The sequence below is a fragment of the Clostridium nigeriense genome (assembly GCF_050585265.1).
GTDB classification, from domain to species: Bacteria; Bacillota; Clostridia; order Clostridiales; family Clostridiaceae; genus Clostridium; species Clostridium nigeriense_B.
Map to the genome: position 1 here is coordinate 1 of NZ_JBNOOE010000013.1, position 57,671 is coordinate 57,671.

General features: G+C 28.5%; 59 protein-coding genes, 2 tRNA genes, 1 other RNA gene and 2 pseudogenes. 16 read left to right on the forward strand and 48 right to left on the reverse strand.

Features of this window, described 5'->3' with window-relative positions; translation table 11 throughout:
• Nucleotides 1-510: 510 nt before the first annotated feature.
• Together tnpA and nagE are read right to left on the reverse strand one after the other, a co-directional pair.
• Nucleotides 511-966, reverse strand: coding sequence for an IS200/IS605 family transposase (gene tnpA / locus ACQPVP_RS12050; RefSeq protein WP_430850257.1), 456 nt, complete (start codon nucleotides 964-966; stop codon nucleotides 511-513).
• Between the two features lie 180 nt (nucleotides 967-1,146).
• Entirely contained in the window at nucleotides 1,147-2,592 is a 1,446-nt protein-coding gene (gene nagE / locus ACQPVP_RS12055) for an N-acetylglucosamine-specific PTS transporter subunit IIBC (protein ID WP_430850258.1), read from the reverse strand.
• A 510-nt stretch (nucleotides 2,593-3,102) separates the two neighbouring features.
• Between nagE and ACQPVP_RS12060 the strand changes: the two genes are divergently transcribed.
• On the forward strand, nucleotides 3,103-3,630 hold the full coding sequence (locus ACQPVP_RS12060) for a PTS sugar transporter subunit IIA (RefSeq protein ID WP_430850260.1): 528 nt from the start codon (nucleotides 3,103-3,105) through the stop codon (nucleotides 3,628-3,630).
• 43 nt (nucleotides 3,631-3,673) lie between these two features.
• Here ACQPVP_RS12060 and glcT read toward each other — a convergent pair whose 3' ends face one another.
• Together glcT and ACQPVP_RS12070 are read right to left on the reverse strand one after the other, a co-directional pair.
• Nucleotides 3,674-4,540 carry a glucose PTS transporter transcription antiterminator GlcT gene (gene glcT, locus ACQPVP_RS12065; RefSeq protein ID WP_430850262.1) on the reverse strand — a complete coding sequence of 289 codons (867 nt, stop codon included), beginning with the start codon at nucleotides 4,538-4,540 and terminating at the stop codon, nucleotides 3,674-3,676.
• Between the two features lie 30 nt (nucleotides 4,541-4,570).
• Nucleotides 4,571-5,509, reverse strand: a complete 939-nt coding sequence (locus ACQPVP_RS12070) for a GNAT family N-acetyltransferase (protein WP_430850264.1) — start codon at nucleotides 5,507-5,509, stop codon at nucleotides 4,571-4,573.
• A gap of 510 nt (nucleotides 5,510-6,019) precedes the next feature.
• Here ACQPVP_RS12070 and msrA point away from each other — a divergent pair.
• On the forward strand, nucleotides 6,020-6,490 hold the full coding sequence (gene msrA, locus ACQPVP_RS12075; RefSeq protein ID WP_430850266.1) for a peptide-methionine (S)-S-oxide reductase MsrA: 471 nt from the start codon (nucleotides 6,020-6,022) through the stop codon (nucleotides 6,488-6,490).
• A gap of 103 nt (nucleotides 6,491-6,593) precedes the next feature.
• On the opposite strand, the gene ACQPVP_RS12080 is transcribed toward msrA, so the two are convergent.
• The 6 genes from ACQPVP_RS12080 to ACQPVP_RS12105 form a co-directional block, all read right to left on the reverse strand.
• Nucleotides 6,594-7,400 carry a sulfite exporter TauE/SafE family protein gene (locus tag ACQPVP_RS12080; protein WP_430850268.1) on the reverse strand — a complete coding sequence of 269 codons (807 nt, stop codon included), beginning with the start codon at nucleotides 7,398-7,400 and terminating at the stop codon, nucleotides 6,594-6,596.
• Between the two features lie 125 nt (nucleotides 7,401-7,525).
• A complete protein-coding gene (locus tag ACQPVP_RS12085; RefSeq protein ID WP_430850270.1) occupies nucleotides 7,526-7,693 on the reverse strand; it encodes a DUF6903 family protein in 168 nt (55 codons plus the stop codon).
• A 2-nt stretch (nucleotides 7,694-7,695) separates the two neighbouring features.
• A complete protein-coding gene (gene gnpA, locus ACQPVP_RS12090; protein ID WP_430850272.1) occupies nucleotides 7,696-9,858 on the reverse strand; it encodes a 1,3-beta-galactosyl-N-acetylhexosamine phosphorylase in 2,163 nt (720 codons plus the stop codon).
• 12 nt (nucleotides 9,859-9,870) lie between these two features.
• A complete protein-coding gene (locus ACQPVP_RS12095) occupies nucleotides 9,871-10,749 on the reverse strand; it encodes a carbohydrate ABC transporter permease (RefSeq protein ID WP_430850460.1) in 879 nt (292 codons plus the stop codon).
• Between the two features lie 19 nt (nucleotides 10,750-10,768).
• The gene (locus ACQPVP_RS12100) at nucleotides 10,769-11,659 is read right to left on the reverse strand and encodes a carbohydrate ABC transporter permease (RefSeq protein ID WP_430850274.1); all 891 of its coding nucleotides are present in this window, start codon (nucleotides 11,657-11,659) and stop codon (nucleotides 10,769-10,771) included.
• Between the two features lie 74 nt (nucleotides 11,660-11,733).
• Nucleotides 11,734-13,077 (reverse strand): carbohydrate ABC transporter substrate-binding protein, encoded by a 1,344-nt coding sequence (locus tag ACQPVP_RS12105; protein WP_430850276.1) that lies wholly within the window; start codon nucleotides 13,075-13,077, stop codon nucleotides 11,734-11,736.
• A 330-nt stretch (nucleotides 13,078-13,407) separates the two neighbouring features.
• Between ACQPVP_RS12105 and ACQPVP_RS12110 the strand changes: the two genes are divergently transcribed.
• From ACQPVP_RS12110 to ACQPVP_RS12120, 3 genes are all read left to right on the forward strand, one after another.
• A complete protein-coding gene (locus ACQPVP_RS12110; RefSeq protein WP_430850278.1) occupies nucleotides 13,408-14,859 on the forward strand; it encodes an arylsulfatase in 1,452 nt (483 codons plus the stop codon).
• Nucleotides 14,860-14,919: 60 nt separating this feature from the next.
• Complete coding sequence (locus ACQPVP_RS12115; protein ID WP_430850280.1) at nucleotides 14,920-16,047, forward strand: anaerobic sulfatase maturase; 1,128 nt, start codon at nucleotides 14,920-14,922, stop codon at nucleotides 16,045-16,047.
• Nucleotides 16,048-16,219: 172 nt separating this feature from the next.
• Nucleotides 16,220-17,080 carry a helix-turn-helix domain-containing protein gene (locus ACQPVP_RS12120; protein WP_430850282.1) on the forward strand — a complete coding sequence of 287 codons (861 nt, stop codon included), beginning with the start codon at nucleotides 16,220-16,222 and terminating at the stop codon, nucleotides 17,078-17,080.
• A 172-nt stretch (nucleotides 17,081-17,252) separates the two neighbouring features.
• Here ACQPVP_RS12120 and ACQPVP_RS12125 read toward each other — a convergent pair whose 3' ends face one another.
• On the reverse strand, nucleotides 17,253-18,014 hold the full coding sequence (locus ACQPVP_RS12125) for a tRNA threonylcarbamoyladenosine dehydratase (RefSeq protein WP_430850284.1): 762 nt from the start codon (nucleotides 18,012-18,014) through the stop codon (nucleotides 17,253-17,255).
• A 226-nt stretch (nucleotides 18,015-18,240) separates the two neighbouring features.
• Here ACQPVP_RS12125 and ACQPVP_RS12130 point away from each other — a divergent pair, with 226 nt between their 5' ends.
• The gene (locus tag ACQPVP_RS12130) at nucleotides 18,241-18,933 is read left to right on the forward strand and encodes a 5'-methylthioadenosine/adenosylhomocysteine nucleosidase (protein ID WP_430850286.1); all 693 of its coding nucleotides are present in this window, start codon (nucleotides 18,241-18,243) and stop codon (nucleotides 18,931-18,933) included.
• A gap of 92 nt (nucleotides 18,934-19,025) precedes the next feature.
• On the opposite strand, the gene ACQPVP_RS12135 is transcribed toward ACQPVP_RS12130, so the two are convergent.
• From ACQPVP_RS12135 to ACQPVP_RS12210, 16 genes are all read right to left on the reverse strand, one after another.
• A complete protein-coding gene (locus ACQPVP_RS12135; protein ID WP_430850288.1) occupies nucleotides 19,026-19,532 on the reverse strand; it encodes a COG2426 family protein in 507 nt (168 codons plus the stop codon).
• Between the two features lie 231 nt (nucleotides 19,533-19,763).
• Complete coding sequence (locus ACQPVP_RS12140) at nucleotides 19,764-20,999, reverse strand: DUF1015 domain-containing protein (RefSeq protein WP_430850290.1); 1,236 nt, start codon at nucleotides 20,997-20,999, stop codon at nucleotides 19,764-19,766.
• Nucleotides 21,000-21,022: 23 nt separating this feature from the next.
• A complete protein-coding gene (locus ACQPVP_RS12145) occupies nucleotides 21,023-21,928 on the reverse strand; it encodes a D-2-hydroxyacid dehydrogenase (protein WP_430850292.1) in 906 nt (301 codons plus the stop codon).
• 96 nt (nucleotides 21,929-22,024) lie between these two features.
• On the reverse strand, nucleotides 22,025-23,101 hold the full coding sequence (locus tag ACQPVP_RS12150) for a pyridoxal-phosphate-dependent aminotransferase family protein (RefSeq protein ID WP_430850294.1): 1,077 nt from the start codon (nucleotides 23,099-23,101) through the stop codon (nucleotides 22,025-22,027).
• A gap of 220 nt (nucleotides 23,102-23,321) precedes the next feature.
• Complete coding sequence (mscL, locus tag ACQPVP_RS12155; protein WP_430850296.1) at nucleotides 23,322-23,768, reverse strand: large-conductance mechanosensitive channel protein MscL; 447 nt, start codon at nucleotides 23,766-23,768, stop codon at nucleotides 23,322-23,324.
• Nucleotides 23,769-23,786: 18 nt separating this feature from the next.
• Nucleotides 23,787-23,954 carry a hypothetical protein gene (locus tag ACQPVP_RS12160; protein ID WP_430850298.1) on the reverse strand — a complete coding sequence of 56 codons (168 nt, stop codon included), beginning with the start codon at nucleotides 23,952-23,954 and terminating at the stop codon, nucleotides 23,787-23,789.
• Nucleotides 23,955-24,246: 292 nt separating this feature from the next.
• Entirely contained in the window at nucleotides 24,247-24,495 is a 249-nt protein-coding gene (locus ACQPVP_RS12165; RefSeq protein WP_430850300.1) for a pro-sigmaK processing inhibitor BofA family protein, read from the reverse strand.
• 44 nt (nucleotides 24,496-24,539) lie between these two features.
• Entirely contained in the window at nucleotides 24,540-24,797 is a 258-nt protein-coding gene (locus ACQPVP_RS12170) for a DUF2508 family protein (protein ID WP_430850302.1), read from the reverse strand.
• Nucleotides 24,798-24,872: 75 nt separating this feature from the next.
• Nucleotides 24,873-26,408: a cardiolipin synthase gene (gene cls, locus ACQPVP_RS12175; RefSeq protein ID WP_430850304.1), complete on the reverse strand. Its 1,536-nt coding sequence runs from the start codon at nucleotides 26,406-26,408 to the stop codon at nucleotides 24,873-24,875.
• 15 nt (nucleotides 26,409-26,423) lie between these two features.
• Entirely contained in the window at nucleotides 26,424-27,020 is a 597-nt protein-coding gene (gene recR, locus ACQPVP_RS12180; RefSeq protein WP_430850306.1) for a recombination mediator RecR, read from the reverse strand.
• Between the two features lie 68 nt (nucleotides 27,021-27,088).
• Nucleotides 27,089-27,433, reverse strand: coding sequence for a YbaB/EbfC family nucleoid-associated protein (locus ACQPVP_RS12185; RefSeq protein WP_430841825.1), 345 nt, complete (start codon nucleotides 27,431-27,433; stop codon nucleotides 27,089-27,091).
• 125 nt (nucleotides 27,434-27,558) lie between these two features.
• Complete coding sequence (gene dnaX, locus ACQPVP_RS12190; protein ID WP_430850308.1) at nucleotides 27,559-29,178, reverse strand: DNA polymerase III subunit gamma/tau; 1,620 nt, start codon at nucleotides 29,176-29,178, stop codon at nucleotides 27,559-27,561.
• Nucleotides 29,179-29,511: 333 nt separating this feature from the next.
• Complete coding sequence (locus ACQPVP_RS12195) at nucleotides 29,512-30,675, reverse strand: MFS transporter (protein ID WP_430850310.1); 1,164 nt, start codon at nucleotides 30,673-30,675, stop codon at nucleotides 29,512-29,514.
• Nucleotides 30,676-30,768: 93 nt separating this feature from the next.
• Nucleotides 30,769-30,900, reverse strand: coding sequence for a hypothetical protein (locus tag ACQPVP_RS12200; protein WP_430850312.1), 132 nt, complete (start codon nucleotides 30,898-30,900; stop codon nucleotides 30,769-30,771).
• Between the two features lie 358 nt (nucleotides 30,901-31,258).
• Nucleotides 31,259-31,597: an inorganic diphosphatase gene (locus ACQPVP_RS12205; RefSeq protein ID WP_430850314.1), complete on the reverse strand. Its 339-nt coding sequence runs from the start codon at nucleotides 31,595-31,597 to the stop codon at nucleotides 31,259-31,261.
• Between the two features lie 34 nt (nucleotides 31,598-31,631).
• Complete coding sequence (locus ACQPVP_RS12210) at nucleotides 31,632-31,982, reverse strand: hypothetical protein (RefSeq protein WP_430850316.1); 351 nt, start codon at nucleotides 31,980-31,982, stop codon at nucleotides 31,632-31,634.
• A gap of 166 nt (nucleotides 31,983-32,148) precedes the next feature.
• Here ACQPVP_RS12210 and ACQPVP_RS12215 point away from each other — a divergent pair.
• From ACQPVP_RS12215 to ACQPVP_RS12235, 5 genes and pseudogenes are all read left to right on the forward strand, one after another.
• A pseudogene (locus ACQPVP_RS12215) lies at nucleotides 32,149-32,637 on the forward strand (thymidylate synthase); the annotation flags it as partial.
• A 120-nt stretch (nucleotides 32,638-32,757) separates the two neighbouring features.
• On the forward strand, nucleotides 32,758-33,096 hold the full coding sequence (locus ACQPVP_RS12220; protein WP_430850318.1) for a GIY-YIG nuclease family protein: 339 nt from the start codon (nucleotides 32,758-32,760) through the stop codon (nucleotides 33,094-33,096).
• Nucleotides 33,097-33,185: 89 nt separating this feature from the next.
• On the forward strand, nucleotides 33,186-33,575 hold the full coding sequence (locus ACQPVP_RS12225) for an NUMOD3 domain-containing DNA-binding protein (protein ID WP_430850320.1): 390 nt from the start codon (nucleotides 33,186-33,188) through the stop codon (nucleotides 33,573-33,575).
• Nucleotides 33,576-33,798: 223 nt separating this feature from the next.
• Nucleotides 33,799-34,101 (forward strand): annotated as a pseudogene (locus ACQPVP_RS12230) (thymidylate synthase); the annotation flags it as partial.
• Entirely contained in the window at nucleotides 34,101-34,592 is a 492-nt protein-coding gene (locus ACQPVP_RS12235) for a dihydrofolate reductase (protein WP_430850321.1), read from the forward strand. The pseudogene ACQPVP_RS12230 and the gene ACQPVP_RS12235, both read left to right, overlap by 1 nt.
• A 157-nt stretch (nucleotides 34,593-34,749) precedes the next feature.
• On the opposite strand, the gene ffs is transcribed toward ACQPVP_RS12235, so the two are convergent.
• The 7 genes from ffs to ACQPVP_RS12270 all read right to left on the reverse strand — a co-directional run bounded on the left by ffs (nucleotide 34,750) and on the right by ACQPVP_RS12270 (nucleotide 38,907).
• Nucleotides 34,750-35,011, reverse strand: an RNA gene (gene ffs / locus ACQPVP_RS12240) — signal recognition particle sRNA large type.
• A gap of 3 nt (nucleotides 35,012-35,014) precedes the next feature.
• Nucleotides 35,015-35,104: transfer RNA gene (locus tag ACQPVP_RS12245), tRNA-Ser, on the reverse strand.
• A gap of 149 nt (nucleotides 35,105-35,253) precedes the next feature.
• Nucleotides 35,254-36,024 (reverse strand): prolipoprotein diacylglyceryl transferase, encoded by a 771-nt coding sequence (gene lgt, locus ACQPVP_RS12250; protein ID WP_430850323.1) that lies wholly within the window; start codon nucleotides 36,022-36,024, stop codon nucleotides 35,254-35,256.
• Between the two features lie 15 nt (nucleotides 36,025-36,039).
• Nucleotides 36,040-36,486, reverse strand: coding sequence for a nucleoside deaminase (locus tag ACQPVP_RS12255; protein WP_430850325.1), 447 nt, complete (start codon nucleotides 36,484-36,486; stop codon nucleotides 36,040-36,042).
• A 203-nt stretch (nucleotides 36,487-36,689) separates the two neighbouring features.
• On the reverse strand, nucleotides 36,690-37,934 hold the full coding sequence (locus tag ACQPVP_RS12260) for an HlyC/CorC family transporter (protein ID WP_430850327.1): 1,245 nt from the start codon (nucleotides 37,932-37,934) through the stop codon (nucleotides 36,690-36,692).
• A 538-nt stretch (nucleotides 37,935-38,472) separates the two neighbouring features.
• Nucleotides 38,473-38,628 carry a zinc-ribbon domain-containing protein gene (locus ACQPVP_RS12265; RefSeq protein ID WP_430850329.1) on the reverse strand — a complete coding sequence of 52 codons (156 nt, stop codon included), beginning with the start codon at nucleotides 38,626-38,628 and terminating at the stop codon, nucleotides 38,473-38,475.
• Nucleotides 38,629-38,832: 204 nt separating this feature from the next.
• Nucleotides 38,833-38,907: transfer RNA gene (locus ACQPVP_RS12270), tRNA-Arg, on the reverse strand.
• 157 nt (nucleotides 38,908-39,064) lie between these two features.
• On the opposite strand from ACQPVP_RS12270, the gene ACQPVP_RS12275 reads away from it, so the two are divergent.
• Nucleotides 39,065-39,790 carry a lysophospholipid acyltransferase family protein gene (locus ACQPVP_RS12275; RefSeq protein ID WP_430850331.1) on the forward strand — a complete coding sequence of 242 codons (726 nt, stop codon included), beginning with the start codon at nucleotides 39,065-39,067 and terminating at the stop codon, nucleotides 39,788-39,790.
• A 104-nt stretch (nucleotides 39,791-39,894) separates the two neighbouring features.
• Here the strand turns inward: ACQPVP_RS12275 and ACQPVP_RS12280 are convergent, their stop codons facing one another.
• The gene (locus ACQPVP_RS12280; protein WP_430850333.1) at nucleotides 39,895-40,401 is read right to left on the reverse strand and encodes a methylated-DNA--[protein]-cysteine S-methyltransferase; all 507 of its coding nucleotides are present in this window, start codon (nucleotides 40,399-40,401) and stop codon (nucleotides 39,895-39,897) included.
• Between the two features lie 179 nt (nucleotides 40,402-40,580).
• Between ACQPVP_RS12280 and ACQPVP_RS12285 the strand changes: the two genes are divergently transcribed.
• On the forward strand, nucleotides 40,581-42,155 hold the full coding sequence (locus ACQPVP_RS12285) for a DEAD/DEAH box helicase (RefSeq protein WP_430850335.1): 1,575 nt from the start codon (nucleotides 40,581-40,583) through the stop codon (nucleotides 42,153-42,155).
• A 93-nt stretch (nucleotides 42,156-42,248) separates the two neighbouring features.
• On the opposite strand, the gene ACQPVP_RS12290 is transcribed toward ACQPVP_RS12285, so the two are convergent.
• From ACQPVP_RS12290 to ACQPVP_RS12325, 8 genes are all read right to left on the reverse strand, one after another.
• The gene (locus ACQPVP_RS12290) at nucleotides 42,249-43,403 is read right to left on the reverse strand and encodes an NAD(P)-dependent malic enzyme (protein ID WP_430850337.1); all 1,155 of its coding nucleotides are present in this window, start codon (nucleotides 43,401-43,403) and stop codon (nucleotides 42,249-42,251) included.
• A 10-nt stretch (nucleotides 43,404-43,413) separates the two neighbouring features.
• Nucleotides 43,414-46,125: a PRD domain-containing protein gene (locus ACQPVP_RS12295; RefSeq protein ID WP_430850339.1), complete on the reverse strand. Its 2,712-nt coding sequence runs from the start codon at nucleotides 46,123-46,125 to the stop codon at nucleotides 43,414-43,416.
• A gap of 12 nt (nucleotides 46,126-46,137) precedes the next feature.
• Nucleotides 46,138-47,034, reverse strand: coding sequence for a serine hydrolase domain-containing protein (locus ACQPVP_RS12300; RefSeq protein WP_430850341.1), 897 nt, complete (start codon nucleotides 47,032-47,034; stop codon nucleotides 46,138-46,140).
• A gap of 78 nt (nucleotides 47,035-47,112) precedes the next feature.
• Nucleotides 47,113-47,928 (reverse strand): PTS system mannose/fructose/sorbose family transporter subunit IID, encoded by an 816-nt coding sequence (locus tag ACQPVP_RS12305; protein ID WP_430850343.1) that lies wholly within the window; start codon nucleotides 47,926-47,928, stop codon nucleotides 47,113-47,115.
• Nucleotides 47,915-48,676: a PTS mannose/fructose/sorbose/N-acetylgalactosamine transporter subunit IIC gene (locus tag ACQPVP_RS12310; RefSeq protein WP_430850345.1), complete on the reverse strand. Its 762-nt coding sequence runs from the start codon at nucleotides 48,674-48,676 to the stop codon at nucleotides 47,915-47,917. The genes ACQPVP_RS12305 and ACQPVP_RS12310 overlap by 14 nt, the downstream gene beginning before the upstream one ends.
• Nucleotides 48,677-48,688: 12 nt before the next feature.
• Nucleotides 48,689-49,150 carry a PTS sugar transporter subunit IIB gene (locus ACQPVP_RS12315; RefSeq protein WP_430850347.1) on the reverse strand — a complete coding sequence of 154 codons (462 nt, stop codon included), beginning with the start codon at nucleotides 49,148-49,150 and terminating at the stop codon, nucleotides 48,689-48,691.
• 15 nt (nucleotides 49,151-49,165) lie between these two features.
• A complete protein-coding gene (locus tag ACQPVP_RS12320; RefSeq protein ID WP_430850349.1) occupies nucleotides 49,166-49,564 on the reverse strand; it encodes a PTS sugar transporter subunit IIA in 399 nt (132 codons plus the stop codon).
• A 267-nt stretch (nucleotides 49,565-49,831) separates the two neighbouring features.
• Nucleotides 49,832-50,134, reverse strand: coding sequence for a hypothetical protein (locus ACQPVP_RS12325; protein WP_430850351.1), 303 nt, complete (start codon nucleotides 50,132-50,134; stop codon nucleotides 49,832-49,834).
• A gap of 105 nt (nucleotides 50,135-50,239) precedes the next feature.
• Here ACQPVP_RS12325 and rd point away from each other — a divergent pair, with 105 nt between their 5' ends.
• A complete protein-coding gene (gene rd / locus ACQPVP_RS12330) occupies nucleotides 50,240-50,404 on the forward strand; it encodes a rubredoxin (protein WP_430850352.1) in 165 nt (54 codons plus the stop codon).
• A 224-nt stretch (nucleotides 50,405-50,628) separates the two neighbouring features.
• On the opposite strand, the gene ACQPVP_RS12335 is transcribed toward rd, so the two are convergent.
• The 4 genes from ACQPVP_RS12335 to ACQPVP_RS12350 form a co-directional block, all read right to left on the reverse strand.
• Entirely contained in the window at nucleotides 50,629-51,192 is a 564-nt protein-coding gene (locus tag ACQPVP_RS12335; RefSeq protein WP_430850354.1) for a hypothetical protein, read from the reverse strand.
• Between the two features lie 318 nt (nucleotides 51,193-51,510).
• Nucleotides 51,511-52,308 (reverse strand): MurR/RpiR family transcriptional regulator, encoded by a 798-nt coding sequence (locus ACQPVP_RS12340; protein WP_430850356.1) that lies wholly within the window; start codon nucleotides 52,306-52,308, stop codon nucleotides 51,511-51,513.
• A gap of 268 nt (nucleotides 52,309-52,576) precedes the next feature.
• On the reverse strand, nucleotides 52,577-53,230 hold the full coding sequence (locus ACQPVP_RS12345) for an N-acetylmannosamine-6-phosphate 2-epimerase (RefSeq protein ID WP_430850358.1): 654 nt from the start codon (nucleotides 53,228-53,230) through the stop codon (nucleotides 52,577-52,579).
• 5 nt (nucleotides 53,231-53,235) lie between these two features.
• Entirely contained in the window at nucleotides 53,236-54,726 is a 1,491-nt protein-coding gene (locus ACQPVP_RS12350; protein ID WP_430850360.1) for a PTS transporter subunit EIIC, read from the reverse strand.
• A gap of 253 nt (nucleotides 54,727-54,979) precedes the next feature.
• Here ACQPVP_RS12350 and ACQPVP_RS12355 point away from each other — a divergent pair, with 253 nt between their 5' ends.
• A complete protein-coding gene (locus ACQPVP_RS12355; RefSeq protein WP_430850362.1) occupies nucleotides 54,980-55,900 on the forward strand; it encodes a fused DSP-PTPase phosphatase/NAD kinase-like protein in 921 nt (306 codons plus the stop codon).
• Between the two features lie 169 nt (nucleotides 55,901-56,069).
• Here the strand turns inward: ACQPVP_RS12355 and ACQPVP_RS12360 are convergent, their stop codons facing one another.
• Entirely contained in the window at nucleotides 56,070-56,828 is a 759-nt protein-coding gene (locus ACQPVP_RS12360) for a MerR family transcriptional regulator (protein ID WP_430850364.1), read from the reverse strand.
• Nucleotides 56,829-57,159: 331 nt separating this feature from the next.
• On the opposite strand from ACQPVP_RS12360, the gene cdd reads away from it, so the two are divergent.
• On the forward strand, nucleotides 57,160-57,576 hold the full coding sequence (gene cdd / locus ACQPVP_RS12365) for a cytidine deaminase (protein WP_430850366.1): 417 nt from the start codon (nucleotides 57,160-57,162) through the stop codon (nucleotides 57,574-57,576).
• Nucleotides 57,577-57,671 lie beyond the last annotated feature (95 nt).

Genomic DNA, 57,671 nt, shown 5'->3' on the forward strand with positions numbered 1-57,671 from the left:
AAACTCTCAATAAAAAGTTTAATCTTTTGCTCAAATTACCTTGAGTCTTAATTTTAAGACTTAAAAGAATTGCTGGTTTATTTTATACTTAACTTATATTCTGTTCAATTTTCAAAGACCATTTTTCTTCATCGCCCTCAAGCGACTGTTTTAGTTTACTACTTTAAGATTTATTTGTCAACACTTTTTATTTGACTTTTAAAATCTTTTTTCTTAGTAAGTTGTCCCTTATTTGTTATTTCTCTTGGGAACGAGACTTATCTTAACACTTATTCTGATAATCATTTGAAATTAATTTATTATTTTAGTAAAAATAGCCTTATAATACTACTATTTTCGTTATTTTTCAACATTTTACTTACATTGATACACCTGGCTAAGTTAACTTATTTATTCTTACATATAAATAAAAATCCACCAGCTCAGCTGGTGGTTTTGCATTTTCGGGCCTAGCCCTTTATTACTGGCATCGCCTAAAGGCGTACACTCAGTCTGGCACATGCATTTTTTCTATTTGCTACCCGTAAACGGGTCTAAATATTCCATTGTAAGTTGCTCTGATAATTTATCCTCTTGCAATTGGTTAGATATATATTCTTTTATTTTTTTAGTATTTTTTCCTACGGTGTCAACGTAATATCCTCTACACCAAAACTCTCTATTTCTATATTTATATTTCATATTACCCCATTTTTCAAATATCATAAGACTACTTTTTCCCTTAAGATATCCCATAAAACTAGATACACTCATTTTAGGCGGTATTTCTACCAACATATGAACATGATCTATGCAAACTTCAGCTTCTACTATATTTACGCCTTTCCATTCACATAATTTTCTAAGTATTGCTCCTACTTCTAGTCTTTTTTCTTCATAGAATATTTTTCTTCTATATTTCGGCGCAAATACAATATGGTATTTGCAGTTCCATTTTGTATGTGATAAACTATGTACATCATTCATTTTGAATGTCCTCCTTCTGATATTAAAGTGCAGTTGCCAGACCGCATCTTTATTATATCAGAAGGAGTTTTTTATTATCACCATAGCTTTAAGCTCTTTAGAACCCCACGTCTAACGCGGGGTTTTCTAAATACAATAAAAGATGAAGGCATTAACACCTTCATCTTCTTTAATATTATACTATTTTTTTAATTGAGCCTTTACAGCATCTGCAACAAATTGTACATTTGTTCCAACTATAACTTGTACACTACCTTTTCCTGGTCTTATAACACCTCTAGCTCCTAATGCTGTTAATTTTTTATCTGTAATAATTGAGTTATCTTTAACATTAAGTCTTAATCTTGTAACACAGTTATCTACTGTTATGATATTAGCTTTTCCACCTAAAGCTTCAATATAAGCTTTAGCTAAATCATTCATATCTCCAGAAACTGCTGTATTATCTGTGAATTCTTCGTCATCATCTTCTCTACCTGGAGTCTTTAAATTGAATTTAGTAATAATAAATCTAAACACTAAATAATAGATAGCTGCAAATACTAATCCAATTGGTATTAACCATAATGGATTTTCAGCCATTGGTGCTTTAAAACTTAAGATCCAATCAACAAAACCAGCACTGAAGTTAAATCCAGATCTTACTGGTAACATTGCACAAACGGCTAAAGATATACCTGTTAAAGCAGCATGTGCTACATATAGTCCTGGTGCTAGGAACATAAATGCAAATTCTAATGGTTCTGTAACTCCTGTAAAGAATGAAGATAATCCAGCTGCTAATAATAATCCATATACAGCTTTTTTCTTATTATCTTTAGCTGTATGATACATAGCTAATGCTCCTGCTGGTAACCCAAACATCATAACTGGGAAGAAACCTGTCATATACATACCAGTTTCTCCATATACTCCGTTACCTAAAGTTCCCCAGAAATTAGCTATATCGTTAATACCTGCAACATCAAACCAGAATACTGAGTTAAGTGCATGATGTAATCCTGTTGGGATTAATAATCTATTAAAGAATCCATAGATACCTGCTCCAATTGCACCTGTAGAAATAATTGCTTCACCAAATGATACTAAAGCTCCATAAACTACTGGCCATATAAAGAATAATATTAATGCTGCAACCAATGAAGCTAAAGCTGTCATTATAGCAACTGATCTCTTACCACTGAAGAATCCTAAAGCATCTGGTAATTTTGTTCCCTTAAATTTGTTATAGCAAGATGCTCCTATTAAACCTGCAACTATACCAATAAATTGAGTTTGAATTTTACTAAATGCTGCTGGAACTTCTGCAACATCTATTCCTTTAAACATAGCAACAACTGCTGGGCTTAATAACGTTGTAATCATAAGCCATGAAACTAAACCTGCAAGTCCTGATGCTCCATCATTATCATCTGACATCCCAACTGCTACACCTATGGCAAATAAGATAGCCATATTATCTATTAATGCTCCTCCAGCCTTAATTAAGAAAGCTGCCCCTATATTATTAGCTCCCCATCCTGTAGGGTCAATCCAATAACCTATTCCCATTAAAATACTTGCAACTGGAAGGGCTGCAACTGGAAGCATCAATGATTTTCCTAGTCTTTGAAGATACTTCATCATAATAATAATTCCTCCTTAAAATTTATTATACAAATTTAAGCATTTACACATATAATTCCATAAAAATAAAAAAGCCGAAAAGGATATTATAATATAAATCCTCTTCGGCTCATGCTCACTAATTTGATAACACGCCTAAATTTGTACTTGTATTTAATTTACAATCATAATTATATCATCTTATGTTATTGTTTTCAACATTTTTTCGAAAAAATTTTAAAAAATCTTATTTTATTATAATTAAAATTTAGTAATTTTAGCTTCTTTTTTCCACTAATTTATTGACAATTATTAATAAGTATATATATAATCATACTAGACGTGTTACTGTTTAATCAGGCATGAGTCCAATTAATAATAATAGGACTTATGCCTTTTGTTTTTAATCAGAATACACATTACATTTATGTATTTATTGCATTATATTAATAAATACTATAAGTATCTAAATAGTATATTTAAAAATTATTAATAGAAAGGATGTGGATTCCTGATTATTCAGGAAATACTATGTTTAAGTTTTTAAAAAATTTATTTAATTCAGATTCAAATAGTCAAGAAACTGTAAATACACCTTCTCATGTAAATGCACTTCTTGCTCCTATTTCAGGTAAAGCAATGCCTTTATCAGAAGTACCTGATCCAGTTTTTGCTGAAAAATTAGCTGGAGATGGAATGGCTATATTAGCTGAAGGAGATACAGTAGTTGCTCCTGCTGATGGAGAAGTAACTCTTGTTTTTAAAACAAAGCATGCAGTTGCTATGACACTAGACAATGGATTAGAATTACTTATTCACATTGGTTTAGAAACTGTTTCTCTTGAAGGAGAAGGCTTTGAACAATTAGTTGAACAAGGAACAAGAGTAAAAGCTGGTACTCCTTTAATAAAAGTAGACAGAAATGTTATATTAAATAAAGGTTTATCTCTAGCAACTCCAGTTTTAATAACTAATGTTGATGCAGCTAAATCTATCACTCCAGTTGAAAGTGGAGATGTTGTTGCAGGAAAAACTGTTGTAGTTAATTTTGAAGTTTAATAGAATTGCTCGACTAAAAAACAGCCATAAAGGGCTGTTTTTTTTACTTATTATTTTCTATGGATACTCTAAATCTTTCTATATGCATTGCTAAATAAGCTACCTCATCTTCAGATACACTCTCAATATTAAGAACTTTACAAATTATACTTTTAGTCTCCCAAGCTATCTCATAAGATAATCTATATTTCATTTTTATTACATCTACTAAGTCATTTTTTATAGGTGCATCTGTCATTATTCTTTCAATTGCAAATCTTATATGTGTTAAAAACCTTGCATAATCTAACGACTTTCTATCTATTTCAATTTTTAGTCTATCTTCTACATGCTCTACTATAGAATTGCTTAGAAAACTATATTTAATTGTATTAGACAATTTTCCATTATTTCTAGCAGAATGTATATGTAGAGATATAAAACCCTTTTCACCCTCTGGAATTTCAACTCCTAATTCATCCTTTATTCTTGTAGCTAATCTACAAGCCATACTAAATTCCCTTCCATAAAGTGTCTCAATTTCTACTAAAAAAGGATTTTGAATTTCTTCATTATCTTTTAGTCTCCTTATAGCATAAAATAAATGATCTATTAAACCTACATGGATGTTTTCATTTAATTCTTCTCCTAATTCATCTGTTATTTCAGCTATAACTTCCTCTACTAATGCTATTAATTTTGTATCAACTCTATTTAATATTTCATTAAAGTTTCTTTGATTATCCTTATCTTCTATTACGAATATCTTTTCTACTACTATGCCTTTTTCTACAATATCTCCTGGTCTTTTCCCAAAACCTATTCCCTTATTAAATAAAATCTTTTCTTTTCCATTTTCCATTACAAGCAGAATATTATTATTAAAAGATTTTATAACTTTAGCATTATTATTTAATATTATTTTTTCCACAATATCTCCCTACCTTTTTCTATAATAATATTAGTTCCTTTCTAATATCCTATAAAAAGTAATATGATCTTTCCACCCACCATTAATAAATAAATACTTTTCGTTTAATCCGATCTCTTTAAATCCACACTTTAAAAGAACTGCCCTAGATCTTTCATTATCAGTTAAAACAGAAGCTTCTAACCTATGAAGTTCTAGTTCCTCTTCTGCATATTTCAACACCAAATTTAAAGCTTCTTGCATATAACCTTTGCCTTGATAATCTTTATCCATAGAATATCCCACAATTCCACTTTTAAAAACTCCATAAACCACATTAGATATTTTTATCTTACCAATTAAATAATTATCTTTATAAATACCTAAATCAACGCCTGTCCCGCTCATAAGATTCTTATAACTTTCAAGGATTAAGTCTTTCTGAGTTTCATATGTGTAAAAGCTATTATCTCTTGTAGGCTCATAATTACACAAATGCTCTTTATTCCTATTATAATAATCTAATAATTCCTCTGTACAATCTGGTGTAAAACTCTTTAATGTTATATTCTCACCTTTTAATTTTATAATATAGTTCCTTTGCTTATTGTTAAATTCGCTTCTATTTATTCCAAAGCTTAACTCATCAAAAAAAACTCCATTTAAGAAAATATTTTCAGTGAATATACCTTCTAAAGTAAATCCTAAATCTAAAAATACCTTATAATTAATATTTTCATCTACCAAAATATTAGCTTTATATATAGTATTGTCCTTAAAAACTGCTCTTAATATACTTATTACTGTTTCCCTTAATAAATTTTGCTTATTATCTTTAAAGAACTTTAGTTTAAGATTACATTTTTTATTTTTTTTATCCAATTCAACTATAGTAAACCTTCCAATAAGGATATTATCTTTATCCTTAATTATATAGTCATTAAGACTTCCCTTAACAAGCTCTATAGTTACTTCTTTAATTTCATTCATAATATAATCTCCTAAGATGAATATGTTTACTATCACTTTTATATTATATCTACAAAACTAGTATTTGCACAATATTATCTTTCACTAATTAATTTAAATATATAAAAATCTATAACTTACATTAATTTATAAAATAACTAATATATTTTAGTGTTATCAATTATTAAGGAGCTATACTGATTATTTCAAAGCTATTTAAAAAAAGTAAAAAATTAAAGAAATTTATAAAAATTATATGCATAAGTTCAATGTTATTTATTACTATTATATGTGTAATTAATTTAAATTGGAAGGATATTTCTAAAGATTATGAAAATATCGATAATATAAATATAATTACTGAAAAAAATTAATTAATGAAATAAAAAAATACAAATAAGATAATTCCACCATGAGTTGAATTTTCAAAGTTAATTACTATATACTTTTCTTTAAATAAATATGTTTAATGATTATTTTAGATGTATAATATAAGTTAAATAATCTATTATATAAAGGAGAGTGATAATAATGAAGAAAATAGTTTTAGCTGGAGGATGTTTCTGGGGAGTTGAAGAGTTCCTATCTAGAATAAATGGAGTTATATATACTGAAGTTGGATATGCAAATGGACGAACAGAGAATCCAACATATGAAGATGTGTGCTATAAGAACACTTATTTTGCTGAAGCTTGTTTAGTTGAATATGATGAAAAAGTTCTGTCCTTGGAAAATTTACTAAAAGAATATTGGTCAATAATTGATCCCACTGTTCTAAACAGACAAGGTCCTGATGTAGGAAGTCAATATAGGACAGGAATATATTACTTAAATGATAATGACTTAGAAACTATATTTAAAAGTAAAGAAGAAAGTCAAAAGAATTACGATAAAAAAATAGTTACTGAAGTTGTTCCATTAACCAATTATTATAAAGCTGAAGAATATCACCAAAAATATTTAAAGAAAAACCCAAACGGATATTGTCATATAAAATTATAAAAAGCTATTACAGGGTAGTATTCTTATAACTTTCTAAGAGTGAAAAATAATGTATAAGCATAATTAGAAATTAATACTTATACATCATTTTTCTTATATATTATCATATAGAAAATTTTAAAAAATTATATATATTTATTGAAATAATAATCAATATTAAATACATAAATATATTATCCACTTTCTTAGTTGATATATTTCTATTTATTTTGCTACCAAGCAATCCCCCAATAATTCCACCTAAAACCATAATAATTAATGTGTCTATATTAAATTCTGGAACATTCCTAGTTATTAAAGTACTTAAGAAGCTAGTAATTTGAGAAAACATTATTATATATATTGAATTAGCTGCAGCAACTTTTGTTTCCATTGAAAAAAAATACGATAAAAGAACTAAGTTTATAGGCCCTCCACCTATTCCCAAAAACGCTGAAATTAATCCTAAAACAAGTCCAATTAAAATGCATAAATATGAGTTTTTAATGTCTATAGTTTCTATCTTATCTGTATTTTTAACATATATTAATGTTGCAACAGTAATAATAACAAGTATAAAAGCTTGTATGGCTCCTACCTTATTATCATTATTAAATAATAATTTTAAATTCTGGAATATTCTATTTCCTAGTATCCCCCCTATAGCTGCTCCAACTCCTAGTAATGTTGATATTTTATAATTCAAATTTCTATTTATACTATTTTTCATATTCTTATATACTGAAATTATAGACATAGCTAATACTGTACACCCTGATAAAAAGCTTATAGATGATACTGACATTATCCCAACAGTATCTAAAATTGGCTTTATTATTATTCCTCCTCCAATTCCGCATATGGATCCAATTAATGAGGCTGAAAAACTAACTGTTAAAAAAATTATATTTGATATAAATTCTTCAAGCACACACATCCCCCCATATTTTACAGCCTTTTAATAATATCTATTATAAAAAAAGAAATCCTATAAAAATATATTTTATGTTATTTCTATAGGAATCTCTTTCTTATTTTTTAAAGGCATTTATTTAATTACTTATTCTTTTTATTATATAAAAATAACTGTGTAAGAAGCCCTATTAATCCAACTAGCATTGTACATAGCCCTGGTATTCCTATATTCTTTTGCCCTACAATAATCATTGATAAGAATACTATAAAGGCGATAATATTAATAACTATTTTCATTGTTTTATTCATTATTACATCACCATCCATCTAATTTCACCAGGTTCTAAAGTAACACTGACCATATTACCATTACCATCATAGACATTAGTAACTTGCTCTTTGTTTGTATTATTTAATATTGCATATTTATTTATACTTGGATATGCATGTACTTCACAATATAAATTATCTGCATACCACTTCTTAAACTCATTCTCTTTATTAGCAGAATAATATAAAGCTCTCATTAATAAACGTGTATTTTGTTCTGAATATGGAAGCCCTGCTATATAGACGCATCTTCCTTTTCCATAATCATTACTTGAAAGATTTACTTCACCATTGCTATATGAAATTATTTGAGTTGATTCCTTTGTTGCATAGATATTTTTCATTCCTTCACCAAAATTAAAGTCTTCCACTATATCCTCTTTAATAAAATGATTTTCGACTTCATCATGGAAATACTTATCAGTATGTAAAGTAAATCCTAACTCTTTATCCACACCAAAAGCATCTGCTAATTGGAAGAAGTGGCCACCATTTTCAACTGCTGTCGGCTCACCAATTCCAACAAAACCTCCACCATTATAAATCCATTCACGTATTGCTGCAACAAAGTTAGGATCTTTCCAAACATCTCCACCAGAAAATGCAGTATTAGCATCTCCAGCATTTATTATTACATCAACATCTTCTGGAATTCCATTTTCTTTTATATCATCAAAACTTATAAATGTTACATCCACACTAGCTCCACTCAATGAATCTAACATTCCATTATAAGAATAAATTTGCTTACAATATAAAGCATGAGCAACCATGTAAGGATGCCAACTTCTTAATTTTCCCCAACTATTTAAAATAGCTACTTTTAATCCACAGTATGGTTCTACTCCCTTTATATTATCATAAATTTCTCTAAACTCATCACAAGTTTTTTCTATATAATCAACAAATTTAGGGAATTTATATGCTAAGCTTGGATATCCCCCATATCCTATACGATCGATTGGCTTTCTCATAATAGCACGTCTTGCACTTAGCCAATTATCAATAGCTTCTATTGTTGGATCATTTCCTTCATAGAAAGTATCTGGGAAGAAATATGGTAAAAATCTTCCTTCATGATATTTTACGCCAGGAATATCAGATATTAAACGAAGAGTAGATCCTCCTCCAACACTTCCTACAACAGCATCTAACCCAATCTCAGGAAAATACTTTCCATATGGCTCAGTCCCTATCCAGTTATCTCCAAGAAACATCATAGCTTCCTTACCTGCCTCATGAGTCAATTTAACTAACTCTTTTGCTGTTTCAGCTACAAACCTTTGTTGGAAATTTATATAATCTTCATATTCCTTTGTTGGAACGCAAAAAGTTGAATTATAATACCCATTTTGTACAAATACTTCTGGACGCAATTTATATTTATATTCTTCTTCAAATGCTAAAATTGCTTCTGTAGAAACACTAGCTCCATACCCACACCAGTCAACAAATTTTTCTTTTGCTAGATTATTAAAGATTAGTGTAAAATGGTAGAAAAATGTTGTAAAACGTACCACATCTGTATCAGGATTATCCTTTAACCATTGTTTTAAATATTCAAAAGCAAACTTTCTTGAATTAGGCTTTCTTACATCAAAAGGGATATCATGAGGTACATCACCCCAATTATTTGTAATATGATTATACATTTGTGTTGGATCCCATAATATATATGCTAGAAAAGATACTGTGTACTCATGGAATTTTTCACAATTATCTATTTTAACTATATTATTTTCCTTATCATATTCCCAATTTTCAGTAGAAACAATCTTATTAGTTGTTCTATCTATGACTTCCCACCATTCTTTTGGATCATGATTATAATCTGCCTTTATCTGTTGATCATAATAACAAGATAAAAATTCTATTTCTGTAACTTTAGATGTTGCCAATGTATATTCACTCATTAAATAAATTTGCTGACATTCATCCATATGTTTTTCAGCAAAATCATTGTGTCCACGTGCAACAAAGTATGTTGTATAAATTTTTGCATCTAATTTTTTTATATCATCACTAAGCTTAGTACCATCACTATCACGAATAGCATCCGCTCCCCATCTTGATAATAATTCCTTTGTTTCCTGAAGAAAGTTGCTCTCACTCGGTAATGTAACTCTACCTCTAGTCTTTGCCATTATTGATCCTCCTTAATCTTTTAATCCACCAAGGCTCATACCTTGTGTAAGTTTCTTTTGAACTAAAATATATAAAATTAATGTTGGCACCATTACAATTACTAATCCAGCATACATAACTCCATAATTTGTAGCTGTCTTTTCAACTGCCATTAAGTTTTGTAGTCCAACTGGTAAAGTTTTATTTGTTGTTGTCATTAACGTAAATGAGATGATATATTCATTCCAAAAAGATAAAAAGTTAAATAATATTACTGTAATAATACTTGGTCTAGCCATTGGTATCATGATTTTTATCATTGTTTTAAAATACCCACAACCATCTATTAACGCTGCTTCCTCATAAGCCTTAGGTAATGTTTTAAAATATCCGCTTAATAAATAAATTGTAAATGGTAAACTTGTTGCCGCATAAACTATTGCTAAAACTAAACGATTGTTCAGAAAAATTTTGACACCAAGCAACCTATTTGCAGAGCTTAGCATTAAAAATATTGGCACTACTATGTAATTAACATTAACAAATAATCCTGCCATAAATCCTGCATTTATAAACTTTCTACCTTTAAATTGAAATCTAGCTAAACAATAAGATGCTGGTAATGCCACTAATAATAAAATTACAAGAGCTAACGCTGTAACAATTACAGAATTTAATAAATACTCTCCCATTTTTGCCTTTCCAAATGCAATACTAAAGTTTTCCCAAATTAATTTTTTAGGAAATGCAAATGGATTAACATCTTTTCCAACAAACTCTGCATTAGACTTAAGGCTGGCCATAAATACCCAAGCAACTGGTACAATAATTGAAACTGCTAGAATAATTAGGGCTATATAGATGAATATTTTATATAAACTTCTACTACTATTTGATTTTGAATTTTTCATATCTTTCATATCTTCCCTCCTAGAACTCTAACACTTCACGTTCAGTAATTTTATTAATCACTGCTGATAAAATGAATGAGAATAAGAATACAACTACTCCAATTGCCATTCCATAACCATAAGCTGAAGACGTATATGCTTGTTTATACATATAACTTAAAAATACTTCTGTTTGGCCATTAGGTCCTCCACTTGTCATAATTTGAACCATTAAGAAACTTAGATTAACTGTACTAATAACAAAGAATGTTAAAGTGGTACGAATATTATCCCAAATAAGAGGTAATGTAATTGTGAAAAATTGTTTCACTTTTCCTGCTCCATCTAAACCTGCAGCTTCATAGAAACTCTCTGGAATTGAAGCCATACTTGCCATATACATAACCATATAATATCCGATAGCTTGCCATATTAAGGCGAATATTAATGAATATATTACTACGTTAGGATCCCCCATCCACATCTTCTTTAAGTTATCTAAATTTAAAAATCCTAGTATACTATTTAACAAACCCGCTTGTGGATCATAAATTGCTCCAAAAATAGCTGAAATAACTACGACACTTAAAATATTAGGTATATAAAATATTACCCTAAAAAAATTTTTACCTTTAACATTTTCCTTAGATAATACTGCTGCAAAAAACACCGCAATAACGAGAGTAATAATTGTTACAAGTGTGATAATTAGGATTGAATTTTGAATTGATTGTAAGAAATTTTGGTCTTTACTTAAAATCTTAAAATTTTCAAACCATTGAAATGTTTTATTATTGGAAAGACCTCCCCACTTATATAATGACATTCTAAATACATTAAATGTAGGTATTACCATAAATATTGTTACAAGAATTACAGCTGGTGCCATACAAGCAAATATAAATCTCTTCTGTGACTTTTTTTTATTCATCTACTCTCCCCCCTTTTTAAGTCAAACGGTGAGTTATAATAACTCACCGTTTGACTATTAACTAGTTTCTTAAACTATTGTAGTGCTGCTTTACATTTTTCAAAAGTATCGTTTAATTGATCTTTCCATTGTTCAGCAGTCATTGAACCATCAACTAATGAATCTATTGCTCCATATACAGCTTTCTTAAAATCTAATCCTTCAATTGTATCTGTTGTAGCCCAATTACCTAATGCAGGTAATACACCTTCTTGTTCATATATACCATAGAATAGTTTTAAATTACCATCAAGTTTATCTACGATTCCCTTAACTGGTTGAATAACTGGAGTTTTAACCATTTCTCCATCTTTATTTGCAACTTCATTATTTAGCATAAGATCAACTGCTTTATCTGAATATAAGAATTTAATAAACTCTTTTGCGTCATCAGTGTTTTTAGCATCCTTTGGTACCCATACTTGTTCAAAGTATGTGTAAGCATAACGATCTCCACCTTCTTCATATGCTGGCAATGGCATGAATCCCCATTCGAAACCTTCTGGAGTTGATTCTGACATTTCTCCAACTACCCAGTTACCATTAGGCATAAATGCTGCTTGTCCATCTATTACTGCTTGTTGATTCCTCTTGAATCCACCATCACTATTTGCATTTGCTACTGTTGCATCCCAAGTATAACTTGCTAATTTAGAAACTGTGTCTATTACAAGTTGTCCTTCTTTAGAGTTCCAAGTATTAGCATCATATTCTAATGCCTTTTTATAATAATCTGCACCACCAGCTTGATATAACATTGCAAATAAAGTTCCATCAAAATATCCTGATTGAGGATAAGTAAATAATGCCTTACCTTCAGCCTTTAATTTATCTCCATATGCCCACATTTCATCCCATGTAGTTGGTACTTCTCCATCTTTAAATTGAGATGCATCATACCACAAACCTGTTGGCGAATAGAATATTGGAGCTAGATAAGTTTTTCCATCACCATACGGTTGAGTAATTGCATTTTCTGCAAATCCATCTTCTAATTTATCTTTTAATTCTCCTGTAAATACATCTGATATATCCAATAAAGCATTTTCCTTAATCATTGTCTCAGTGAATCCACTCTTTTGTCCTATGTTGTAATAAACTACATCTGGATATTCTCCATCTAACATTTGAGGACGTAATTCTTCATCTAATTTTGATGAAATTTGTAATTCAACGTCTACATCCGGATTTTCTGCCTCAAAAGCTTCTGCAAGTTTATTCCATATTTCAGCTCCGTTTCCGCCTTCAAATGCAGCTACTTTTAAAGTTCTTTTTCCTTCATCAGTTGATACATCTCCTGAAGTATCCTTACTGCCACATCCAGTAAGTGCTGTTACAGTCATAAGTGCTACTAACGACATACATAATAATTTTTTCATAAAATCTCTTCCCCTTTATATTTTTATAATTTTCTTGTTTTTTATAAAATAAAAAGTTTTCTTACAATTTATATTGTAATACTTGGTAAACGTTTTTGCTATAGTTATATTGTCTTGTTTTATTCATATCTTGTTATCGATAAATTTATTTATAGCATTATTCTTTAATTTATCTTCCATATGCTTAAATTATTCTAATAATTTAAGTATATTGTTAACTTTAAATCTTTAAACACCAAATAATTGTTTACCAATATTTTCTTTGTTATAATCTGTTATATAAATATTTACAATTAAAAAAAGTTTTTTCCAAAGAAAGAAGGAATTAATGTGAATAAACCAAATATTATACTTTTAATGTGTGATCAATTTCGTGGTGATTGTTTATCTTTTAATGGACATCCTGATGTAAAAACACCCTACTTAGATACTTTAGCAGCTACTGGTGCAAATTTTGATAATGCCTATTCAGCTTGTCCTAGTTGCATTCCAGCTAGAGTTGCATTATTTACTGGAAAAAGTCAAAAAAGTCATGGTCGTGTTGGTTATGAAGATGGTCTTCCATGGAATTATGATCATATGCTTGCACAAGAATTATCTGATAATGGATATCAAACACAATGTATTGGTAAAATGCATGTAGATCCTCCCCGTCTATCTTGTGGTTTTAATAATATAAAATTACATGATGGGTATCTAGGTCACTATAGAAGTATCAATATTCCACATTATCAGCACCAAGAAGTAACTGATGATTATTTATATTATTTAAAAGATAGAGAAGGACAAAATGCAGATTTTAATGTAACTGGTCCTGAATGTAATTCTTGGATTACTCACCCTTGGATTTATGAAGAAAAGCTCCATCCTACAAATTGGGTAGTAGATGAAAGCATTCGATTTTTAAAAACTAGAGATCGTACAAAACCATTTTTCTTAATGAGCTCCTTTGTTCGACCTCATCAACCCTATGATGCTCCTAAAAATTATTTTGATATATATAGAGATAAATCCTTAAGAGAACCAGCAAATGGTGATTGGGTAGATTCAAGCCTTACAGAAAAATACGGAAATATAAAGGACTCAATTTACGGTTGTAGGGATAAGGAACTTCGCCATGAAGCTATGTGCGGGTATTACGCATGTATAACACATGTTGATCATCAAATAGGTAGACTTATTACATCGTTAATTGAAGACGGAACCTATGATGATTCCATTATTTTATTTTTATCTGACCATGGTGAACTTTTATTCGACAACAATTTATATCGCAAGGTATTTCCATATGAAGGTAGCACCCATATTCCTTTAATAATTCATGTTGGTGATAATATAAAACATAAAGCACCTTTTAGAAGTGATACCCTTGTTGAACTTAGAGATATAATGCCTACTATTTTAGATTTTGCAGGAATAAAGATTCCAGATGAAGTAGATGGTTTCTCATTACTTCCAGAGATTTGTGGTGATAAAAAGAATAATCGTGAATATTTACATGGTGAGCATAGTTTTCATTCTAATTTATCTAATCATTTTATTGTTACTATATCAGATAAGTTTATATGGTATAGTGAAAAAAATGAAGAACAATATTTCAATCTAATAGAAGATCCTAGAGAAGAGTATAATTTAATCAACAATCCTTCATATCAAGAACGTATTAACTATTTAAGAAATTGTTTAATTAAAGAATTAGATGGAAGAGAAGAAGGTTATAGCGATGGGGTTAGCCTTAAAGAATGTTGTAAACCTGTAAATACATTATCCCACATATTATAAATTATTTTAAATCCAATCTATATAGGAAAATCTAATAAAAAGCTAATGAAAGGATAAAAAATGAAAAGAAATTTAAGCTTAATGATAAAACCCTCTTCTAGCAAATGTAATTTAAAATGCAAGTATTGTTTTTATCATTCTATATCAGATGCTAGAGATATTAAGGACTATGGTTTTTTACAAGAAGATACACTTAAAATAATAATTCAAAAAGCCTCTATTTATTGTAATGGTGGAAATTGTGTAATAGGCTTTCAAGGAGGAGAGCCTTTACTTATTGGTTTAAATTTTTATAAGAAACTTATTGAGTATGTAAATGAATTTAGGAATGAAACTACATTTTCATTTTCTCTTCAAACAAATGGTACTTTAATTACATATGAATGGGCAAAATTTTTTAAGGAAAATAATTTTCTTATTGGTGTATCTATTGATGGTAATAAGGACATTCATAATTTAAATAGACTTACTACCAAAAATGAAGAAACCTTCAACAAGGCTATGAGGGGAATAAAATTATTACAAAAATACAATGTTAATTTTAATATCCTTACAGTTGTTACTTCTACCTTATGTAAAAAAATTGAAAGTACTTATAACTTCTTTAAGAAAAATAATTTTAGATATCTTCAGTTCATACCTTGTTTAGAACCATTAGAAAACATAAATTTGTCTCTAAGTGAATTTTCTATTACTAAAGATGAATATAAAAACTTCTTAATAAAACTCTTTGATCTTTGGTATAAGGATGCTGTTAATAATAATTATATAAGTATAAGAATGTTTGATAATATTCTTGGGCTATTTTTCAGCCAAGATTATGAGGCTTGTGATATGAAAGGAATTTGTTCATGTCAACATATTATAGAAGGTGACGGCTCAGTTTATCCCTGCGACTTTTATACTTACGAAACTTATAAAATTGGCAATATCTTAGCTGACTCTTTTGATGATATTCATATGAATAATACTGCTATAAACTTCTTAAAGAATTCTACAAATATAAATATCAAATGTAAGAATTGTAAATATCTCTCTATATGTAGAAACGGTTGTAGGCGTCATAGAGAAAATCAAGATAACAATCTAAATTATTTTTGTGAAGCATATTATGATTTTTACTCATATTCCCTAGATAAATTTAATGATTTGTCTATTAGATTGAAATCTAATAGAATATTTAATTAATATATTCACCTAACTAAAAAATACTCCTATATGATTTGAATTTATTATATAAATATCCTTAAAATATCATATTATTGTGTTGTTTTGTAATAATATTGCTTTAATAACAATATTATCAATTTATATATATTGTGATATAATAAAATAAATGTATCTAGAATGGGGGGATAAAATGGGAAACACTAGATATTTAATAAATAAAAATAACTATGACCCTAACTACGATCTACTTTACATTAGTAAATCCAAATTTGAAAACGATTGGCATAGTACAGCTCACTTTCATCCTTTTACAGAAATATTTTTCATAACCGCTGGAAAAGGAGCTTTTCATTTAGATGATAAAATAGTAACTGTTAATAAATGGGATTTAATTATAATCAATCCAAATTGTTTACATACAGAGAAATCTTCTTTATCTGATGTGCCTTTAGAGTATATCGTACTTGGAGTAGATAATCTTCTTTTAAATTTTCCTGACTCCTATAGCCTAACTGATAATGAAACTCAAATAAAGCTGTATGAAATAATGAACTTTACCAATGATAAAGATTTGATTCTAGATTATTTTAATAAACTAATTAACGAAATAGAAAACAAGGAATTTAATTACGAAATTGTTTGTAAAAGTATACTAAATCTATTCATAACACACATAATTCGAAGCACAACATCATCACTATTCGTAGAAGAATCCCAAGAAAAACTTAACCTAGAATGTATAAAAATTAAAAACTATATAGACTCTCACTATTCACAAAATATAACTTTAGACTATCTATCTGATTTATCCTATATGAATAAATTTCACTTAGTTCACACTTTTACTAAGCATATAGGTATATCACCAATAAACTATGTTATAAATAAACGTATTCAAGAAGCTAAAAATCTTCTTGCTACAACTAATTACTCAATTAGAGATATTTCCTCTATAGTTGGTTTCTCTAACTCTTCTTACTTTAGTCAAATGTTTAAAAGAGTGTCAGGGATAACGCCTAAAAACTATAGAATTGAAAATTCAAATAAATAAAAAAGTACTTCTATATAATTTTGCTTATTCCGTCGCAAGCTCCAAGTCATCGCAAAATTAATAGAAGCACTTCAAAGCTGAAGGAAGGAAATTATAAAAAAGTTATTCAACGGGTAACATCTTTATAATTTCCTAAGTAATAAAAAAAGCTGAAATCAATCAGCTTTTTTTATTACTTATCTATATCTAAAATAGATTTTATAACTTCTCCACCTAAAATCATACCTGCTACTGGAGGAACAAAAGATATGCTTCCTGGTATTTGTCTTTTAGATGCACACTTTTTAGTACCACCTGTACAAACACATCCAGTCTTGCAAGTTACTACGTCTTCTTCTTTTGGCTTCATTGGCTTCTCTTCTGAATATACTACTTTAAGTTTCTTAACTCCTCTTTTTCTAAGCTCATATCTCATAACTTTAGCTAATGGACAAACTTTAGTATTATATATATCAGAAACCTTAAATTGTGTTGGATCTAATTTATTTCCTGTACCCATTGAAGCAATTATATTAATTCCCTTTTCATAACAATATTGCGCTAATGCAATTTTAGCTGAAACTGTATCTATAGCATCTATTACATAGTCAACATCATCTGGAATTAACTCACTTAAGTTTTCAGGTGTTACAAATATTTGATGGGTTATAACATTGCACTTTCTATTTATAGATAGTACCCTTTCCTTCATAACTTCAACTTTAACTTTACTTATTGTGTTATATGTAGCATGTATTTGTCTATTTAAATTTGTTAGACAAACAGTATCATCATCTACTAATATTAAAGTACCTACCCCAGCTCTAGTTAAAGCTTCCACTGCAAAGCTTCCTACTCCACCAACACCAAATACCATTACTTTCGCATTTCTTAATTTCCCTAGTCCTTCATTTCCTACAAGTAACTCTGTCCTAGATAATGGATGTTGTATCATTAACTTCTCTCCTTTTTACATATATTGCTCTCGCAAAAATATTTAAATTTAATATATCTTATTTTAGAACATTATTTAATTATAAACAACAATATTTTTATCCCAAATTAAAACATTTAAAATCTAAAGGATAGAAATTAGATATTTTGTTTAAATAAGGTATATAATATGTTAAGATATTAAAAGATTTAACTAATACATAGCATAATTTTAAGGAGGGTAATTTATGGTTTTAGGAATTATAAGTGCAATGACAGAAGAATTAGAAATTCTTTTAAAAGATATGGATATTAAAGAAGAAACTAAGAAAGCTAATATGACATTTTACAAAGGAACTCTAGGAAATAAAGATATTATTGCAGTTGTTTGTGGAATTGGTAAAGTTAATGCTGCAGTTTGTTCACAAATATTAATATCTGAATTTAATGTTAACTCTATAATAAATGTTGGAGTTGCAGGAGGAATTGGTAAGAATATTTATCCTGGAGATGTAGTGGTCGCTACTAACTTAGTTCAACATGATATGGATACAACAGTTTTTGGAGATCCTCATGGTCAAGTTCCAAGATTAGATACTTTCGATTTCAAATGTGATGAAACTTTAGTTAATACTGCTTTAGAAGCTTGTGAAGAAATTAAAGAAATTGATACTTTCTCAGGTAGAATAATTTCTGGGGATCAATTTATTTCAAGTGTAGATAAAATCCAATGGTTTGAAAAGGAATTTAATGCTATGGCATGTGAAATGGAAGGTGCTAGCATAGCTCAAGTTTGTTACTTAAACAATATTCCATGCGTAGTTATTAGATCTATTTCTGATAATGCTAACAATGGTGCTCATATGGATTATGAAAAATTTATTCCTATAGCAGTTAGAAACTCGACAAAAATATTAAAAAACATGATACAAAAACTATAAAACAAAAACATATATTATCTTATTCGACCTGTGTCTTTTCTCCAAATCACTATAAGATAATATATGTTTTTTTATAACTTAAGGTGTATCCTTTAAGCCATTGTTTGAATTACCCATGGAATTCCATAGGATATTATAGTCATTATTACTGTTGCTATTAATAATCCTACAAATATTGCTAAGGATGCCTTCTTAGTTTTAATTCCAAGCAATGCAGCTATAAGTGCACCTGTCCATGCCCCTGTTCCAGGTAAAGGTATTCCAACAAATAATGCAAGTCCCCAAAATTCATATTTTTGAATTTGTTCACTTTTATCCATTGATTTCTTTTCTAACTTTTCAACCATAGGTCTAAATAGCTTAGTTTTTTTCATCCAATTAAATATTGGAGTAATGAAAAATAAAATAAATGGAATGGGAACTATATTTCCTAAAATACATATAACTATAGCATTAATTACTCCAATTCCTAATAAAGAAGCTGCAATTAAGCCACCTCTTAGCTCTAAAATAGGAACCATTGATATTATAAATGCTATAAGTTCCTTTGGCATAAAATTTAATGTACTAGTAAACCAATTAATTAATGAATCTGTCATAATTTACTCCTTATACTATATATTTTAACATTATTTATTTTAAGTCAAATTATTACTCTATATAAGATTACATAATAAATACATAGTATTCAAGTCTATTCTTATGCGGTTTAGTCTTTAAATATAAGAGTTCATTCTATTTTTCAATAAAAAACTCTCTTTCTTGTAAAAAGAAACTCAGATAAACTGAGTTTCCAATAAATTTTATTGTATATTATAAATTTAAATAAACTAGAATTTGTGAATAAATAGTCCACTTCTAGGTTTTGGTTCAAACCAAGTTGATTTTGGTGGCATTATTTTTCCGCTATCTGCAATTGCCATTATATCTTCAATAGTTGTTGGATACATTGAGAAACTAACTTTCATATCTGTTTTAGCTCTTCTTTCAAGTTCATTAAGACCTCTTATACCACCGATAAATTTTATTCTTTTTGATTTTCTAGGATCATCTATTCCTAATATTGGTTTTAGTAAACTGTTTTGAAGTATTGATACATCTAATCTATCCACAGGATCATCTGGATTAAATATTTCATTCTTAGCCTTCAATAAATACCACTGATCTTCTAAGTACATTCCAAAAGTATGTTTTTCCTTTGGCTTAACTTGTTCTTTACTTTCAGTAACTTCAAAGTTTTCCTTTACCTTACTTAAAAAATCATCTTTAGAAAGTCCATTTAAATCCTTCACTGTTCTATTATAATCCAACACTTCTAATTCACTATCTGGATATGATATAGATAAAAAGAAATTGAATTCCTCTTCTCCTGTATAACTTTCTTTTTCTGCCCTTTTTATATGACCAACTTTAACTGCTGAAGCTGATCTATGATGTCCATCTGCTATATATAAATATTTTACTGTCTTAAATAAATTCTGTAACCTATTTACCGTCTCTTCATCATCTATAATCCAGACAGTATGAATTATTCCATCATCAGCTTTGAAATCATATATTGGTTCCTTCTTAATCCATTCATTCACTATATTTGAGATACCCTTATTTTCTCTATAAGTTAGGAAAATAGGACCTGTATGAGCTTCACATTTATAAACGTGATTTATTCTATCAATTTCTTTTTCCTCTCTTGTTAATTCATGCTTTTTAATAATGTTATTAGTATAATCATCTATTGAAGCACAAGCTACAAGCCCTGTTTGACTTCTGCCATTCATAACCTGTCTATAAATATAGTAGTTAGGTTTTGTATCTTCTATATATAATCCATCATCAATCATTTTATCTAAATTTTCTTTTGCCTTTTCATAAACCCTATCATCATATACATCTATTTCTTCTGGCAAATCAACTTCTGCCTTATCTACATGTAAAAATGAATATGGATTATCCTTTACTCTATCCCTAGCTTCATCACTATTCATTACATCATAAGGTAATGCTGCAATTTTTTCTCCAAGTTCTTTTATAGGCCTTATAGCCTTAAAAGGTCTAATTATTGCCATTAATATTCCTCCTATAATTTAGCCTAGCTAAAAAACTCTTTAATTACTGAGACTACTTCATCTCCAATTCTTTCTTGAGCTTCCATAGTTGATGCTCCTATATGAGGTGTACAACTAACTCTTGGATGATTAACTAATGCTTCATTAGTGTTTGGTTCCACTTCAAATACATCAATACCTGCTCCTGCAATCTTACCACTATCTAATGCTTCTAATAAAGCTTCTTCATCTACTACTTTTCCTCTTGCACAATTAATTAAATATGATCCATCCTTAATTAGTTTAAATTCATCTTTTCCTATTAGAGCTCCAGACTTCTTATCATAAGGAACATGGAGAGAAATAAAATTTGAAATAGTCAATAAGTCCTTTAAATCTAAATATTCATACTCTATATCATATACTTTTCCGAAAGCATCATTGTATACAACCTTCATACCTAAAGCTGTAGCTTTTCTAGCTAGTGATTTTCCTATTCTCCCCATTCCTACGATACCTAAAGTCTTGCCCCTAAGTTCTACTCCCTCATATTTTTTCTTATTCCATTCACCATTTCTCATTGTATAGTTAGAAGTTCCTACAAATCTTGCTACTGCAAACATATGAGCTAAAGCAAGTTCAGCAACAGAATCTGAACTAGAATTCGGAGTATTTTTCACTGTAATTCCACATTCCTCTGCTGCTAATACATCTATATTATCTATACCAACCCCTGCTCTAACTATTAATTTTAACCTTCCACCTTTAGCAGACTCAAGTACATCCCTTGTTACCTTAGTTGCTGATCTTATAATTAAAACATCATATTCTTTAAGGGCTTTTCCTAACTCTTGTTTATCATAATGTTTATCTATCACTTCAAAGCCTAATGCTACAAGCTTATTAATAGCTTTCTCTTGCAACCCATCACTTACTAAAATTTTATTCATTTTATACCCCCTATTAAATACATAAATACATTTATTAATGTTATTTATATATTTTCGGCAAATTTATTATCTGCTTATTGCTTAATTTACTTAGTCCTATTCCAAACCTAAAATATCATTTATATTACTTAAAAGTTCTTGAATATCTTCCATTTGACAATCTGCCATATGTGCTATTCTAAATGTCTTATCCTTTAAGCTTCCGTATCCATTAGATATTTGAAACCCTCTCTTACCTAATTCCTTATTTAAAGCTGAAACATCTATACCCCTATTATTCTTTACAGTTGTTAAGGTATTAGATAAGTAATTTTCATCTGGAAATAATTCAAAATACTTTTTAGCCCATTCTCTAACCACCTTAGCCATTTCTAAATGTCTTGCAAATCTATTTTCTAGACCTTCTTTATTTAATATATAGTCTAGTTGATAATCAAGAGCATACATATGTGGTATTGATGGTGTTGATGGATACTGATAATCTTTCTTTTGTATATATTTATATAATGCTAATAAGTCTAGATAAAACCCTCTATTGGGTACTTTTTCTGCTCTTTCTTTTGCCTTATTAGAAAATGTACATACAGCCAATCCAGGAGGTAGCCCTAATGCCTTTTGGCTTGATGTTATACATACGTCTATTCCCCAATTATCAACTTCTATCCTTGTCCCAGCTGCAGAACTTACAGTATCTACTATAAATACTACCTCTGGATATTTCTTAACAACTTCTCCTATTTCCTTAACAGGGTTCATTACACCCGTTGATGTTTCATTATGGGTCACCGCTACTAAATCGTATTTTCCTGTTGCAAGTTCTTTATCAACCATTTCTGGAGATATGGCTTTACCCATTTCTACTTCAAAAATATCAGCAGGAACATTATTATAAACAGCCATTTCATACCATCGTTTTCCAAATGCCCCCACGGAAAATACAGCTGCCCTCTTTACCGTACACGATCTTATGGCTCCTTCCATAAGTCCACTACCTGATGTAGTTGACAATAATATTTCATTTTCAGTGAAAAATAATTTTCTTAGGTTATCGCTTATCCTTCTTTGAATTTCAGAAGCTTCTTTGCTTCTGTGGCCAATCATGGGCTTTGCCAATTGTTCTAATACATCTGACCTAACCTCAACTGGTCCAGGAATAAATAGCTTTTTATGCATGCTCTTTTCCCCCATTATAATTTTTTTTATTTTGCTTATTGCTTATTTTTATTGTTAATTTTACTACTTTTTCATATTTTTAACAACTGTTTTGTCAGTTAGTTTTAATATTATTTAATAATTTACAAATTTATTACCATAAATATTCTTTTGTTAATTAAAATAATATTTTTTACTTTTAGCACTAAAGTACTTTTTATTATTAATTTATGCAAAAGCTTTAAATTTGGCCACTATCATTTTTCTTTAATAAATCTCTAATTTCTGTTAATAATTCTTGTTCTAATGTTAGTTTCGGTTCTTCAACTTCAATCTCTTCTTCCTTAACTTCAGCTTTCTTTCTATTTAATTTAGAAATTACTTTAATAAATATAAATATTGAAAGAGCTATAATTAAAAAATCTACTACATTTTGAATAAAAGCCCCATAATTTAATGTAACCGCATCAGCACCATCTACTCCTGGCTTTAATATATACTTAAGATCTTTAAAATCTACCCCTCCAGTTATAGCTCCAATTGGTGGCATTATTATATCGCTTACTAATGATGATACTATTTTATTAAATGCTCCCCCAATAATAACCCCAATTGCTAAATCTAATACATTTCCCTTTAATGCAAATTCCTTAAATTCATTTATAAACTTTTTTCCTTTTTCACCCATTTATGATTCCTCCTAAAATTAATTATCGAATATTAATATCGATTCTGTTTCTCTACAATATTTAACACATATACATTGTCCTAGATGCCTTGGACATTTATAACATAAACAACCTTTATCATCCCCATTACAAGTCTTTTTATGTTCTGGACAGTAGCTACAATTTACTCCATTTCCTGCTGGCATATTACCCTCTCCTTAAAATAATTTTTAATATAGCTATTTTATCACATTATTTTCAAAATACTAGTAACCACATTTATTCATTTTCATATATTGATTTTATAAGAAGCTTTTCACTCATTAATAAAGAAAGAAACTTCTAACTCCCATCTATATAAACTTTTGGGAACTATTATGTTCCCTCTCTCACAAAAACAAGGAGCTATATAAATTTACTCCATAAAAATGTGGACTATCGTTTCGTTTTAACGATAGTCCACATTAGTAATTTTATACGAAATTTTCTTCATTTAATTTATAAAAATAATTGAAATATTACTAAAAATATAACCCCAGGAACTCCTAAGAACCCAGCAATCAACGCCGTTATCCAATTTATTCCTATTGCAAATCCAAAATAAGTACCCAGTAAGTTTGTACAGTATAATAATACTATTCCTATAACTCCGTTTATTAAAATTTTAAGTGGCCATTTTAATAACTTTATTAATAAATAAAGTAATGCTAGTCCAAATAGTCCATAAAGTGCTAAATTTAAATCCATATAAATCCCCTCCACTTAATTCTATTCATTAGCAAAAAATATTATTATTCTATTCTTCTTAAGTCCCTACTTTTAGCCATACTTATTAAATAATCATATCTTGTTTTTGCAGCATCTTCTGCATGAATCGCTAGCTCAATTAATTTAGGATCACTTACAGAATTAAAGAGAGATCTAGCTACTTCCATCTCTTTAATTGTCTCTTCAATATTAGTCAATAACATAATATCTTCTTCACTATATTCATTCTTGTTTTTATCCATATTTTTCATTAAAAAATCTAAAATAGTATTAATATCCATTTTAATTCCTCCTAAATACTCTTATTAAATTATTATCCATTTTTTAACAAGAATATTCAGAAGAAATGAGATTTTTTATAATAAAGGCGCAAAAACTCTTAATATAGCTGTAATAAATCTATTTAACCACTTAATTTTATGGCAATCTTCAATCGTAATTTCTTGACAAATATTTAATGTCTCTAAAAAGTCTTCTTTTATTTCCATAACCGATTTAGTTTTATATAATAATACACCATTTTCAAAATGTAAATAAAGACTTCTATAATCCATATTTATTGTTCCAACAACACCAATTTTATCATCAGATACGAAAGTTTTTGAATGAATAAAACCTGGCGTATATTCATATATTTTTACACCTGCTTCTATCAATTGAGCATAATACGCCCTAGTTACTAAATGTACATACCATTTATCTTCAATATGAGGAGTTACTATAATAACTTCAACTCCACTTTTTGCAGCTAATGTTAATGCTGTTACTAATTCATTATCCACTATTAAATAAGGAGTATTTATATAAATATAATCTCTTGCCTTATTAATAATATTTAAATAAACATACTCTCCAACAGTTTCATCATCTAAAGGACTATCACCATAAGGCTGAACATAACCATCACTTTCGAAAGGCTTTAAATAATTAACATCTGGTCTATATTTATCATACTCTTCTTTTTCTCCACAATTAAATTTCCAAACCTGAAGAAACATCATAGTAAAATTCCAAACTGCCTCACCCTTTAATATTATAGCTGCGTCTTTCCAATGACCAAATCTAACAATTTTATTAATATATTCATCTGCTAAATTTATACCTCCAGTAAAGGCTGTATGTCCATCAACAATTGTAATTTTTCTATGATCTCTGTTATTCATAACTACAGATAAAAATGGAACAAATGGATTAAACACTACACATTTTATTCCCTTTTGTCTTAATTTTTCATAATATTTATATGGAAGTGTCTGAAGACATCCCATATCATCATATATTAATCTAACATCTACACCTTCTTGTACTTTTTCCTCCAAGATTTCTAAAATACTATCCCACATGACTCCTTCATGAATTATAAAGTACTCCATAAATATATACTTTTTAGCTTTTTTTAATTCCTTTTTAAGCTCTTCAAAGAATTCTTCTCCAGGAGATAAATATCTTGTTGTAGTATTTTTATATATGGGACTTGCTGCATAGTTATTTAAATATTTGACTTGATTGGCAACTGACTTATCATCTTCCTCAATTTCCCTAAAAACATCATTATCTTGTTTTAGATGTTTAGCTGTTTCATTATGAATATTGATCATTCTTCTTCTAAACTTTTTAGTAGTTCTTCTTGAACCAAATATTAAATAAAATAATCCACCAAAAACAGGCACAAGTAAAACTGGTATTATCCATGCCAACTTATAAGATGGGTTATCCTTCGTACTGACTATATATATAGTAGCAAATATACTTATTGCAATAAATAAACCATATAGATATACAAAGGATTCTGATAGCTTCCATATAGTAAATATTAATATTCCAAGTTGTATAAGAATAAGTAAACCTACAATAACCATTCTACTAAATAGAAATTTTAATATCTTAGTCATATATTCACCTTTATTCTATATTTCTTTTCTTCCCTCAAGGGCCTTTGAAAGAGTTACTTCATCAGCATATTCTAAGTCTCCTCCAACAGGAATACCTGATGCTATTCTAGTTACTCTAATATTTAAAGGCTTTAATATTCTTGATATATACATAGCAGTTGCTTCGCCTTCAATATTTGGATTAGTAGCAAGTATTACTTCTTTTACATCAGCACTCATTCTTGCAACTAACTCTCTTATTCTTATATCTTGTGGTCCTCTTCCTTGCATTGGTGATAAATTTCCATGAAGAACATGATAAGTTCCATTGTACTCTTTAACTTTTTCCATTGTCATTATATCCTTTGGTTGTTCAACTACACAAATTACATCCTTATCCCTACTTGGATTAGAACATATTGCACAAGGATCTGAATCTGTAAAGTTTCCACAAATTGAACAATACTTTATAGTACCCCTAGCTTTAACTAAAGCATCTGCAAATTCTCTAACTTCATCTTCAGGAAGATTTAGAACATGTAGAGCTAATCTTTGAGCTGTTTTTTGCCCTATACTTGGTAGCTTGGCAAATTCTTCAATAAGCTTTTCTATAGCAACTGGATAAAAATCCATAAAATCATCCTTTCCGTAAAATAAATATATAAAAAGGCGAAATTAAATTCGCCCTTAGTTTAAATTATTTAAAATAATCCTGGTATGTTCATTCCACCAGTTAATTTTCCCATTTTATTTGCGCTTTCTTCTTCAGCTTTTCTTAAAGCCTCATTTACTGCGCTTAGTACTAAATCTTCTAACATTTCAACATCATCAGCATCTACTACTTCTGGCTTTATATTAATAGAAACAACTTCTTTCTTACCATTTGCCTTTACAACTACGGCTCCGCCACCTACTGAAACCTCAAACTCTTTTGTTTCTAGGTCCTTTTGCATTTGCTCCATTTCCTTTTGAAGTTTTTGCGCTTGCTTCATTAGGTTATTCATATTTCCTCCCCCAAATCCGCCTGGGAATCCTCCTCTTGCCATAAAAACATCCTCCTTTTATAAAAATCTATTCTTTATTATATAGTATTTCTCTTTATTTTACTATATTTAAGCCATTATTAATTTTATTTTTATTATTCTTATTTCTTCTATTATTTATGTAGATATTATTCATCTAAAATATCTACCATATCAGCTCCTAAAGACTCTATTAGCATATCTTCTGTTGACTTGCCATTTCCAGTAGGTTCTTCAACCTCAAATACAACTTTTATATCCTCTCTAAATATTTCTGCCAATACTTCTTGTATAACAGTTCTATTTTCAGGCTTTTCTAATCTATCCTTATTGAACTTAAATTGATCTTCATACTCTATAGTTAAAATTCCATTTTTACATTCAATAGGCTTCCCAGTTACCATAGATGCATAAACTATCATTTTTCTTCTAGCCTTAAATCTTTCTAAAATATCCTTCCACGATCTTTGAATATCTTCTAAAGTTACTTTAGAATTTTCATTACCACTAATATTATGACTTATAGTTTTCTTAACTTCCTTTTTAACTTCTCTATTAATACCTTCCATTTTAGAAGCTGTACTTTCACCAGCTGTCACACTTACAACCTTAAGACTACCATTTTTTAGACCTTCTTCAAGTTTATTAATCCTACTTAAAATAACCTCATTAGAAGTATCATATTCTATTTTACACATTTTAATAATAGATAGTTCCAAATATAATCTTGCTTGTTTACTTAATTTTGCATTTCCTTCAGCCTCTTGAAGTATTCTAATACATCTCATAACTTCTTCTGCTCTTACTTTTGATGCCTGGTCCTTAATTAAAGAAATATTTTCTTCAGACATATCTAATACTTCTTCAGGATTGTTAGTAACCTTAGCCATAAGAATATTTCTATAATGACTGATTAAATCCTTAATAAAAAGATACAAGTCTTTTCCCGCATATACTACTTCATCTATTATTCCTATACACTTTTCAACATTTCTTTGAATAACTGAATTAGTTAAATTAAATAAATGGTCATTAGTAACAAGCCCAAGCATATTTACAAGAACATCATATTCTACCGCTCCATTTCCCATAGATATTGCTTGATCTAATATGCTTAAAGCATCTCTCATGGCTCCATCAGAAACTCTTGCTATTAGATTTAAGCTTTTATCATCTGCCAATGCATTTTGTTCATTAACTATTTTTCTAAGTCTAGCTGTGATTTCATTATTATTTATTCTTTTAAAATCAAACCTTTGACATCTTGAAAGAATAGTGATTGGTAGCTTTTGTGGATCTGTTGTTGCCAGAATAAATATTACGTTCTTTGGTGGCTCTTCTAAGGTCTTTAAAAATGCATTAACAGCTCCTGTAGATAGCATATGAACTTCGTCCATAATATAAACCTTAAATCTACCTTCTTGAGGAGGATATTTAACATCATCTATAATATCTCTAATTTTATCAACACCATTATTAGAAGCAGCATCAAGTTCTGTAACATCTATAGCTAAACCTTCATTTATCTTTTGGCACATTTCACATTTATTACAAGGCTCACCATCCTGCAAATCAAGACAATTTAATGCCTTAGCAAAAACCTTAGCCGTAGTAGTCTTACCAGTTCCTCTTGTACCACAGAAAAGATATGCATGAGCTATTCTATCATTTAATATTTGATTCTTAACTGTAGTCGTTATATGTTCTTGACCAACAATATCATAGAAATTTTGTGGTCTCCATTCTCTATATAAAGCTGTATATCCCATAAAATCATTCCTTATTTTAATTATTTACTTATATTATAGACTAAAGATGAAAATTAATGAAGTTTGAAAGTTTTAATTTTAAATCCTTCATTTTATTTTTTTCATCATGCAAGTGCAATAATAAAATCCTGCATATTAATTTCACTTATAATATCCTTATATCAAAATATATAAATATTTCAATTATTCTTTGTTAAATTTTAAACATATACGTTTTCATTTAATATTTTTCCCTAAAAATTTATATAAACACCTTTTACTTGAAAATAAATAAACCTCTCAAATAATCAAAAAGAACCCAGAATAAACCTGAGTTCTTTTATATTTTTCATATTATTTTTTTCTTATGTTAACTATCTCAATAGTGGTAATTACCATACCTATAACCCCAACAATTTTAAATGAAACATCTAATGAAAATGCATCTCCCACTAACCCACATATAGGAAAGAGTATTATCATCATTAAAGAATAAAACATACTTTCAACTGAAATTATAGTTGCTCTTTGATTTGATTCAACCATAGAATTTATCAGTTCACTACTTATAGGTTGAAGTATAGCAGTTAAAAATCCTATAGCTAAAAAAATCACTATCACTAATTCTTTATTTAAATATCCCATCAATACTAGAAGCATACTAATTAACATAGATATTATTAACCAACCCCAACTATTAAATCTCTTATATATTTTATTACTTAAAATCGCTCCTAAAGATGAAAGTATTCCATTAAATAAAAATATTATAGAAATACTAACTCTAGAATAGCCCATATCACTTAAGAATTGTTGCCCATAAAAATATATTACAGCTGAAAAAGTATATATAATAGGAAAAAATACTAATATATTAAGAAGCTTTTTGTTCTCCCTAAGTATATTTATAGAAGTTTTAAAATGCTCTCTCACCCTAACTTTCTTTTGATTTTTATCTCTAAAATCTACTTCAATAAAATTAAGAGATATAGTTAACGAGAATACACCAATAATAATGGCAACAATATAACTAATGGAGAAATTTATTTGTGAAAGAAGTCCACCTATAAATACAGCTAACCCCTGAGAAACTTCTATTATTAAATTTAATCTACCATTAATGTTTAAATACTCATCTTCTCTATTTAAAATCTTAAGAGTATCATAAACCAAAGCTTCTTCAGAACCTGAATTTAAATTATATCCCCAAGCAGATAATACAAATCCAATTGCAAAACCAATAAATGAATTAGAAAATAGCATAATAATTGCAGATAGTACGGATGTTATCCTTCCAATTATCATTGATTTTCTTCTACCAAATAAATCTGCCAAAGCTCCTGTTGGTATTTCTGATAAAAATCCAGTTATATGAAATATCCCTTCAAGCAAGCCTATTTCAGCTAAACTCATCCCCTTATAACCTAAATATAAAACCCAAATTGCGGATGTTATATCAAAGGATGAAAAAAATCTATATAAATAATCATTTTTAATATTCTTTTTTATCTTATTCATTAAAATCAACTCCAACTATTTTTTACATTTTTGGATATAATAAAAGACCCATTTGCAATAAAATGGGCCTAATTGGAGTTACTATATTGCAAGTTAAGAAATAGATTCTTGCAAATTTTCCTTAAAAAAGGTTATAGTAATCCAATTTTCAAAAATTGTTGCTGTTTTTGATTGTGAACTACTAGATAAAATTTCATACTTAATCTTTCTTGCAGAAAATTCCACAGTTCTACTTCTCCCTTCTTTTCCAAAATAATCTATATTAATAATATAATATTTTAATAAAGTTTGCAAGTTTTTTAAAAAATATAGAGGGAGAAACATGGTATTTTATACTATATGTATTTTCCAGAATTTTTAGACTATTATTTTACAAAATACACCATATAATCATCATTAAAATATTTATTATCTAATTTTATTACATTTTATTCTTTCTAATAGATTTTGAATCTCATTGAGGTATATAAATTTTCAGCTTTTATATTACCACTAATAATCCTCAAATTTATTTGTTGTAAATCTTAAATTAATTTATATATATTAGACATCAATTCTATCCCCTCATTCTCCTATTAAGAATTTAGTCATCATGTATTGTTATAAAGAATATAAAAAATCTTTCTTGAAATTCTACTAATGCCTGTATTTGCAACTTATTATATTTGTTTATATCTTTACAAACTACTAATTTATCTTCGTCATCATCTTCTCTTTTTATTATTGCCACAACAAATCCAGAAAACTTTTCCAAAGGTTCAAATTCACCTACTATATATGCATCTATCTCTTCACCATCACCAGAAATAGTTCCAGGAATATATCCATAATTAATAGGATAAAAGAACCCATGAGATGGATGTTTTGATCCTAATGGTCTATCTACAATAACCTCTACAAACTTCCCCAAATATTCTTTCATATAAAGCCTCCTTATTTAATGAATATTTATAACACTACATTTTAAAGTTTGATTCTTCAACCCATTTATCTAATGCATTCTTACTAAATCTTACATCTCCATTAATATCTATATATGGTATTTTAGATTCTTCATTATTCATAATTTGCATTAAAATTTCCTCTGATATCCCTAAATACACCGATGCAGTATATCTATTCATGATACTGTTATTAGCTTCATCATTTATAAAAATATCTCTATTAATATTATTCAACCCTTGCGAAATTCCATTTGATATATTCATTCCATTATTATCAATAGCCATTGAAATATTAGATGATGCAATAATAATAGATATCGCTAAAGCAAAAATAGACATTGGTAAAAATTTATCCTTTGCCATTGATTCTCCCCCTTAAAATTTTTCTAATATATTTACACTTAGATAATATTATACCATATAATGTAATTTTAACCAATTTGATACTGTCTGCTTTTTTTAAACTTTTTACTATTTAATTAATTTTTATAGTACAATAGTCTTAATTAAAAATAAGGAGGGATATAATTTGAGTTTATATGATAAGAAATATTTATCTATTGTTAAAGATATCTTAGATAATGGATATTATGATAACAACAGAACTGGAATGCCTACATACAAGCTTCCTCATCAAATTATGCAGTTTAATTTACAAAAAGAATTCCCCATCTTAACTACTAAGAAGGTTGCATTTAAAACTGCTGTAAAGGAAATGCTATGGATATATAGGGATCAATCAAATGATGTTACTAAGCTTCAAGAACAAAATGTTCATATTTGGGACGAATGGGTTGATGAAAATAATACTATAGGTAAAGCTTATGGATATCAAATAGCTAAATTCAATCAAATTGATAAGCTTATTGAAACTTTAAAAAATAACCCACAAGACAGAAGAATGATTATGTCCATGTGGAATATTGAAGATCTACCTGAAATGACATTACAACCTTGTTGCTACCAAACTCTATGGGACGTAAATGACGGCTATCTAAACTGTATGTTAATCCAGCGTTTGAATGAGCGCCACTAGGTAGTGATATTTAGTGCAAACCCTGTTAAACGGGGAAAATCCTAAATCTAGGATAATCCCGTGCTAAGATTTATATATCATTATATGAAAGTAGGGTTATAGATGAAAAAAATTATAGGTATTTATATTATTAAAAATAAAATAACTAATAAGTTCTATGTTGGTCATTCCGTAGATATTAATAACCGATTTAGATCTCATAAAAGTTATTTAAAAAGAGGTATTCATCATTGTTTATATCTTCAACGTTCATGGAATAAATATGGTGAAGATAACTTTGAATTTATAATAATAAAACCCTGTAAATTCGAAAAAGAAAGTATTACCTTAGAACAATATTATATAGATAATTTTAAATCTCATATATATAATACAGGCGATTCAGCTTACTTTGGAGGAGATTTATTATCTAATAATCCTAATAAAACTAAAATAATTTAAAAAAGAGTTGCTACACAAAAACAAAATCTAACAAAGATGAGTAAATCCGAACGTATAGAGAAATTTTCCCGTAAAGGAGTAAAAATGGAATGTACGGTAAAACACACTATATCTATGTAAAAAATATAATATCCTCTAAAAACAAAGGAAATATTCCTATAAATAAAGGAAAAACTCTTGAAGAGATTGTCGGATATGAAAGAGCTAAAAAAATAAAAGAAAGTTTGTCTAGTTTAGCTAAAAATAGAATAGGCCCTAAAAACTCATTTTACGGAAAGCATCATAGTGAAGATACTAAGTTAAAGTTAAAAAACGCTATGTTAGGTAGGAAACCAGCTAATTCAAAGAATGTTAGAATTGATGATATAATATATGAAAGTCTAACTGATGCATCTAGACATTTAAATGTAGTACCAGCAACTATACTTTATAGGATAAAATCTAAAAATTATCCTACATACGAATATTATGATATATAAGTAATGCCTAACGACTATCGAAAGCATATTTGATATAAATATAAGCAAGTAGAGTACCCCTCAAGCTATAGGAGGTCACTTTGACAGGTGAGGTAACGGGAAAAGCAGGGAATCTAATAAATAATACTTATTAGATTATGATATAGTCTTTTCTATATAGTGATATATAGCGGTTTCATCTATTGAAACGGATAAGATTTAGCGAATCTTATTGAAAACTTAGTCAGGAGACATACCACTAGGAGTTCCTTTTAATACATCTCAATATGCAGTATTGGTGCATTTAATAGCGCAAGTAACTAATTTGAAACCAGGATTATTTACTCATGTTATAAATAACGCGCATATATATAAAAATCAAGTTGAAGGAATGAAACTTCAACTTACTAGATCTAATGAAGATTATGATGCACCTAAGCTGTGGATAAATCCAGAAATCACTAACTTCTATGATTTCACAGTAGATGATATTAAGCTTATAGACTATAAGCACCATGATCCAATTAAAATGGAGGTAAGTGTATAATGCTATCAATTATAGTGGCTAAAGCTAGTAATGATGTAATTGGTGGTGACAATAAGCTTTTATGGCATATATCTGAGGATTTAAAGAGATTTAAGAGCATAACATCAGGTCATACAATAATTATGGGAAGAAAGACCTTTGAGTCATTACCTAAGGTATTACCTAATAGACATCATATTGTAATTACTAGAGATAAGAATTTTAAAGTAGATTCTGAAGATGTAACTATTATTAATGATATATCTGATGTAATATCTAAATTTAAGGATACATATGAGGAAGCCTTTATAATTGGCGGTGGAGAAATTTATAAGACTCTTATGCCTTATACTAAAAAACTTTATTTAACTAGAATTTATAAAGATTTTCATGGAGATACTATATTTCCTGAAATTAACCTTGATGATTGGATTATTGATAACCAATCTGAAATTTTAATAAATGAATCTAACAATCTAAAATTTGATTTTATTAATTTAATTAAAAAATAGAAAACGAGGGTAATCCATAAAGGAATGCCCTCGCTTTCTTTGTCCTATTGTATGTTAATCCTATTGAAGAGTAACCTATAATTAATTGTAATTATAATTCTAATTTCATATTTACATTAAAAAAACCCTTCTTTTCTAGAAAGGCCTAAAAATTAAACCGTGCACCTAGCTTCGACAGTAATCTATAGACGTTACTATGTAGTTAGCTCTGACAAGATTTATCCATATCACACGCAGTAATCACTTATCGCTGCTTCCTTCCGGACCTGACGAGGTTCATGCACTTACGTCGTATGGGACCTTGCCATCAACACCACTTGCATAGGCAGGCTCTACAGATTAAAGCCTAGACTAGGAATTCAATCCTGCTATAGCGGATTGCAGGTTACAGGGCACCGCTAACTCCCCATCTAGCACGGCCATGGCGGAGAGAAGGGGATTTGAACCCCTGATAGAGTTTCCCCTATACACGCTTTCCAGGCGTGCTCCTTCGACCACTCGGACATCTCTCCATAATATGAAATTTCCTATTCACATATGTTCATAGGAGTATGTTCAACTAATAAAATAATATTTATTTAATTTGAACTACTGCTATATATTATCATATACAACTAGATATTGCAACATTTAAAACTATGGGAGTATTTTCACTCCCATCCTATATAGTATCCTTATTGGCTTTATTTATCCATACAATTAATATTATTCCTAGTATAATCCCTAATAAACTTACTATTTGAGCAGTTCTTAAGCCCATAAACATTAAGCTATCAGTTCTTAAACCTTCTATAAAGAATCTACCTACAGAATATAAAATCATATATCCAGCAAGAACAACTCCATCCTTAGACTTCTTCTTTCTTAGAAGAATATAAACTAGAATTATACAAACTAGGATGTCCCATATAGATTCATATAAAAATGTAGGATGATAATAGGTTCCCTTTATTAACATTCCTTGCTGTATAAATTCTGGAAACTTACTTATAAATTGTTGAGATACTGGTCCACCATGAGCCTCTTGATTCATAAAGTTTCCCCATCTACCTATTCCTTGTGCTAAAATTACACCAGGCATTATAACATCTACATATTTTAAAAAGTTAACTTTTCTATACTTTCCAAAAATATACCCCGATATCAAAGCTGCTATAACTCCACCATGAATGGCCATACCACCATTTCTTATATTTATTACATCCATAAAAGAATTATAATTTTGGTATTCAAAAGCCACATAATAAAGTCTTGCTCCTACTATTGAAATTGGGAAAGTAATTAAAAAAGCATCTATTATTGTATCGTAGTTAAGATCTTTCTTTTTAGCTAAAATGTATATTAATAGCATAGCAGCTAAAACACCCATTGATATTATTATTCCATACCATCTAATTTCTAAGCCAAAAACTTCAAAAGCCACTGGATTCATTCAATTTCCTCCTCTTCAATTTTTCTTGCTTCTCTTATTTTCAAAAAATGATGTTAATAAGTCGCTGCATTTTTGATTATAACACCATTTTACATCAACTTTCCAATTAAAGATATCATAATCTAATAAATTAATAGTAGACCCACAAGCTCCCATATCCTTATTAAATGTCCCAATAAATAATTTAGATATTCTACTTTGAGCAATGGCAGCTGCACACATAGGGCAAGGCTCTAATGTTACATACATATGACATCCTGAAAGTCTCCAATTATTTAATTTTCTACTAGCTTCTTCTATTGCCAATATCTCGGCATGAGCAGTAGTTAACTTCTTTTCTTCTTTTAAGTTATGTTGACTTGATATTATCTCTCCATCCTTAACTATTATTGCACCAACTGGTACTTCTCCCTTATTATAAGCCTTCCAAGCTTCTTCTATTGCAATATTCATATATTCCATATAAATGTCACCCTAATTTAAAAATTCATAAAAGAATTTAGAAAACAAAAATCTAAATCCATTTATGCTATATAGACTATTATACATTAAATTTACAAATAAATATTGTATAATTAATTTTAATTAATGTTTTATACAAAAAATATCATACTACTTTAACTGAAAATTAACTCCAATAAAATAATATGATATTCCATAATGATTTAGGTAAATATTCTTACCTTTTTAATTCTATTCTTATCAATTTCTTCAACAACAAATCTAACACTATTAACCTTAACTTCTTCGTTTTGATCTGGGAATCTACCCAGTTCACCAATGACTAATCCACCTATGGAGTCAAATTCTTCTGATTCCATAATAACTCCTATTAAGTCTCCTATATGATCTAATCTTGCACTACCATCAACAATATACTCATCTTCCTTAACTACTATAATGTCATTATCCTTTTCATCATCATATTCGTCCTCAATCTCACCCACTACTTCTTCAATTAAGTCCTCAATAGTGACTATACCAACATTTCCTCCATATTCATCTAATACTACTGCCATGTGATTTCTTGTTTTTTTCATTTCTTTAAACAATTCAGTTATCTTTTTAAACTCAAAAGTATAATAAGGCTCTCTCATATAATCTGATACTTTAAAGTCTTCTTTACTCTGAGATGCTATTATTAAATCTTTGACATTAAGTATTCCTATAACATCATCTATATTCTGATTATAAACTGGTATTCTTGAAAATTGTTCAGCTTTAATTATATTTATAACTTCATCATAGGTAAAATTAATATCTACAGCAACTACATCTACTCTCTGAACCATAACATCCTTTACCTGAGCATCTGCAAACTCAAAAACGTTAAAAATCATTTCCTTTTCAACATCTTCAAGAACCCCCTCTTCTTCACTAACTCCAACCATTGTCTTTAATTCTTCTTCAGTAATAAATGGTTCAGTCGCTTTTGGATCTCCTCCTAAAACCCTTATAAATATACTAGATATAACTGTAAATATTGCTATAAACGGTCTAAACAACTTAACTACTATATTTATAGGCTTACTAACCTTTAATGCAACCACTTCTGACCTTTGCTTAGCTATAGATTTTGGAGTTATTTCTCCAAATATAAGAACTAAAATAGTCATTACTATAGTAACTAGTCCTACAGCACTTTCCCCCATAGTCTTCACAGCAATTGACGTTGCAAGAGATGACGCTCCTATGTTCACAATATTATTACCTATTAATATAGCTCCTAATAACTTGCTGGGGTCTTCAGATAGCTTTTCAACTAACTTTGCTCCCTTAATCCCCTCATCAACCATATGTCTTATTCTAATTTTACTAAGAGCCATTAGGGCTGTTTCTGACATAGAGAAAAACCCTGACATAAATAATAATATTACTAACAATATTATTTGCCACGTGTAACTTCCCAAAACAATTCACACTCCTAAACCAAAAATTTCTACTTACTATTATGATATATAATAATTTTAAAATGTTAAATGTAATAAAAATCAAATAATTCAATCTATCATATTCTATGCAAATTCATATTTATTAACTACATAGTTATATATTTTCCTAGTTTTAATATTTTCCTTTTAAAAATTATTTTAATAAACTTGTTAATTTTAATGAAACACTATTATTTTTAGCATAAGTCGTAAAAATTATATAAATTATTTCTAAATCCTAAGCAATTTTATAAAAAATTATTATATGGTGCCCTCCATATAACTTACTAAAACAAAAAATACCTAACAAATAACTTGCTAGGTATTCTCAAAATTATGGTAAGTAGCTTTTAAAAGGATGCTACTATGAACCTTTTCTCTTTATTTATTAAAAAAATATCATAAAGATATTTATAAATTCACTTTATTTTCCTCTTTCTAAGTCCTATATACTATTTTAATATTTCCAATAAAAAGGAGCTCTAAGGTATACTTAAAGCTCTCAAATCAAACAAAATTATCTTCTATTTTGTTGTTGCTTTCTAGCTCTTCTACAAGATATGCATCTTGTTGGCTCGTTATCGAATCCTTTTTCTTTGTAGAATTCTTGTTCTCCTACTGAAAATATGAATTCACTTCCGCAATCTTTGCATACAATTGTCTTATCTGTCATAAATATTCCTCCTAAAATTAAAGATTCTAAATTGATAATAATCTCTAATTTTTGAGAAATTATTTATCTAAATGAAACTTATTTAAATTAGCTTTGCGCTATTTATCTATAATATCATACTATAATACTTATTACAATAGTTTTTATAAAATAAATTTTAAAAAAGCTCTCAATCCTATTAAAATAAGTCTTGAGAGCTTTTACTGGTACCCCCAACAGGGATCGAACCTGTATCTGTCCCTTAGGAGGGGACTGTTCTATCCATTGAACTATGAAGGCATAAGTACCAAATAATTGTATAATAACATTTCCCATCTGTCAATATTGCCCATAGAATTTAAGAATATACAATATTTAATTAACTTTTCTATGTCCTTACTTTGTTATATACTTTATTTATGGACTTATTTTAAATTATTGAAAGGATATGATTTGAATGATTAGATCTATTGTTTGGTATATAGTATTTTTTAGTACTCTTATTATAAGTATTCCTGCTATGATAAGAACTAAAATGCTAACTAAAAAAGGATTAGAAGAAAAAAGAGATAAACTTGTTTATAAAGTTACTAAAACTTGGGCAAGTATATTACTAAAGGTTGCTGGTGTTAAGGTAACAGTTCACGGTTTAGAAAATATACCTAAAGATACAAATGTTTTGTATATAGGAAACCACCAAGGTAACTTTGATATTCCAATATACATGAGTCAAATTCCTGGATTAAAAGGATTTGTATCTAAAATTGAAGTAAAAAAAATTCCTGGAGTTCGTACTTGGATGGAATATATGTATTGTGTATTTATGGATAGAAGTAGTATAAGAAAATCTGGTGAAGCTATTATAGAAGGTATTAAAATACTAAAGAAAGGTCATTCTATAGTTATTTTCCCTGAAGGTACTAGAAGTAGAGGGGATAAAATGGGAGAATTTAAAGCAGGAAGCTTTAAGCTTGCAACCAAAGCAAAGGTTCCTATAATCCCAGTAACCATGAGTGGATCTTATAAAATTATGGAGTCTAATAAAAAGAAATGGATAGTTAAACCTGCTCAAGTTGATTTATATATTCATCCTGCTGTTGAAACTTCTAACTTATCTAAAGAAGATCAAGATGTACTTCCTAAGAAGGTTTATGAAATAATCCAAGGCAAACTCCCAAATTAAATAAATAACACTACGTTATATATAAATAAATTTATTTTTAAAACTCCTAAGGGAGTTTTTTTTCTTTAGTTTTATATTATTTCATAGAACCATTAACCTTTCCTTTATTGTTCCTCTATAATTCTTTCTAACTCAATTAACTTTTCTTGAATATCAGTATGGTTTCCAGCATACCCTAATAACTTTTGACTTTTCCCAATTACTCTATGGCACGGAATTATTATAGGTATGGGATTTGATTTATTTGCTTGCCCTATTGCTCTAACTGCTTTTTCATTTCCTATTGCCTTAGCAATCTGACTATAACTTCTTAACTCACCATAAGGAATCTTTAATAATTCATTCCAAACTTTTTTTCTAAACTTAGTTCCGTCGATATCTAAAACTAAGTCAAACTTTTTTCTTCTACCAGAAAAATACTCATTTATTTGACTTACTTCAACTCTACATTTTTCCTCACTTTCAATTAGTTTATATTTATTTTGAAGTTTAAGCCAATTATCCTCAATAATTTCTATACTTCTTAATCCTTTTTCACTTTTAATAATATAAATAAGTCCAATGATAGTATTTAGTTTATAAAAATATAATTTTTCTTTATTATCTTTCATTATTTACCTCCTTAAAAGGTTTACTTTTTGTTTTTTCGACATTTCTTATAAATTTAATTATTTTATAAGAAATAATACGAGCATATTTTCTAATTATAGTGTATACTAAATTAGTTAACAAAAAAATGATGATTATGATAATTATAAATTATTTTAGATAAATAGAAAGAGGATTTTAGATGAATGAAATTAAATTTAGTAACTTAGGGCTTAAGGATACCCTTTTAAAATCAATTAATGATTTAGGTTTTGAAGAGCCATCACAAATACAAGCAGAAGCAATACCTGTAGCAATCCAAGGATATGACCTTATAGGGCAAGCTCAAACTGGAACTGGTAAGACTGCTGCTTTTGGATGTGGTATCATTAATAATATTACAAAAAAGGATGGCCTTAGCGCTATAATCTTAGCTCCGACTAGAGAATTAGCTATACAGGTTAATGATGAGCTTAAGAGATTGTCTAAATATGACGACTTAACAATTCTTCCTATATATGGTGGAGATCCAATAAACAATCAAATAAGAAATTTAAAAAGAAATGTAAATATAGTTGTTGGTACCCCTGGTAGAATATTAGACCATATAAAAAGAGGAACTATAAAGTTAGATACTGTTAGGTTCTTAGTATTAGATGAAGCTGATGAAATGTTAAATATGGGCTTTATAGATGACTTAGAAGACATAATTAAGCAACTTCCAAAAGATAGGCAAACATTACTATTCTCAGCAACAATGCCTGACCAAATAAAAAAATTAGCAAGAAGATATATGAAACCAGATGCTAAACATATAGCAATAAAGAAAACTTCAATGACAGTTTCTAAGATTAGTCAAAGTTTTTTTGAGGTATCACATAAAACTAGATTTGAAGCACTTTGTAGAGTATTAGATTTTGATACTCCATCATCTGCAATTATATTCTGCAGAACTAAAAAAGGCGTTGATGAATTAGTTGAAGGAATGCAATCTAGAGGATATGTTGTTGAAGGAATGCACGGAGACATGTCTCAAGCTCATAGATTAAGAACTTTAAAGAAATTTAAAGAAGGTTCGTTAAACTTCTTAATTGCAACAGATGTTGCTGCAAGAGGAATAGATGTAGAAGGAATAACTCATGTTATAAACTACGATTTACCTCAAGATGTTGAAAGCTACGTTCATAGAATAGGTAGAACAGGTAGAGCAAATAGAGAGGGTACGGCTTACTCTTTAGTTTCTCCAAAAGAATATTCTATGCTTAAGCAAATTAAATCAGTAACTAAGAGTGATATTTCTAGAAAGCCTATCCCAACAGTTAATGATATATTTAGCAGTAAGTCAGACTCTATATTAGAGGATGTTGCAAATACTATTAATGATTCAGATCACTCAAGATTTATTCCAATAGCTAAAGAGTTAAGTGAAAAATTTGATAATATTGAAATTATTGCAGCTCTAATTAAAAGTAAATTTAATAGTGATTTACTTGAAACTTATTCAAACAATGTTCTAGAAGCTCCAAAATCAGAGGATATACGTTTATTCTTATCTGTAGGTAGAAGAGATGGTATCACACCTAAATCTTTAGTTAGCTTTATAAAAGAAACTGCTAGAATTAGACCAACATCTATAGGAGATATAGATATATTAGAAAACTTTTCTTTTGTAAACATCTCTCCAGATGTTAAAGACAAAGTTATTGATAAGTGTATGGGACGTAAACTTAATAAGAGAAAAGTTAATATAGAAATAGCAAATAGAAAAAGAAAGTAGTCTAATTATTCTATAAAACTTTACTTAGCATATATAAAAAATAGGTCTTAAGACTTTTTTAAAAATCTTAAGACCTATTTATTTTAATAAAAATTATTTATTATTTATGTTTTTTACAGCTAAAGATACTGCCTTAACAACCTCTTCATTAAATACGCTTGGAATAATGTAATCTTCTTTTAGCTCGTCGTCCTTTATTACTGAAGCAATTGCTTTACTAACTTCAACTTTTACTTTATCATCAATATACCTTACTCTTCCATCTAGTGCTCCCTTAAATATCCCTGGGAAAACTAAGACATTATTGATTTGATTAGGATAGTCACTTCTGCCTGTTGCTATAATTCTCACCCCAGCTTCTAATGCTTCTTCTGGGAGAATTTCTGGAATAGGATTTGCCATTGCAAAAACAATGGCATCATTATTCATAAATTTTATATAATTCTTAGGAAGTGCTCCTTGGCAGGAAACACCAATAAATACATCACAACCTACTATTGCATCTTTTAAATTTCCTTTTATACCCTCTGGATTAGATATTTTAGCCATTTCCATTTGTTCATTATTAAGCCATTTTTCATTTTTATTAACAACCCCATTTTTATCAACTAAAATAATATTTTTAACACCAAATTTCATTAATAAATGGGAAATACTAATGCCAGCACTTCCTGCTCCATTTACTACCACCTTTATATTCTCAAATGTCTTATTAACAATTTTTAAAGCATTAATCAAGCCCGCACAAACAACAATGGCTGTTCCATGCTGATCATCATGAAAAACAGGTATATCTAATTCTTCTATAAGCCTTCTTTCAATTTCAAAACAACGAGGTGCACTTATATCTTCTAAATTAATTCCTCCAAAAGCTGGTGCAATATTCTTTACTGTATTAATAATATCATCTACATTTTGAGTATCTAAACAAATAGGTACAGCATCAACATTTCCGAACTTTTTAAAAAGTAATGCCTTCCCTTCCATTACTGGTATAGCTGCTTTAGGTCCAATATTACCCAATCCAAGCACTGCACTTCCATCACTTACAACTGCTACCATACGACTCTTACAAGTATAATCATAAACATTATCTTCATTTAAAGCTATTTCAAGACACGGACCAGCTACACCTGGTGTATAAACAATACTTAAATCATCTTTAGATAATATTTCTGCTCTGCTTTTTATCTCTATTTTTCCTTTATTAATTTTATGATATTCTCTTGATTTTTCAAATATATCCATTTCATTTCTCCTAAAAATCTTCATCTTTACCAATTAGCAGATAGCTATCATTATTAATATAATCATATATATATGCTACCTCACTAATTGGCAATTTAATATTATATTGTTTTGCTATACTTTCAAAACTAATTTCAACAAGTTCAATAAATCTCTTCTTTGTTTCTTTAAATTCCTTTGCATTAGAATAAGTCATTATTTCTTCTTTTTTTACCAATCTCTCTATTAAACAACAAATATGAATATTTAAACCAATTATTGTTTTAGGTTGAAATCTATGGTATAAAAGTCGTTGTAAATCTTCTAACATCTGTGCTACTGCAGAAAGTACTTTATTGGCATTAAGAATAGTAAGAGACTCAACAACATTTTGTAATGAAAAAACATTCAACATATTTTTGTTAAATTTTTCAAATTCTTCATCTGATAAATATGAAGATAAACAAGTTTTTACTTTATCTAAACTTTTAAACGTAATAATATCCTCAATAGAAATTATAGTAAATCCTGTTAAATTTATATTTATTGTAGTTGCAACAAATAAAATATTATAATGCTCAAAATCATTTGAATGATAAAACTCTATAAATGCGTCATAATTATAACATCGTACGTCAACATCAATACTCTTGCTTAAGCTATTTAAAAATAACTCACTTACTTTAACTGCTATTTCGCTTCCTATCTCGCTAACAAAAACAATAATATCACTCTTTTTTGATTTTTCTATAAACCTATATGAAGTTACTACTTTTTCCTTTGCATATATTAAAATTTCCTTAATAGACTTTTTATTCATAATAGAAGTTCCTATCTCTAGTGCAAGATTAGTCGATACATTATTAATAATTCCTAAATTTACATTTGGGACCTCCCCTAAAAGTTCCACAATATTCTCTAATGATCCTAAATCAACCAAAAGAAGAACATCCCTATTCTCACTATAATATAATATTTTCCTTAATTGCTTAACAATTTCTGAAACAGACATATCATAAGGCATATCTATGGCATTAAAAATATGATGCTTTAACATTTTATTACATACATCTGCTATACTACTTGCTGTTGCATATCCATGAGCAATAATAGAGGTTTTAATTGGTAAGGAATGTTGTGATTCATCCATACCCATCAAGAAAATTGTAAGAATTATATGCTCTATATAAGAAAATTGAACATCAATATTACGCTTAATCAAACTAATTATCTCTAATGCAATAGTATATTCGCTAAATGATTCTTTCCTTATGATATTTATAACATCATCAATATCTGATGGTGAATACTCATTATAATATAAAATAGATTCATTAAATGCATCACTATAGTAAACCCATTTAGAGAAAATATGTATGAAACTATTAGAAAGATGCATGCTATATACATCTTGTATATATTCAAATATATGCATAATTGTTTGTTCAATTATCTTAATTTTTTCATCCGAAATATTCTTTTTAAATAAAATATAATCATTGTATTCCTCTATGGCTTGATATGAATTACTAATAAATTGTTTATAACTTAATCTATTATTTATATAATCTAATCCATTACTTAGAAGTTCAGTTACAAGAATATACTCTTTCTTATAATTATGATTATGACTTATATCCTCTAAGGAGTATATAGTATCTTCTATAATTGATTTCTTAAAATCTATTCTGGTAGTTTTTATAATATATTCTGGTAATGATAGAATTGTAATAATTATATTATTATCTAACTTACTATTAGAAAAAGCCTCTGCTAAACTAACTTTCAATGCGCTTTTTAATTGTTCTATGTTACCAGTAAAAGTATGTTGAATCAGCGCTCTATAAGCTTGTTCACTTATAAAAATTTTTCTATTAATTCTTTGCTCTTCTTTTTTCAAAAAATAAGCTATAAGATATTCTTTTTCAATTATGGATCTATCCCTTAAAGATGGAAGTTCTATAACCAATGGTATTGTTTGTTGAATCATTTGATTATTAGAAAAATTTATTGAAGAAGAAATTGCAAGACGTGTATATCCCTTATTTATAATATCATTTAAGTAGCTTTGAACTTCAACTCTTACTTCATCTGATAAGGAATCGTAATTTTTTATATAAATATAATCTTGAATATGACTTTTAATAAATACATTCTTAATTTCAGAGATTATAGTTTTCTTATCATTAAACTTTGTTTGATATAAATCACAATCAATGCATTTAAATTCACTTTGTGAAACAAATCCTTTTTCAACTGCATATTGATAAGATAAATATGCTAACATTGTTTTTCCTGTACCTTTTTCTCCTACTAAATGCATTGGTAATCCATTAGGTGGATATTCTACAGAAACTTTACATTTATCTATTACAGTTTTAAGACTTAAATTATAACCAATTGCCTTATCAAAGCTAATTCTGTATTTCATATTATTATTTATAAATTTAATAAAAAAATCTAAATCATCAAATTCATGATCTATTGATGATAATTGAAACTTTTCTAGTAATGTTTTTTTATCAAAAAAATAAACAGGTCTTGTATTTACTTTAACCAACATATTCTTTTTAAAATATTCATTCAAGTATTGACTAACTAAATTACGACTCACATTTATTCTTTGACAAATATTATTTGTTGTAAATACCTTAAAATTCTTCAAATCCATATTTCTTGTACATTCAACTAAATACTCATACAACTCTTGTCTTGTGTTTAAGAACTCCTGATTTCTGTCCATATAATCACCTTGTTATTCATTAATAATTGGTATAATCAATTCTTCCCATACATCATCATAGAATTTTTTAGAATCTAACGCTTGCATACTAACAACTAGATTTGACTCTGGAACAACAATAATATACTGACCATACTTACCATCTGCTCTGTATGATTTTAAATCTTTATTAATCCAAAATTGAAATCCATAACCATATTTGGGAGTATTATTCTTTATTTGATTTTTTGTTGCTATTTCTAAATATTCTTTTGATACAATTTTTTCATTATTGTATACACCGTTATTTAATAATAGTATACCAATTTTCGTCATTTCATCAATAGTTAACATCAATGAATGTGCCGCTGCTGTATGATTCATTGGACACGACAGCCAATCTGGATTTCCTATTCCCAATTTATCAAAAAAGCGCGGAGTCATATATTCAATCAAGGTTTGTCCAGTGACTCTTTCAATAATGCATCCAAGAATATATGTGTTAAAGTTACAATATTCAAAGTGATCTCCAGGAACATATGAAAACTCTCTACTAAAGAAATATTTAATTAAATCCTTAACTACATATCGTTCTTCATCATCCATGAAAAAAAGCTTACCTTTCACTCCACATGTCATTGTTAATAAATGTCTAACTGTAATATCTCTAACCTTAGAATCACATTTCTCAAAATCAATTTCTTTAAAAAATTTATAAATTGGTTCATCAAGCTTAAGTAACCCCTCATCAATTGCTATACCTATACCTAATGAAGTAACACTCTTACTTACTGAGCAAACATTTAACCTTGTTTTTGTATCCAACCTGGAATACTCTTCCTTTATCTTTCCATCTTTATAAACTTGTATATAATTTATTACAATGTTCTTTTCTTTCATTTTCTCAAGAAAATTATTTATATATCTCATCTTAACTCCTCCTTGTCTATATTGACTTCATGTAATCAGATCAATATAAATTAGAAAGTAGGATAAACCTACTTTCTTTTACAATATACCAAAAAACGTTGCAATTATACTTAAAACAATAATTCCTAATAAGATATAATTAACTTTAACACCTTTTTTTATTAGCTTATAAATAAATAATGTTATTAATAGAGATAGCATTTTGGGCATAATTCCATTAATTACATCACCTAATGCAATGGCAGACTCTCCAGATCCAAAAGAAATAGCTAAATTCACATTAACCATTGAAGCAACCATAGCCCCTATTACTAATAACCCTAAAACAGCAGCACCCTTAAATATTTTATCAGTCAAACCTAACTCTTCAAACTTCTTTAACGCCTTCATTCCTGAGCTATATCCATAATGTACCCCAAAATATCTTACTAAAACATTTGGTATGTTAAATAATAACAGGAATAGAATCGGTGCAAAAATATTACCTGTCAAAGCAAGTGAACAAGCTATCCCCCCTGCTAAAGGTCTTAATGTTCCCCAAAATACTGAATCACCAATTCCAGCAAGTGGACCCATTAAACTGGCTTTAATAGCATTAATAGATGACTCATCAAACTGTTCTGTATTCGCATTTTCTTCTTCCATAGCTGCTGTAATACCAAATATAAATGGGCTCATCATTGGAGTTGTGTTAAAAAATTCTGCATGCCTTTTTAATGCTTCTGACAATTCTTCTTTATTTGGATAAAGCTTCTTTAGAATTGGTGATAATGCATATTGTGCTCCTTGACTCATTTGTCTTTCATAATTAAATGAGGCATTCACAGAAAATGATCTCCAAAAAACTTTGTTGATATCTTTTTTGGTTATCTTTTTATTATTAGAAGTCATCATCATCTCCTCCTTCTACAACAGCAATTTTTGTCTCATCTTTTGTTATCATCAATGCAACAATAACTATACCTAATAAAGCTACTCCTAAAACAGGAACATTTAAATATGCAGATATAATAAATCCTAATAAGAAGTATGGAGCTACTTTCTTACTTATAAGCATTCCACCTAATAGTGCGAATCCTAATGCCGGTAATATACCCGCAGCAACAGTTAATCCATCCTTAACAAATTGAGGAATAGCTGCTAAGAATCCTTCAACAAATCCATTACCCAAATGAAAACAAATTGCAACAGTAGCCGCCATAACTAAAGCATAAGATAAGAAACTAACAATATGCATTCTATCTACTCCATTTGCATTACCTTCTCTTGCATACTCATCTGACTTATGTAAAAAATAAGATCTAGCAGTTAAATAATAGAAATTTTTTAATAATAATGCTACAGTTGCAATAGGAATAGCTAATGCTAAAGCAGCTTCTGTCCCATTCCCAGAGCTAATAGCTAAAGCAGTACCTAAAATCCCCCCTGCTGTAATTTCTGGTGGTAATGCTGCCCCTATAGTTACATTTCCCATAAAGGCTAATTCCAAAGTTGCACCTACGACTAGCCCTGTATTTAAATCACCTAAAACTAACCCAACTAATGGTCCCATTACAATTGGTCTTTGAATCATCGAGTTCCCGACTCCACATTCAAGGAATCCAAAGAAAGCTACAATCCCAATAAAGAGTGTTTCTAACATTCTCTTTCCCTCCTATTTCATTATTTTTTTCGGATCACTTGGTACTGCTTGAATAAATACCTCTATACCTTCTTTTATAACTTCTCTTAACAATTCTTCCTCTTCATCAGTAACATAAACCATATTAGATAATGCATGCGTTCCTTGCTTAGCTTTTGTACCTCCTAAATTTATACTTCTAATTTCTTCAGCACCACGTGCTAGTCTTACCGCATCATCAATACTATTCACAACTATCATCAAATCATATTTATCTGTTTTTCCGTTGTTAATAGCTTCAATAGAATCTGTAATATTTTTTATTACTAATTTTACATCATTAGGTTTTCCCAATCTCAATGCAGCTTTTCTTACATCATCATTCACTACCTGATCATTCGCAACTAATATACAATTAGGATTAATTTGTGAACACCATGAAAATACAACTTGTCCATGTAATAACCTGTGATCAACTCTTAATAACTTTACCATAAAAAACCTTCCTCCTTAGAAATCCTCTTCTTCCATATCAATTTCTCTTCTAGCAAATAAAATCATATTTTTACTCTCTTCAATACTTTCATTGATATCTTTCTCAATATCATTACTAATTTTAAGCACTAAATTTAAAACTAATGAAACATTCATACCAGCAATTATATATATATTTTTGAAATTTGCATACTTTAATGCTTCATTATTAACACTACCTCCAAGTAAATCAGTAATTATAATCACTTCATCGCCAGAATTAGCTAATATATTAAAAAACTCTTCAACATTATAGTTATTATCTACATAACTATCATATGCTAGTAAATTATCTTGCCTTCCTGCAATCATCTCAACTGTACTCTTCATTCCTGATGCTAGGTATCCATGCGATGCTAGAACTATTTTTCTCATCCTGCTCCCCCTCCTCAAGAATTAATATAACGTAAACCTTTAAATAAAGGTATAACTGTACAGTATTTTTAACACATTAAAATTCATTTCGACACTATTATTTCTTCTCTACCAAATAAATTCCATATATTCATTTTATTTTTTAACACTTTTATCGACACTAAAAGTAAAAATTAATATACTAAGCTTTTTACCAATAAGAAAAGTTGACTCATTTATAATACATGAATCAACTTTTAAGTTATCATTACAATATTGACATTTATTTTACTTACATTTATTATTTATACCATCATACAGGTACCTTATATACTCTGTATCTACTTTTTGCATTTCCAACATCTTAATTCTATTTTCTGCTTTACTTAAACTTTCCCTTGCTTCTTCAAAGTCCTTTTGACGTATGCATGAGCTTGAGTATTCTAATAAGTAATCTATTTTAAGTACTAAATCTGCTAAATCTTCCCTATTATCATTAACTAAGTCAACTAATAAAGAATAAATCTTAGGAGAAGTATCCTTTCTTACACTACTAAGTAAATCATTATTTTTGCTAGTTTTTCTACTCATTTTCTTCACCTACCCTATAAATTTTCTATTTATTTTAATTTATATCATATTTTTATAATATACCCAATACATTTTATTGTATAAAAGATTAGGAGGTATTTTTTAATGCAAAAATATGTATGCGTTCCATGTACTTATATCTATGATCCTGAATATGGTGATCCAGAAAACGAAATTGATCCAGATACACCTTTTGAAGACTTGCCTGATGATTGGGTATGCCCTATCTGTGGAGCAACAAAGGATGAGTTTGAAGCTTTAGAGGATTAAAAAGACTAAATACATATTATCTTACTAATATAAAATAATTTAAAACTCTTAAGATAATATGTATTTTTATATAGCCTCTATTAATATTTTAAATTCCATTATTTTTTCCAATAAAAATGAAATTCTTCTTCTCATAATTGCAAAAGCTATAGAAGCTGCTCCTCTAAGTCCAATCCATGATATGAAGGCTTTTTCTTTATTTGAATAATCAAAGCCACTTACAATTATTTAATTTTATCATATACTATTGGTTCTTCAGATCCAGAAATTATCACTCCATTCTTTCTAAATATTTCTGTTACATACATCTTATCATCACATACTTTTTCTATTGCTGTAAATATTACTTCTGGAGAAAATTCACTTTCACTTTCTGCTAAAAAGCATCCATCCTTTTCTTCAAATGTAATTGGATTAAATTTTCTTGATAATTCTAATTTGCTATAATCTATTATTAATTTATCATTTGAATTTATAAAATCATTATAATCTACATCATTTGGTAACTCGTAAGAAGTTAAAACTATATCATTATCTTTATTTAAAGTATACAAGAATAAATGATGTAAAGCTGTTTTATTATCTCCATGTTTATAATAAGTTTCATCTATGGTAAAGTATCCATTAAAGTCTTCTGGGAGATTTTTGATCTTAGCATTACATATACCAACAATATGTTCTGCTACAGGAGATTTAACTTCACCAGTTACAGCTTTTTCTTCCTTTACTTGATTTTCATTATTAAATCTTCCACATATATAATCCATAAACTTTTCTAGTTTATCCATTTATTATCACCTCGTTCAATAAAATTTTTATAAAAAAAATACCTAACACATTCTTTTTTATATTTAAATTATATCACTATTTGCCGATATAATATTTATGTTAAATACCAAAATTAACTAATTAATTCTTATTTAAAATGATTATCTCTTTCAATCTATTTTTCTTTAATTATTTTAATACTTCAAAATTGAAGGATAGAAATTATAAAAACTTATTCATAGTCAGGATAATCCTCTTATAACTTCCTAAAAGAGTAAAAAAATGATGACTTACTATGCTCAATAAGTCATCATTTTTTATTAAAGCTAATATATAGCTTAGTTATTAATTATTGCATCAACAGTAATTTGCATCTTCTTAGCTAACTCTTCATCCTTTAATAAGACCATTGAAATTAAGTCTAATAAATACATTGCAGAAAATTGACTGTTAATAAATTTACTTCTATCAACAAACTTTGGATTATAAACTATGAATTTCAAATCAGAATACTTACTTATAGCGCTTCCTTCAAAGCTTGTTATACAAACAGTTTTTGCCCCATTTTCCTTTGCCTTTCTAATGGAATGGACAACTTCCTCTGTTTCTCCTGAAATTGATAATCCAATTACTAAATCATCCTTCTTTATTATAGAACTATTAATTATCATCATGTGTGAATCAGATATACAGTGAACATTAAATCCCATTCTTAAAAGTCTTTGCATCATTTCTTTACCAGTTAATCCTGAGCTTCCCACACCATAAATGTAAATATTTTTAGCCTTTTTTATCTCACTGACAACTTTCAATATAGACTTTTTATCTATTAGCATTTTAGTTCTTTCTATAACCTCATCATAGTATTGATAAGCATAAGAAAATATCTCATCTTCATTAATTATTTTTTCTGTCTTATTTGAGCTAAGCATAATCTTCATATCAACGAAGCTATTACATCCTATTTTCTTTGCAAATCTTGTTATTGTTGCACCTGAGGTTCCTGTCTCCTTAGCTAAATCTGTTATATTTATATTCTTAATACTATCTGCATATTGCATTATATAATCAGCAATGGCTTTTTCTTTATCAGAAAAATTATTGTATATTCTTTGAATTTCACATAATATATCCACTTTATCCCTCCAAAATAAGTGTATGTAATCTTTTAACTGTATTTAGAATATCATTAATTAAATATAAAGAAAAGAGGTTGTTAATAATATAGAATTAATAAAGTGTCTATACTACAATGAAAAATTAATAAAAAAGTACTTCTATATAATTTCCTAAAGAATAAAAAAACTCCCGAAGGAGTTTTGAAAAGAAATTAATTTTAGTGACTCTGTAAGAATTACATCAATAATTCTTAATTTGGGCTGCTTTTGTGACAGCCCAAATCAATTATAATGCTTTTAACACTTCATCATTAAACCTTTTAGTTATTAATTGTGGTCTTGTTATTGCACTACCAACTACAACAGCATAAGCACCCTTTTCTAAAGCTAATCTTGCTTTTTCTGGAGTATCAAAATTTCCTTCTGCTATTATTTTTGATTTACAATCTTTTAATAATGCTTCTAAAACTTTAAAATTATTCATTCCTTTAGAATGCTCTGTATAACCTACTAAAGTCGTTCCTACATATTGGAATCCAAGCTCTCCAGCTCTTAATCCTTCTTCTATGGTAGATACATCTGCCATAAAGTCTTGATTTGGATATTTTTTAAATATTTCTTTTAAAAATTCCTCATCTTGATCTATTGTTGCATCTAATGCAATTATATCTACTCCAGTTTCAACTAAAGCATCAACTTCCTTCATTGTTGGAGTTATATAAGGCTTCATGTTATCATAATCTATCTTTATTATCCCTATTACAGGCAAGTCTACCTCTTTTTTTATGGCAACTATATCTTCAACACTATTTGCTCTTATGCCTATAGCACCGCCCTCCTTTGCTGCCACAGCCATTCTACTCATTATATATGAGCTGTGTAATGGTTCATTTTCTAGTGCTTGACATGATACGATTAATCCTCTATTTATCTTATTCACTCTTACTAATCTCTCCCTATAATTTCATTAATTTTTTGCTTTAATGGGTCTGCCTTAGCTCCAAATATAGCTTGTATTCCACCCTTAACTTCTAAAACTGCAGTAGCTCCTAAAGATTTAATCTTATCTTTATCAACTTTTTTAACATCTTTAACCGCTACTCTTAATCTTGTGATACAGGCATCTACATCTTCTAAGTTTTCAACTCCACCAAGTGCTACTAAAATTTGTTCTGCCACTTCATTTAAACTATCTTTAGTAACTACATTGACACTTTCTTCTTCTGTTTCTCTTCCTGGAGTCATAACATTAAACTTAGTTATTAAGAATCTAAATGTGAAGTAATATAAAGCAAACCAAATTACCCCTACTATTAATACATATATCCAGTTTGTTTTGTCATTTCCTTGAAGAACTCCGAATAATGTAAAGTCTATTAATCCACCTGAGAATGTATTACCAATTGATATATTTAATATATCTGCAATGAAGAATGATAGTCCATCAAAAAATGCATGAATTACATATAACCATGGTGCAACGAATAAGAACATAAATTCAATTGGTTCTGTAATCCCAGTAACAAATGAAGTAATAGCTGCTCCTAAGAATAATCCACCTACTAATTTTCTTTTTGCCTTAGGTACACAATGATACATAGCTAAGCATGCGCCTGGTAATCCAAACATCATTGTAGCAAAACGTCCTGCAAAGAATCTTGTTCCTTCTGTAAATAGCCCAACATGATTTGGATCTGCTAATTGAGCAAAGAATATATTTTGTGCACCTACAACAGTTTGTCCTGCAACTGTTGCAACTCCCCCTAATTCTGTATACCAGAATAATGGATAAATCATATGATGTAAACCAACTGCTCCAGTTAATCTTAATAAGAATCCATAAAGGAATGTTCCTATTGGTCCTAATCCTGCTATTGCATTACCTGCTGATACTAACCATCCTTGGAATGTTGGCCATATTAAGAAGAATATTGCTCCTATAAATATAGCTGCAAAAGATGATACTATTGGTACGAATCTTGATCCACCAAAGAATCCCAAAACTGATGGTAATTTAATATTTCCATACTTGTTATGTAAATAAGATACTGTCAAACCAATTACTATTGCTCCAACAACACCTGTATCTATTGACTCAACTGCTGGGTTAAATGATGTAATCATTCCACTAATAGCTGCATTCATAACTAAGAATGCCACTGCGCCTGCAAGTCCTGCAGTACCCTTGTCCTTTTTAGCTAACCCAACTGAAAGACCTATACACATGATAAGTGATAAATTTGAAAATACAACATTTCCTGCTGAAGACATAATTGAAAAAATGCCTTGTAACCAAGAAACATTTAAGAACGGATATGCTTGTACTGTATTAGGGTTTGATAATGCTCCTCCGATACCTAATAATAAACCAGCAGCTGGTAATATTGCTATTGGTAACATAAAGGATTTCCCTATTTTTTGTAGTTGTTTAAACAAAATAATTCCCCCTTTTAAAAATTTTTTCAGTAGTTATTTAAAATAAAAATTATTTTCTTCTGAATACATTTACATATTATCATGAAAATTATTTCTATTCAAGTATTTTTTTTAAAATTATTTTCATTATATTCTTATCTATTTTAAATACATAATTTTATTTCTATAACTTCATATAATTGGATGAATAAAACTACTTCTTACTCCTAATTATAATAATAAAATAAATAATTTTATTGCGAGGTATCTTTCTATGAAAAAATATATGTATTTTACTTTACGTATTATCCTAGTAGCTCTTTGTGTATTCTTAAATATAGCTCATTATCCTAAAGCATTATCAGACTTAAACCTTTTAGAAGATTATCCCAATAACAACACTTTACCCAATCATTTTCGTAAATTAACTGATGAAATATCTGATGTTGATATTAATTTAAAAGGTTTAGATAAATTAAATATATCAGGAAGTGGTCAATTTTCAGAATCAGCTCTTTCATTAATAAAAGACTCTATATCAAAGGACTTTAAGATAATAGATATTGACTTAAGGCAAGAATCACATGGTTTTGTAAATGGTATAGCTATTAGCTGGAAAAACCTAAAAAACAATGCTAATAAGGGGTTAAGCTTATCAGAAGTTTTATATACTGAAAATACACTTTTAAACTCAATTAAAATTGGGTCTCCAATAACTTTTTATAATACAAAAGAAACTATAGTTCCTAAATATGTTCAAGATGAGCTTGAGCTTACTACTTCAAAAGAAATAGGCTATCTTCGTATTCCTGTAACAGATGGCAATATGCCTACTGACGATATGGTAGATTACTTTATTAAGTTTGTAAACAATCAACCCAAAAATACTTGGCTACACTTTCATTGTAAAGAAGGAATAGGTAGAACTACCACTTTTATGATAATGTATGATATTATGAAAAATTATAAAGATGTAAGCTTAAACGATATTATTAAACGTCAAGTTATACTATCAAAGATGAATGAAAAAGATGCTGAAGGCTTCTACAGTGGTCATCACTTTAAATTCCTAAATAACTTTTATAATGATTATACTTCAAAAAACACTTCTGCTTTGAATCGTGAAAATATTAGTAATAAATTATATAATTGTTATATAGGAAATTCTGTTAAGACTAGGGATGCTTATCTGTAGCATCTAATACTAAGTGATATCCTTATAAATTCCTAAAAATTAAAGAAAGAGTTGTCGCACAAACATCCTTAATTTTTTATTGTGCGACAACTCTTTCAAGGCATTATATTAAAAAATCTAAAAATCCATATTCTCAGTAATGATTAAATCTACTATAAATTATCTTCTACTATTTGGCATATTTAACTATTATATCCCTTAAAATATTAACAACCTCTAATCCAGACTTATCATTATAGTATTTTGCAAATCTTTCATCTGCCACATATATTTCTGCTAAACCAATATGAGCTTCTTTAGAATAGCTAGACCAAGTGAAACCAAGCCACTTTTTATGATTTTCGTATACCTCTCTAGCAGTTTTTGAATCTAAATCCCCATTCTTAACTACTTCTAATAATCCATTAAAAATTTCTTCTTCAATTTTATTCATTTTATTAAATTCTTCTTCACTCATATTCATAAACTTCTTATTAGAAGCCTCAACAGTCTCATTGCCATATTTATCTCTAATTTCTTTCCCATACTTTGCTTCATTTTCTTCTAAACGCTCTTTCTTAAATCCTTGGAACTTCTCTTTATTAGACATACTTATTTCTCCCTTCTTATATTTAATAGTCTTTTCTACAGTTAAAATCAATTGATCAAGTTGTTTTCTTCTAGAAATAAGGCTTTTTCGATGTTCAATTAATGATCGGCAAATATCAAAGTTAGGATTAGATATTATATTTTGAATTTCATCAAGACTAATATCCATAGACCTATATAGTAAGATTTGTTGCAAAACATCAACTTCTTTTTCTCCATATATCCTATATCCTGATGAATTTACCCTGCAAGGTTTTAATAATCCTATTTCATCATAATATCTAAGAGTTCTAGTACTTACACCTGCCATCTCTGCTAGCTTCTTAATTGTATATTCCATCTTTATTCCTCCTTATAAATTAATAATAAGCTTTTACGTAACGTCAATGTCAATAATGATTTTTAATTATTTAAAAAAACTAAAACATAGTATATATATTTTTCTTATTTAAAGATATTTGAAAATATCGGATAATATATTTATGTTAATTCTGTTGAATTTTTATCCAAATAATAATAAATTTTTGTATTTTATTTATATTTTTAGCAACAAATTAATATTCATATATACATGAATATTTAATAATGGTATAATAATAATCCACTTATTGATATATACTTTTAAAGTAAATATATTTAAGAATTATTAAAGAAAGTGTCAGGTGAAATTTATGATTGATGCAAAACTACTAGTAGAAAAGGCTTATGAGGCTCAAAAATTTGCTTATACTCCTTACTCTAACTTTAATGTTGGTGCAGCACTGCTTGGTACAAACGGGAAAATATACTTAGGTTGTAATATAGAAAATGCTGCTTTTACACCAACTAATTGTGCAGAAAGAACTGCTTTTTTCAAAGCTGTATCTGAAGGACAACATGAATTTCTTGCAATTGCAATAGTAGGTAATAAAGCAGATGCTACGGAAACTGAATACTGTGCTCCATGTGGAGTATGCAGACAAGTAATTGCTGAATTTTGTGATCCGAAGACATTTAAAATTTATCTAGCTAAAAATAAAGATGAATTTAAAGAGTATACATTAGAGGAACTTTTACCTCTAGGTTTTACTGGAAAGGACTTGGATTAATTCTATAAATTTTAATTATAGATTTTATTTTAAAATAAAATCATTAAGTGTGAATATACTGTTGTGCTACTTAACCTTAAAGCAATATATTCACA

Bases quoted from the DNA above. Each gene is read 5' to 3' on its own strand.
- ACQPVP_RS12185 (WP_430841825.1), bottom strand. From the start codon at position 27,433: ATGGCAAGAGGAGGATTCCCAGGCGGATTTGGGGGAGGAAATATGAAT.
- lgt (WP_430850323.1), bottom strand. From the start codon at position 36,024: ATGAATCCAGTGGCTTTTGAAGTTTTTGGCTTAGAAATTAGATGGTAT.
- ACQPVP_RS12210 (WP_430850316.1), bottom strand. From the start codon at position 31,982: ATGGCAAAGGATAAATTTTTACCAATGTCTATTTTTGCTTTAGCGATA.
- nagE (WP_430850258.1), bottom strand. From the start codon at position 2,592: ATGATGAAGTATCTTCAAAGACTAGGAAAATCATTGATGCTTCCAGTT.
- rd (WP_430850352.1), top strand. From the start codon at position 50,240: ATGCAAAAATATGTATGCGTTCCATGTACTTATATCTATGATCCTGAA.
- ACQPVP_RS12120 (WP_430850282.1), top strand. From the start codon at position 16,220: ATGGGAAACACTAGATATTTAATAAATAAAAATAACTATGACCCTAAC.
- ACQPVP_RS12310 (WP_430850345.1), bottom strand. From the start codon at position 48,676: ATGTTAGAAACACTCTTTATTGGGATTGTAGCTTTCTTTGGATTCCTT.
- ACQPVP_RS12105 (WP_430850276.1), bottom strand. From the start codon at position 13,077: ATGAAAAAATTATTATGTATGTCGTTAGTAGCACTTATGACTGTAACA.
- ACQPVP_RS12355 (WP_430850362.1), top strand. From the start codon at position 54,980: ATGAAAAAATATATGTATTTTACTTTACGTATTATCCTAGTAGCTCTT.
- ACQPVP_RS12165 (WP_430850300.1), bottom strand. From the start codon at position 24,495: ATGGATTTAAATTTAGCACTTTATGGACTATTTGGACTAGCATTACTT.
- ACQPVP_RS12295 (WP_430850339.1), bottom strand. From the start codon at position 46,125: ATGGACAGAAATCAGGAGTTCTTAAACACAAGACAAGAGTTGTATGAG.
- ACQPVP_RS12360 (WP_430850364.1), bottom strand. From the start codon at position 56,828: ATGGAATATACAATTAAGAAGCTAGCAGAGATGGCAGGTGTAAGTACT.
- ACQPVP_RS12170 (WP_430850302.1), bottom strand. From the start codon at position 24,797: ATGGATATTAATACTATTTTAGATTTTTTAATGAAAAATATGGATAAA.
- ACQPVP_RS12205 (WP_430850314.1), bottom strand. From the start codon at position 31,597: ATGAAAGAATATTTGGGGAAGTTTGTAGAGGTTATTGTAGATAGACCA.
- ACQPVP_RS12140 (WP_430850290.1), bottom strand. From the start codon at position 20,999: ATGGCAATAATTAGACCTTTTAAGGCTATAAGGCCTATAAAAGAACTT.
- cdd (WP_430850366.1), top strand. From the start codon at position 57,160: ATGATTGATGCAAAACTACTAGTAGAAAAGGCTTATGAGGCTCAAAAA.
- ACQPVP_RS12160 (WP_430850298.1), bottom strand. From the start codon at position 23,954: ATGCCAGCAGGAAATGGAGTAAATTGTAGCTACTGTCCAGAACATAAA.
- ACQPVP_RS12145 (WP_430850292.1), bottom strand. From the start codon at position 21,928: ATGAATAAAATTTTAGTAAGTGATGGGTTGCAAGAGAAAGCTATTAAT.
- ACQPVP_RS12100 (WP_430850274.1), bottom strand. From the start codon at position 11,659: ATGAATAAAAAAAAGTCACAGAAGAGATTTATATTTGCTTGTATGGCA.
- ACQPVP_RS12070 (WP_430850264.1), bottom strand. From the start codon at position 5,509: ATGAATGAAATTAAAGAAGTAACTATAGAGCTTGTTAAGGGAAGTCTT.
- ACQPVP_RS12275 (WP_430850331.1), top strand. From the start codon at position 39,065: ATGATTAGATCTATTGTTTGGTATATAGTATTTTTTAGTACTCTTATT.
- ACQPVP_RS12300 (WP_430850341.1), bottom strand. From the start codon at position 47,034: ATGAGATATATAAATAATTTTCTTGAGAAAATGAAAGAAAAGAACATT.
- ACQPVP_RS12135 (WP_430850288.1), bottom strand. From the start codon at position 19,532: ATGACAGATTCATTAATTAATTGGTTTACTAGTACATTAAATTTTATG.
- ACQPVP_RS12285 (WP_430850335.1), top strand. From the start codon at position 40,581: ATGAATGAAATTAAATTTAGTAACTTAGGGCTTAAGGATACCCTTTTA.
- ACQPVP_RS12125 (WP_430850284.1), bottom strand. From the start codon at position 18,014: ATGATACAACATCCATTATCTAGGACAGAGTTACTTGTAGGAAATGAA.
- ACQPVP_RS12225 (WP_430850320.1), top strand. From the start codon at position 33,186: ATGTACGGTAAAACACACTATATCTATGTAAAAAATATAATATCCTCT.
- msrA (WP_430850266.1), top strand. From the start codon at position 6,020: ATGAAGAAAATAGTTTTAGCTGGAGGATGTTTCTGGGGAGTTGAAGAG.
- ACQPVP_RS12305 (WP_430850343.1), bottom strand. From the start codon at position 47,928: ATGATGACTTCTAATAATAAAAAGATAACCAAAAAAGATATCAACAAA.
- ACQPVP_RS12315 (WP_430850347.1), bottom strand. From the start codon at position 49,150: ATGGTAAAGTTATTAAGAGTTGATCACAGGTTATTACATGGACAAGTT.
- ACQPVP_RS12220 (WP_430850318.1), top strand. From the start codon at position 32,758: ATGAAAAAAATTATAGGTATTTATATTATTAAAAATAAAATAACTAAT.
- dnaX (WP_430850308.1), bottom strand. From the start codon at position 29,178: ATGGGATATACAGCTTTATATAGAGAATGGAGACCACAAAATTTCTAT.
- ACQPVP_RS12195 (WP_430850310.1), bottom strand. From the start codon at position 30,675: ATGAATAAGATAAAAAAGAATATTAAAAATGATTATTTATATAGATTT.
- ACQPVP_RS12265 (WP_430850329.1), bottom strand. From the start codon at position 38,628: ATGACAGATAAGACAATTGTATGCAAAGATTGCGGAAGTGAATTCATA.
- ACQPVP_RS12335 (WP_430850354.1), bottom strand. From the start codon at position 51,192: ATGGATAAACTAGAAAAGTTTATGGATTATATATGTGGAAGATTTAAT.
- ACQPVP_RS12115 (WP_430850280.1), top strand. From the start codon at position 14,920: ATGAAAAGAAATTTAAGCTTAATGATAAAACCCTCTTCTAGCAAATGT.
- ACQPVP_RS12150 (WP_430850294.1), bottom strand. From the start codon at position 23,101: ATGCATAAAAAGCTATTTATTCCTGGACCAGTTGAGGTTAGGTCAGAT.
- cls (WP_430850304.1), bottom strand. From the start codon at position 26,408: ATGACTAAGATATTAAAATTTCTATTTAGTAGAATGGTTATTGTAGGT.
- gnpA (WP_430850272.1), bottom strand. From the start codon at position 9,858: ATGGCAAAGACTAGAGGTAGAGTTACATTACCGAGTGAGAGCAACTTT.
- ACQPVP_RS12325 (WP_430850351.1), bottom strand. From the start codon at position 50,134: ATGAGTAGAAAAACTAGCAAAAATAATGATTTACTTAGTAGTGTAAGA.
- ACQPVP_RS12095 (WP_430850460.1), bottom strand. From the start codon at position 10,749: ATGAAAAATTCAAAATCAAATAGTAGTAGAAGTTTATATAAAATATTC.
- recR (WP_430850306.1), bottom strand. From the start codon at position 27,020: ATGGATTTTTATCCAGTTGCTATAGAAAAGCTTATTGAAGAATTTGCC.
- ACQPVP_RS12130 (WP_430850286.1), top strand. From the start codon at position 18,241: ATGGTTTTAGGAATTATAAGTGCAATGACAGAAGAATTAGAAATTCTT.
- ACQPVP_RS12255 (WP_430850325.1), bottom strand. From the start codon at position 36,486: ATGGAATATATGAATATTGCAATAGAAGAAGCTTGGAAGGCTTATAAT.
- ACQPVP_RS12060 (WP_430850260.1), top strand. From the start codon at position 3,103: ATGTTTAAGTTTTTAAAAAATTTATTTAATTCAGATTCAAATAGTCAA.
- ACQPVP_RS12235 (WP_430850321.1), top strand. From the start codon at position 34,101: ATGCTATCAATTATAGTGGCTAAAGCTAGTAATGATGTAATTGGTGGT.
- ACQPVP_RS12320 (WP_430850349.1), bottom strand. From the start codon at position 49,564: ATGAGAAAAATAGTTCTAGCATCGCATGGATACCTAGCATCAGGAATG.
- tnpA (WP_430850257.1), bottom strand. From the start codon at position 966: ATGAATGATGTACATAGTTTATCACATACAAAATGGAACTGCAAATAC.
- mscL (WP_430850296.1), bottom strand. From the start codon at position 23,768: ATGGGTGAAAAAGGAAAAAAGTTTATAAATGAATTTAAGGAATTTGCA.
- ACQPVP_RS12085 (WP_430850270.1), bottom strand. From the start codon at position 7,693: ATGAATAAAACAATGAAAATAGTTATTAATATTATCGCCTTTATAGTA.
- ACQPVP_RS12280 (WP_430850333.1), bottom strand. From the start codon at position 40,401: ATGAAAGATAATAAAGAAAAATTATATTTTTATAAACTAAATACTATC.
- ACQPVP_RS12290 (WP_430850337.1), bottom strand. From the start codon at position 43,403: ATGGATATATTTGAAAAATCAAGAGAATATCATAAAATTAATAAAGGA.